Origin of the sequence: Kangiella marina (genome assembly GCF_039541235.1) — a bacterium.
GTDB classification, from domain to species: domain Bacteria; phylum Pseudomonadota; class Gammaproteobacteria; order Enterobacterales; family Kangiellaceae; genus Kangiella; species Kangiella marina.
Genome location: NZ_BAABFV010000002.1, coordinates 402,536 through 460,206, shown reverse-complemented (window position 1 = coordinate 460,206; position 57,671 = coordinate 402,536). Strand labels below are relative to the sequence as shown.

50 protein-coding genes and 1 tRNA gene (1 of these 51 cut by a window edge) are annotated in these 57,671 nt (G+C 44.2%); 16 read left to right on the top strand and 35 right to left on the bottom strand.

Annotated elements, in window-relative coordinates:
- Nucleotides 1-17: 17 nt before the first annotated feature.
- Together ABD943_RS10320 and barA are read left to right on the top strand one after the other, a co-directional pair.
- Entirely contained in the window at nucleotides 18-1,025 is a 1,008-nt protein-coding gene (locus tag ABD943_RS10320) for an ABC transporter substrate binding protein (RefSeq protein WP_345293105.1), read from the top strand.
- Complete coding sequence (gene barA, locus ABD943_RS10315; RefSeq protein WP_345293104.1) at nucleotides 1,022-3,871, top strand: two-component sensor histidine kinase BarA; 2,850 nt, start codon at nucleotides 1,022-1,024, stop codon at nucleotides 3,869-3,871. Before ABD943_RS10320 ends, barA begins: the two co-directional genes overlap by 4 nt.
- Here barA and mtaB read toward each other — a convergent pair.
- Together mtaB and ABD943_RS10305 are read right to left on the bottom strand one after the other, a co-directional pair.
- Nucleotides 3,868-5,217 (bottom strand): tRNA (N(6)-L-threonylcarbamoyladenosine(37)-C(2))-methylthiotransferase MtaB, encoded by a 1,350-nt coding sequence (mtaB, locus tag ABD943_RS10310; RefSeq protein ID WP_345293103.1) that lies wholly within the window; start codon nucleotides 5,215-5,217, stop codon nucleotides 3,868-3,870. The genes barA and mtaB overlap by 4 nt on opposite strands.
- A 191-nt stretch (nucleotides 5,218-5,408) precedes the next feature.
- Nucleotides 5,409-6,194, bottom strand: a complete 786-nt coding sequence (locus tag ABD943_RS10305) for a mechanosensitive ion channel family protein (protein WP_345293378.1) — start codon at nucleotides 6,192-6,194, stop codon at nucleotides 5,409-5,411.
- Between the two features lie 288 nt (nucleotides 6,195-6,482).
- On the opposite strand from ABD943_RS10305, the gene ABD943_RS10300 reads away from it, so the two are divergent.
- Entirely contained in the window at nucleotides 6,483-6,893 is a 411-nt protein-coding gene (locus ABD943_RS10300) for a hypothetical protein (RefSeq protein ID WP_345293102.1), read from the top strand.
- A 6-nt stretch (nucleotides 6,894-6,899) separates the two neighbouring features.
- Here the strand turns inward: ABD943_RS10300 and recJ are convergent, their stop codons facing one another.
- The gene (gene recJ, locus ABD943_RS10295; protein WP_345293101.1) at nucleotides 6,900-8,612 is read right to left on the bottom strand and encodes a single-stranded-DNA-specific exonuclease RecJ; all 1,713 of its coding nucleotides are present in this window, start codon (nucleotides 8,610-8,612) and stop codon (nucleotides 6,900-6,902) included.
- Between the two features lie 103 nt (nucleotides 8,613-8,715).
- On the opposite strand from recJ, the gene ABD943_RS10290 reads away from it, so the two are divergent.
- The gene (locus ABD943_RS10290; RefSeq protein ID WP_345293100.1) at nucleotides 8,716-9,084 is read left to right on the top strand and encodes an Mth938-like domain-containing protein; all 369 of its coding nucleotides are present in this window, start codon (nucleotides 8,716-8,718) and stop codon (nucleotides 9,082-9,084) included.
- 36 nt (nucleotides 9,085-9,120) lie between these two features.
- On the opposite strand, the gene ABD943_RS10285 is transcribed toward ABD943_RS10290, so the two are convergent.
- The 8 genes from ABD943_RS10285 to ffh all read right to left on the bottom strand — a co-directional run bounded on the left by ABD943_RS10285 (nucleotide 9,121) and on the right by ffh (nucleotide 15,355).
- Nucleotides 9,121-9,954 carry a thioredoxin fold domain-containing protein gene (locus ABD943_RS10285; protein WP_345293099.1) on the bottom strand — a complete coding sequence of 278 codons (834 nt, stop codon included), beginning with the start codon at nucleotides 9,952-9,954 and terminating at the stop codon, nucleotides 9,121-9,123.
- Between the two features lie 147 nt (nucleotides 9,955-10,101).
- The gene (xerD, locus tag ABD943_RS10280) at nucleotides 10,102-10,983 is read right to left on the bottom strand and encodes a site-specific tyrosine recombinase XerD (RefSeq protein WP_345293377.1); all 882 of its coding nucleotides are present in this window, start codon (nucleotides 10,981-10,983) and stop codon (nucleotides 10,102-10,104) included.
- Between the two features lie 183 nt (nucleotides 10,984-11,166).
- A complete protein-coding gene (gene rplS, locus ABD943_RS10275; protein WP_345293098.1) occupies nucleotides 11,167-11,523 on the bottom strand; it encodes a 50S ribosomal protein L19 in 357 nt (118 codons plus the stop codon).
- 55 nt (nucleotides 11,524-11,578) lie between these two features.
- Complete coding sequence (trmD, locus tag ABD943_RS10270; RefSeq protein ID WP_345293097.1) at nucleotides 11,579-12,349, bottom strand: tRNA (guanosine(37)-N1)-methyltransferase TrmD; 771 nt, start codon at nucleotides 12,347-12,349, stop codon at nucleotides 11,579-11,581.
- Nucleotides 12,350-12,368: 19 nt separating this feature from the next.
- Nucleotides 12,369-12,884: a ribosome maturation factor RimM gene (gene rimM, locus ABD943_RS10265; protein ID WP_345293096.1), complete on the bottom strand. Its 516-nt coding sequence runs from the start codon at nucleotides 12,882-12,884 to the stop codon at nucleotides 12,369-12,371.
- Between the two features lie 27 nt (nucleotides 12,885-12,911).
- Complete coding sequence (rpsP, locus tag ABD943_RS10260) at nucleotides 12,912-13,160, bottom strand: 30S ribosomal protein S16 (protein WP_345293095.1); 249 nt, start codon at nucleotides 13,158-13,160, stop codon at nucleotides 12,912-12,914.
- Between the two features lie 344 nt (nucleotides 13,161-13,504).
- Nucleotides 13,505-13,900: a hypothetical protein gene (locus tag ABD943_RS10255; protein WP_345293094.1), complete on the bottom strand. Its 396-nt coding sequence runs from the start codon at nucleotides 13,898-13,900 to the stop codon at nucleotides 13,505-13,507.
- Between the two features lie 63 nt (nucleotides 13,901-13,963).
- Entirely contained in the window at nucleotides 13,964-15,355 is a 1,392-nt protein-coding gene (ffh, locus tag ABD943_RS10250) for a signal recognition particle protein (RefSeq protein WP_345293093.1), read from the bottom strand.
- 298 nt (nucleotides 15,356-15,653) lie between these two features.
- On the opposite strand from ffh, the gene ccsA reads away from it, so the two are divergent.
- Genes ccsA through ABD943_RS10235 form a run of 3 tightly spaced genes read left to right on the top strand, consistent with a single transcriptional unit; the run spans nucleotide 15,654 to nucleotide 20,191 of the window.
- Nucleotides 15,654-16,388: a cytochrome c biogenesis protein CcsA gene (gene ccsA, locus ABD943_RS10245; RefSeq protein ID WP_345293092.1), complete on the top strand. Its 735-nt coding sequence runs from the start codon at nucleotides 15,654-15,656 to the stop codon at nucleotides 16,386-16,388.
- Nucleotides 16,389-16,409: 21 nt separating this feature from the next.
- Nucleotides 16,410-17,693, top strand: coding sequence for an HlyC/CorC family transporter (locus tag ABD943_RS10240; RefSeq protein ID WP_345293091.1), 1,284 nt, complete (start codon nucleotides 16,410-16,412; stop codon nucleotides 17,691-17,693).
- Nucleotides 17,694-17,701: 8 nt separating this feature from the next.
- Complete coding sequence (locus ABD943_RS10235; RefSeq protein WP_345293090.1) at nucleotides 17,702-20,191, top strand: efflux RND transporter permease subunit; 2,490 nt, start codon at nucleotides 17,702-17,704, stop codon at nucleotides 20,189-20,191.
- A 67-nt stretch (nucleotides 20,192-20,258) separates the two neighbouring features.
- On the opposite strand, the gene ABD943_RS10230 is transcribed toward ABD943_RS10235, so the two are convergent.
- The 6 genes from ABD943_RS10230 to ABD943_RS10205 all read right to left on the bottom strand — a co-directional run bounded on the left by ABD943_RS10230 (nucleotide 20,259) and on the right by ABD943_RS10205 (nucleotide 25,670).
- A complete protein-coding gene (locus ABD943_RS10230; RefSeq protein WP_345293089.1) occupies nucleotides 20,259-21,455 on the bottom strand; it encodes a DUF4785 domain-containing protein in 1,197 nt (398 codons plus the stop codon).
- A 9-nt stretch (nucleotides 21,456-21,464) separates the two neighbouring features.
- On the bottom strand, nucleotides 21,465-22,304 hold the full coding sequence (locus ABD943_RS10225; protein ID WP_345293376.1) for a lipase family protein: 840 nt from the start codon (nucleotides 22,302-22,304) through the stop codon (nucleotides 21,465-21,467).
- Between the two features lie 495 nt (nucleotides 22,305-22,799).
- Nucleotides 22,800-22,886 (bottom strand) — tRNA-Leu (locus tag ABD943_RS10220).
- 103 nt (nucleotides 22,887-22,989) lie between these two features.
- Nucleotides 22,990-23,205: a helix-turn-helix transcriptional regulator gene (locus ABD943_RS10215; RefSeq protein ID WP_345293088.1), complete on the bottom strand. Its 216-nt coding sequence runs from the start codon at nucleotides 23,203-23,205 to the stop codon at nucleotides 22,990-22,992.
- Nucleotides 23,206-23,209: 4 nt separating this feature from the next.
- Nucleotides 23,210-23,683 carry a hypothetical protein gene (locus ABD943_RS10210; RefSeq protein WP_345293087.1) on the bottom strand — a complete coding sequence of 158 codons (474 nt, stop codon included), beginning with the start codon at nucleotides 23,681-23,683 and terminating at the stop codon, nucleotides 23,210-23,212.
- A 205-nt stretch (nucleotides 23,684-23,888) separates the two neighbouring features.
- Nucleotides 23,889-25,670 (bottom strand): DUF885 domain-containing protein, encoded by a 1,782-nt coding sequence (locus ABD943_RS10205; protein ID WP_345293086.1) that lies wholly within the window; start codon nucleotides 25,668-25,670, stop codon nucleotides 23,889-23,891.
- A 239-nt stretch (nucleotides 25,671-25,909) separates the two neighbouring features.
- Here ABD943_RS10205 and ABD943_RS10200 point away from each other — a divergent pair, with 239 nt between their 5' ends.
- Both ABD943_RS10200 and ABD943_RS10195 read left to right on the top strand, forming a co-directional pair.
- A complete protein-coding gene (locus ABD943_RS10200; protein WP_345293085.1) occupies nucleotides 25,910-26,401 on the top strand; it encodes an RDD family protein in 492 nt (163 codons plus the stop codon).
- Nucleotides 26,402-26,428: 27 nt separating this feature from the next.
- Nucleotides 26,429-27,577 (top strand): hypothetical protein, encoded by a 1,149-nt coding sequence (locus ABD943_RS10195; protein WP_345293084.1) that lies wholly within the window; start codon nucleotides 26,429-26,431, stop codon nucleotides 27,575-27,577.
- Nucleotides 27,578-27,610: 33 nt separating this feature from the next.
- Here the strand turns inward: ABD943_RS10195 and lptG are convergent, their stop codons facing one another.
- Complete coding sequence (gene lptG / locus ABD943_RS10190) at nucleotides 27,611-28,720, bottom strand: LPS export ABC transporter permease LptG (RefSeq protein ID WP_345293083.1); 1,110 nt, start codon at nucleotides 28,718-28,720, stop codon at nucleotides 27,611-27,613.
- Nucleotides 28,717-29,826, bottom strand: coding sequence for an LPS export ABC transporter permease LptF (gene lptF, locus ABD943_RS10185; RefSeq protein WP_345293082.1), 1,110 nt, complete (start codon nucleotides 29,824-29,826; stop codon nucleotides 28,717-28,719). The genes lptG and lptF overlap by 4 nt, the downstream gene beginning before the upstream one ends.
- Before the next feature lie 121 nt (nucleotides 29,827-29,947).
- On the opposite strand from lptF, the gene ABD943_RS10180 reads away from it, so the two are divergent.
- The 6 genes from ABD943_RS10180 to ABD943_RS10155 all read left to right on the top strand — a co-directional run bounded on the left by ABD943_RS10180 (nucleotide 29,948) and on the right by ABD943_RS10155 (nucleotide 36,817).
- On the top strand, nucleotides 29,948-31,438 hold the full coding sequence (locus ABD943_RS10180) for a leucyl aminopeptidase (protein ID WP_345293081.1): 1,491 nt from the start codon (nucleotides 29,948-29,950) through the stop codon (nucleotides 31,436-31,438).
- Nucleotides 31,439-31,448: 10 nt separating this feature from the next.
- Nucleotides 31,449-31,889, top strand: coding sequence for a DNA polymerase III subunit chi (locus ABD943_RS10175; RefSeq protein WP_345293080.1), 441 nt, complete (start codon nucleotides 31,449-31,451; stop codon nucleotides 31,887-31,889).
- A gap of 2 nt (nucleotides 31,890-31,891) precedes the next feature.
- On the top strand, nucleotides 31,892-32,809 hold the full coding sequence (locus tag ABD943_RS10170) for a DUF6498-containing protein (protein WP_345293079.1): 918 nt from the start codon (nucleotides 31,892-31,894) through the stop codon (nucleotides 32,807-32,809).
- Between the two features lie 105 nt (nucleotides 32,810-32,914).
- Complete coding sequence (locus ABD943_RS10165) at nucleotides 32,915-33,469, top strand: class I SAM-dependent methyltransferase (protein ID WP_345293078.1); 555 nt, start codon at nucleotides 32,915-32,917, stop codon at nucleotides 33,467-33,469.
- Between the two features lie 179 nt (nucleotides 33,470-33,648).
- Nucleotides 33,649-36,432, top strand: a complete 2,784-nt coding sequence (locus tag ABD943_RS10160; protein ID WP_345293077.1) for a valine--tRNA ligase — start codon at nucleotides 33,649-33,651, stop codon at nucleotides 36,430-36,432.
- Between the two features lie 25 nt (nucleotides 36,433-36,457).
- Nucleotides 36,458-36,817: a hypothetical protein gene (locus tag ABD943_RS10155; protein WP_345293076.1), complete on the top strand. Its 360-nt coding sequence runs from the start codon at nucleotides 36,458-36,460 to the stop codon at nucleotides 36,815-36,817.
- A gap of 50 nt (nucleotides 36,818-36,867) precedes the next feature.
- Here ABD943_RS10155 and ABD943_RS10150 read toward each other — a convergent pair whose 3' ends face one another.
- The 4 genes from ABD943_RS10150 to guaB all read right to left on the bottom strand — a co-directional run bounded on the left by ABD943_RS10150 (nucleotide 36,868) and on the right by guaB (nucleotide 43,672).
- Complete coding sequence (locus tag ABD943_RS10150; protein ID WP_345293075.1) at nucleotides 36,868-39,426, bottom strand: bifunctional aspartate kinase/diaminopimelate decarboxylase; 2,559 nt, start codon at nucleotides 39,424-39,426, stop codon at nucleotides 36,868-36,870.
- Between the two features lie 221 nt (nucleotides 39,427-39,647).
- The gene (gene tadA / locus ABD943_RS10145) at nucleotides 39,648-40,127 is read right to left on the bottom strand and encodes a tRNA adenosine(34) deaminase TadA (protein ID WP_345293074.1); all 480 of its coding nucleotides are present in this window, start codon (nucleotides 40,125-40,127) and stop codon (nucleotides 39,648-39,650) included.
- Nucleotides 40,128-40,391: 264 nt separating this feature from the next.
- On the bottom strand, nucleotides 40,392-41,969 hold the full coding sequence (gene guaA, locus ABD943_RS10140; protein WP_345293073.1) for a glutamine-hydrolyzing GMP synthase: 1,578 nt from the start codon (nucleotides 41,967-41,969) through the stop codon (nucleotides 40,392-40,394).
- A gap of 242 nt (nucleotides 41,970-42,211) precedes the next feature.
- Nucleotides 42,212-43,672: an IMP dehydrogenase gene (gene guaB, locus ABD943_RS10135; protein ID WP_345293072.1), complete on the bottom strand. Its 1,461-nt coding sequence runs from the start codon at nucleotides 43,670-43,672 to the stop codon at nucleotides 42,212-42,214.
- 114 nt (nucleotides 43,673-43,786) lie between these two features.
- Here guaB and xseA point away from each other — a divergent pair, with 114 nt between their 5' ends.
- Nucleotides 43,787-45,136, top strand: coding sequence for an exodeoxyribonuclease VII large subunit (gene xseA / locus ABD943_RS10130; protein WP_345293071.1), 1,350 nt, complete (start codon nucleotides 43,787-43,789; stop codon nucleotides 45,134-45,136).
- 18 nt (nucleotides 45,137-45,154) lie between these two features.
- Here the strand turns inward: xseA and der are convergent, their stop codons facing one another.
- The 12 genes from der to queE form a co-directional block, all read right to left on the bottom strand.
- Complete coding sequence (gene der / locus ABD943_RS10125) at nucleotides 45,155-46,570, bottom strand: ribosome biogenesis GTPase Der (protein WP_345293070.1); 1,416 nt, start codon at nucleotides 46,568-46,570, stop codon at nucleotides 45,155-45,157.
- Between the two features lie 5 nt (nucleotides 46,571-46,575).
- Entirely contained in the window at nucleotides 46,576-47,739 is a 1,164-nt protein-coding gene (bamB, locus tag ABD943_RS10120) for an outer membrane protein assembly factor BamB (protein ID WP_345293069.1), read from the bottom strand.
- Nucleotides 47,740-47,790: 51 nt separating this feature from the next.
- Nucleotides 47,791-48,423: a YfgM family protein gene (locus tag ABD943_RS10115; protein ID WP_345293068.1), complete on the bottom strand. Its 633-nt coding sequence runs from the start codon at nucleotides 48,421-48,423 to the stop codon at nucleotides 47,791-47,793.
- Nucleotides 48,424-48,440: 17 nt separating this feature from the next.
- The gene (gene hisS / locus ABD943_RS10110) at nucleotides 48,441-49,715 is read right to left on the bottom strand and encodes a histidine--tRNA ligase (RefSeq protein WP_345293067.1); all 1,275 of its coding nucleotides are present in this window, start codon (nucleotides 49,713-49,715) and stop codon (nucleotides 48,441-48,443) included.
- Nucleotides 49,716-49,843: 128 nt separating this feature from the next.
- Nucleotides 49,844-50,986 (bottom strand): flavodoxin-dependent (E)-4-hydroxy-3-methylbut-2-enyl-diphosphate synthase, encoded by a 1,143-nt coding sequence (gene ispG / locus ABD943_RS10105; protein ID WP_345293066.1) that lies wholly within the window; start codon nucleotides 50,984-50,986, stop codon nucleotides 49,844-49,846.
- Nucleotides 50,987-51,067: 81 nt separating this feature from the next.
- On the bottom strand, nucleotides 51,068-52,012 hold the full coding sequence (locus ABD943_RS10100; RefSeq protein WP_345293065.1) for a RodZ domain-containing protein: 945 nt from the start codon (nucleotides 52,010-52,012) through the stop codon (nucleotides 51,068-51,070).
- Nucleotides 52,013-52,015: 3 nt separating this feature from the next.
- Entirely contained in the window at nucleotides 52,016-52,807 is a 792-nt protein-coding gene (gene pilW / locus ABD943_RS10095) for a type IV pilus biogenesis/stability protein PilW (protein ID WP_345293064.1), read from the bottom strand.
- Between the two features lie 37 nt (nucleotides 52,808-52,844).
- Nucleotides 52,845-53,981, bottom strand: coding sequence for a dual-specificity RNA methyltransferase RlmN (gene rlmN, locus ABD943_RS10090; RefSeq protein ID WP_345293063.1), 1,137 nt, complete (start codon nucleotides 53,979-53,981; stop codon nucleotides 52,845-52,847).
- 534 nt (nucleotides 53,982-54,515) lie between these two features.
- Nucleotides 54,516-54,947 carry a nucleoside-diphosphate kinase gene (ndk, locus tag ABD943_RS10085; RefSeq protein WP_046561540.1) on the bottom strand — a complete coding sequence of 144 codons (432 nt, stop codon included), beginning with the start codon at nucleotides 54,945-54,947 and terminating at the stop codon, nucleotides 54,516-54,518.
- 222 nt (nucleotides 54,948-55,169) lie between these two features.
- Nucleotides 55,170-56,150 (bottom strand): BsuPI-related putative proteinase inhibitor, encoded by a 981-nt coding sequence (locus tag ABD943_RS10080; RefSeq protein ID WP_345293062.1) that lies wholly within the window; start codon nucleotides 56,148-56,150, stop codon nucleotides 55,170-55,172.
- A gap of 207 nt (nucleotides 56,151-56,357) precedes the next feature.
- Nucleotides 56,358-57,041 carry a 7-cyano-7-deazaguanine synthase QueC gene (gene queC / locus ABD943_RS10075; RefSeq protein ID WP_345293061.1) on the bottom strand — a complete coding sequence of 228 codons (684 nt, stop codon included), beginning with the start codon at nucleotides 57,039-57,041 and terminating at the stop codon, nucleotides 56,358-56,360.
- A gap of 480 nt (nucleotides 57,042-57,521) precedes the next feature.
- Nucleotides 57,522-57,671: the 3' end of a 7-carboxy-7-deazaguanine synthase QueE gene (queE, locus tag ABD943_RS10070; protein WP_345293060.1), read on the bottom strand. 492 nt of this gene lie beyond the right edge of the window; 150 of the gene's 642 nt are visible here — the last part of the coding sequence; its start codon lies beyond the right edge, outside the window; the stop codon is at nucleotides 57,522-57,524.

The following is a 57,671-nucleotide window of genomic DNA, read 5'->3' as shown; positions in this document are numbered from 1 at the left end:
GCTTGGAGAATTCGCTGTTGAATCAACTGCAAAAACATTGCCTGTCGAATGCAGTACTCAGCCTTTTTTTGCTGATAGCATTAACGCTGCCTATGATCAGCCAAGCCGAGCACGAAGACGATCCCGTAACGATAAAGGTCAATGTCCTAAGCGCGTTCTCGACGCCACAAGAGCGCGAACTGCTCTATTCATTTCGGCAAAAGCTCGCCGAAAAATACAATATGAAGGTGGTTGAGCAACTCATTTTTTGGGAAAGACAAAATAACTGGGAAGAATACCTCGAAAAAAACCAACCCGATGTCCTGATCGTTATCGGTAATCGCTCATATCAAAAAATTCAAACCATGAATCTCGCTACTCCGGTCCTAGCCGTCATGCTTGATAAAACGATGCTGAGCGCACTCCAAAAGTCGCCCAGAGACAATGTATATGCCATTACCCATACTCAGCCGACAGAGCGTTTTGTACAATTAGCCAAAAGCCTCAATGTGTATCACGCTCAAATTGGTAGCTTTATCTCTCCTCAGACAAAGCACAACATCCAAACCTTTGAAAAGTTAGCAGAATTTTACGACTTATCCTACAACCCAGTGATAGTCGAACCCAAGCTCAATGGCCGTGATGCTTTAAGGCAATTGACCCAGTGCTGCTCAGTAATCATCCTTGAAAGTGACGATGTATTTAGGCCTGGCAAGATAAGAAAGTCAATTATGGTCAACGCCTACCGGGAAAGAATCATTATTGTGGCTCACTCTGAAAGTGTACTAAAGGAAGGAGCAATGCTAACATTGTTTACCCAGCCGCATGATATAGGGGAGCAAGCAGCGGACCTTTTTCATTCGCTAGCGAAGGGCTCTGTAGCAACGCCCTATCAATACCCCGAAAAGTTTGCGATTGGTATCAATCGAAAAATTGCAAGACTACTTGGTTATAACGATCTAACGGTTGGCGGCTTGATGCAAAAAATAGAAACTTTGGACTTCATACAAAGCGCAATGGGTAATGGGAACTCACAAAAACCATGAAAAACTGGGGTATTAGTCGACGAATTTTAACTTTGGCGCTGACGCCAACGTTTCTGGCTTGCCTGCTTTTAGGCTTCTTCTTCATCAATAATCATAATAAAGATAGCGAAGAGTCGCTTATAGCGCGCGGTAAAACCATTGCAACCCACCTTGCACTTGCCAGCGAATACGGCATTATCACCCTAGATAACTCCACACTCCAAGAAATGGCTCAAGCAGCAAGAGATAATGATAAAGAGCTTCTGGCCGTTGCCATTTATGATCAAAACAACCGCATTTTAACTTCTGTTGGAGCCGCAGAATACATTTCAGATATTGGCGTCAAAAACCCACACGACTTAACCCAGATTGGCGCGCAAACTAGCTTGATGCGTTATGCTCATATGGAAAAAATTGTCCACGGCGTGGTTTTTCATGCACCTATTTTGTCTAAGTTCCCTAACGATCACGAGTCGTGGCGGACGAATGTGCAAAGCAATACTGAGGTTTTAGGCTACGTTGCTGTACTAATGTCCCAAGACTTTTCTCTGCTGAGCCGCTACAGCACCATCATTACGACTATTTTCATTAGTCTTATCGGTTTATTAATCGGCGGTTTCTTAGCACGCCGAATGTCTTCTAGCGTCACCGAGCCCATCGTTAGCATGGCAAAAGGTGTCGATAAGATTAAAGACGGTAAACTAGAGACCAGAATTAGCTCTGACGCCAGCGCCGAACTTAAAACGCTTCAAGATGGTATTAACTTGATGGCGGAAAGCATGGAGCACAACCAAGAAGAAATGCAGCAGGCTGTTGATCAGGCGACCGAAGATTTGAGAGAAACGCTGGAAACGCTGGAAGTTAACAACCTTGAATTAGATATTGCACGACGTCAAGCGGTCGAAGCAAGCCGTATCAAAACTGAGTTTTTGGCTAATATGAGTCATGAAATTCGTACCCCTATGAACGGTGTTATTGGCTTTACCGATCTGTTATTGAAAACCGAGTTGAACAATAAGCAGAAAGACTTTTTGTTTGATATTAAACGTTCGGCTTCTGGTTTATTGTCAATTATTGATGATATTTTGGACTACTCAAAAATTGAAGCCGGTAAAATGTCGTTTGAACGTTACCCTTTCGATTTAAGAGAGTGTGTCGATGATGTCTTCAAAATTCTAGGCCCTAACGCCTCACAGAAAGGCATCGAATTAGTGTCCCTCATTTACTCCGACGTACCAAAGGCTTTGCTCGGCGATCCTATCCGTATTAAACAGATCATCACCAACTTATTAAACAACGCCGTCAAGTTTACCAAGTCAGGCAGCGTCGAGCTTTACGCAGAAGTTGAGTCCGAAGGCAAACAAGGCTTGAAGTTAAAAATTCAGGTTAAAGACTCAGGTATTGGCCTTACTAAAGATCAGCAGAACAACTTATTTAAGGCCTTCAGCCAAGCGGATAGTAGCACAACCCGTGAATTTGGCGGCACAGGCTTGGGTTTGGTTATTTCGAAGTCGCTGGTTGAAAAAATGGGCGGTAATATTGGCGTCGAAAGTAATGAGGGTGATGGTTCAACTTTCTGGTTTACGTTGCAGTGTGAGCGTGCAGAATCCTTGCCTGAAGATGGTTTAACCGGTGAATTCCTAGCCGCTAAGTCTGTGCTTGTGTTTGACCCGCACCCAGCAACACGCTTGTCGCTCACTCAAATGTTGGAAGACTGGCAGATGCAGGTTCGAAGTTTTGAGAAAATGGATGATCTCATGACCGAAGTCGACCTCTATTCTCAAAGCGGTAAAAACGTCGATCTCATCATCATAGGCGGTCAACGTTTCCGCCGACACATGCAGCGCATTGAGCATATTTGCGATACCGTTAATAATCAACTGAACTGCCCGGTTATTACCTTTAGCACATCCAGCGATGTTGACTTCTTAGAGCGTTTGTCAGAGCTTGGCGTATCCCGAGCCATGGAAAAACCAATCACTTATCGAGCGCTTTATAATTCTTTAATTGAGTTGCTTCGCTCTAATAAGTCTTCAAGCTCGAAACGACAGAAACAAACCGTTACTACTCCAGTCGATGCTTCTAAGCTCAAAGGCAGTTATGTCTTAGCTGTTGATGACAACCCCGCTAACCTGCGACTTGTCACCACACTACTGGAAGACCTTAATATCAAAGTCGACACTGCCGACAGCGGCATGCAGGCGGTCGCTTTAAGCAAAGATAAAGTCTATGACGCCATTTTAATGGATATTCAAATGCCTGAAATGAATGGCCTTGAAGCCACGCGTACTATTCGCGCTAATGCCACCAATCAGAATACGCCGGTGATTGCCTTAACCGCGCATGCGATGGCAAATGAACGAGAAATACTGCTCGACTCGGGGATGGATGACTACATGACCAAGCCTGTTTCAGAGCAGGATTTGATTAATATTTTATTAAAGTGGACCCAGGCTGACAGCGCTCTAAATAATGCTACTCAGTCATCAGAGACAACAAGTACTGATAAAGAAAAAACCCTCGACTGGGAGCTAAGTTTGAAGCTGGCAAATGGAAAGCCGGACTTGGCTCAAGATATGCTGAAAATGATGGTCGAATCGAACCATGAGACTGGACGTATTATCCATGCCGCCTATCAAGCTCAAGATTTTGATGAGCTCTTACAGCACATTCATAAGCTCCATGGCGCTAGCTGTTACGTCGGCACTCCACGCTTGAAAAGCCTCAGCAGTCAATATGAAACCAAGCTAAAAAAACAACAATATAACTTGTTAGAAGATCTTCATAATGAATTAGTTGCTGAACTTAAAGTGATCAATGATCTGGCGCAGCCTTACATTGCGGACGACCTAACCACCGAGTCTTAAAGTTGAGTGATTTGAATGTGATTACTCAACTCAGCTTCTGCATCCGGTATTTCGTCTACAATTTCGCCCATTAAGCACCCTTGCTCGTCATCCACTGCTATTAGCTTGGTGTTTAGAATCAATCGTTCAGGACTTTTCCCTTTAGCTACATCCACAGCCACTTTGTGATAATTCGGTGTATAACCGTGATATCGCTGGCTACCATCATCGTTAATTTGATTGGAACTTTCCCAAAGAATCGGTACCGTTTGATCGATCTGAGCCTCAAGCTCCTCAGCTTTTAGTCTCGCAGCGAGTTCGTGCAAGCGTCGGCTTCGCTCTTTCTTGACGTCTTTACTGATTTTATTCGGTAATCGAGCGGCTTTTGTGCCCTCTCGATCAGAATACGTAAAGATATGAATATGCCCAAAGCCAACCTTCTCAATATATTCCATGGTTTGCTCAAACTCTTCATCCGTCTCGCCTGGAAAGCCAACGATTACATCCGTCGTTACGTTAAAACCAGGAACTTGGGTGCGAGCCTCCTTCACCAACTGCTCAAAGTCTTCGGTACGACAACGACGTGACATACGGCGTAATACACTATCGGCACCACTTTGGATGGGCAAATGCATATGTGCCATCAAACGCTGATTAGCAAATAACTTAAAGAAGTTGTCACCTAAATCCCATGGCTCGACTGAAGCAAACCGAATACGAGGCATCTCAGTGCGCTCGAGGACATTTTCCACCAGCTCATACAGGCTGGAGTCAATATCAGAGCCATAGCCCCCGACATGAACCCCTGCTAGCACAATTTCCTGAACACCCTCAGCATATAGTTTGTTAATTTCGTCAATCAGATCATCGATTGTGCGGCTCTTCTCTTCACCACGAGCCACCGTCACGATGCAATAGGTACAACGATAGCGACAACCATCCTGAATCTTGATGAAAGCACGCTCGCGATTACGGGCAAATAAAGCACTTTCACCCGGCTCAGTCGCAAACTCAGGCATGACCGGAATATCCAGCACCTCTTTCACCTTATCTACTAAAACATCCTTATCCGAGTTGTCGACCACTAAGTCAACGCCCATAATTTGTTCTAGCTTTTGCGGCTCCAAGGAAGCATAACAGCCCGTGACCACCATGCGAGCTTCTGGATTGGAGCGATGAAAGCGGCGCACTGTCTGACGAGATTTTCGAGCAGCTTCCGCAGTAACTGCGCAAGTATTTAACACGATTAAGTCAGCCACTTCAGGTGTGGCAGCCAAAGAGTAACCCACTTTTTGAAATGAAGTTGCCCAATTTTGTAATTCAGCTTCATTGAGTCGACAACCTAAGGCGCTTAAATGTACTTGCATAAATCTCTTTCTCTAGCGTATCGCAGTCTTAAAAAGGCTTTTTAGCCGCAACGTCCGTCACGGTAAAACGGGCGCTAATTGTACAGATTATAGCCATTATAATCACCTATTTTAGCTTAAAAACTCACATTCAAGGCACAAAAAAAGGCGCTAACAGCGCCTTTTTTTTGGACATCAAATGCTTAAGAAAATTACTCAACTTGATGCAAGTGAACATCTCTTTGTGGGAATGGAATCGAGATACCATTGGCATCAAGAGCTTTCTTGAAGGCCTCCAGGTTATCCCAATAAACGCCCCAGTAGTCGCCACTATCAACCCAAACTCGTAGGGTGAAGTTGACTGAGCTATCCGCCAATTCTGCAACGGCAATAAACGGTGCAGGATCTTTATGGACACGCTCGTCTGCCGAAATAACGTCTAATATCACTTTTTTCGCTTGGTCAATATCATCTTCGTAACCAATCCCCAAAGTAAAATCAACGCGTCGCTTAGGCTCAGTGCTGTAATTAACCAGCGAGTCCGTCGAAATCGGCGAGTTAGGAATAATGATGGTTTTGTTATCCGGTGTTTTCAGAATCGTATTAAAAATTTGAATTTCTTTGACCGTGCCTGAATACCCTTGCATCTCTACCCAGTCACCCACTTTGTAGTGACGGAAAATGAGTAGCATCACACCACCAGCGAAGTTTTGTAAGGTTCCCGACAGCGCCATACCAATCGCTAAACCCGCAGCACCTAACAGCGCCACGAAGGTCGTCATTTGAACGCCCATAGTACTGATGACGGTAATACCCAGAATAATTTTTAGCAATATTCCAGTGAAACTCAGCAGGAAGTTTTCTAACGTTTTATCAAAGCCTTTGACTTTGAAGAGTTTTTTCATACCACCCAGTAAGATCTTAATTAAGATCAAACCGATGATTAGGATAACTAAGGCAACGGCTAATTTTGGTAAATAAATTTCCGCGTATTCCATAGCGACTTCAGCCCAACCAGAGAGTTGTTCAGTACTGATCCCTAAGCTCTCTGCTGCTTGTGAAGCTGATTCTTTTGCCGCTTCAGTGGCATTGTTCGTAGACATATCGTTCCCCGTAGTGAAAAATGATGAATGCAGACATTCTATTAACTGCTTCTCAGAGTAACAAGCGTATTATTAAAATCAAGGAGTTACTTTTACAAATTTTAACGACAAGTTATTTCGAATCTGTTAATTTGATAGTTAAACTGTCTAAATTTCGGCCAATTAAGTTTTCAAGGAGTCTTCATGAGACTATTTCAACTGCTCACCATCACCACAGTAACAGCGATAACTGCCGGTTGTGCCAGTATCAAGCCCGCAGAAATCGACTCCAAACTCAACGCATGGCAAGGAAGCAATATAAATACCGTTATCCAGACTTGGGGCGTTCCTACGGCTGACCGTGAAATTAACAATCAAAAATATGCCGAATGGAATACACGAGAAATTAAAAACCGACCTTCTTTTAACGTCGGGGTTGGCGGCTTTGGCGGCAACTTCTTTGGGAGTATTGGAACCACCCTATTTGGTGGTAAAAAAGATTTATACTGTACCGTGCAAGTCGGTTATAACGACCAAGGCATCGTCACCCACGCCAACTGGAGCGGGGACCCCGACGCTTGTGATTCTGCAATACCTGAGCGCACTGAAGCATAGTAAGACCTAGAGCGCTTCTAGGTGACTGATGATAAGTTGTAGCTCTTCTTGGTAATAGTCATTGATGTCAGGCCGGAAAACTGCCCGAATATGGGATACCGGCTGAGACCACTTTTGAGGGTCTACTCTAAAGGCTATTGCTGAGATTGTACTTGAGCAACCTTCTTTTTGTAGCGTCAGCTTTAGATGGTTCTGACCAACAATCCTTTGATTCACAACAGCAAACTCATCATCAAATGCAGGCTCAGAAAAGCCCTGGCCAAAAGGGCCAGCGTTGGCTAACAGCTTAGCGCTTTCTAAATGATACTCATCGGCCATTAAACAGCCGTCAGTTTCAACCACATCCTCCATCACCTTACCGTTTAGTAACTGTTTCACGGCTGCTTCGAACGCCAACTTAAAGGCCTCAACGTTACTTTTATTCAACGACAGCCCTGCCGCCATGGCATGACCACCAAACTTATCAATGAGGTTCGGGTTCTGAGCATCAACTAACGCTAGCGCATCACGGATATGCACTTCTTTTACAGAGCGACCCGAGCCTTTCACTGTGTCATCGTCCGCATCGGCGAATACGATACATGGTCGATAGGTTTTTTCCTTTAAACGAGAGGCAACCAGCCCGACAACGCCTTGATGCCAGTGCGGCTCGTAAAGGCATAAGCTCACCACGGACTCGGTATTATCTAAAGGCATTTTTTCAATCTGGGCCAAAGCCTCATCCTGCATCTCTTGCTCAACCTGCTGGCGATCAGCGTTTAAACCATGAAGCAATTGAGCCAGTTCTTGGGCTTTTGCAGATGATTCGGTTAACAAGCACTCAATCCCCAACCCCATATCATCAAGACGACCAGCGGCATTCAGTCGTGGCCCGACGGCAAAGCCTAAGTCGCTAGATTTAATTTTTTTAGGCTCACGTTTAGCCACTCGAAGTAATTCAATAATTCCCGGGCGGCACTTGCTCGCTTTAATTAACTTCAGTCCATGATGAACTAATATACGGTTATTTTTATCCAGAGGAACCACATCAGCAACCGTTCCTAAAGCGACCAAATCAAGATAGTGGGCTAAATTCACATCCTCCACACCTGAAGCTTCAAACCAGCCCTGTTCACGCAAGTGGGCTCTAAGCGCTAGTAGCACATAAAAAACCACACCGACGCCGGCTAAATTTTTACTCGGGAACGGGTCTTCTGGTTGGTTAGGATTAACGATAGCATCCGCTTTAGGTAACGCATCGCCAGCAAGATGATGATCCGTTATCAAGACTTTTATTCCTGCCTCTTGAGCCGCCTCGACACCCGCAATGCTAGAAATACCGTTATCGACCGTAATAATCAGATCGGGGTTCATCGTTTTCGCCACTTCAACCAACTCTGGTGACAAGCCATAACCATAGTCAAACCGGTTTGGCACCAAGTAATCAGCATCCATACCTAACCGTGTAAGAACCAGTTTTGTTAATGCGCTACTGGTTGCGCCGTCTGCATCAAAATCACCGACTATTAGAACTTTTTTATGGTTGTTAAGGCTATCTACTAATAGCGCCACAGCCTCATCAATGCCCTTTAAGCTATGGAACGGTTCGAGCTCGGAGAGTTTATAATTAAGCTCATCAGAGTCGGTAACCCCTCGATTGGAATAGATTCGATTCAATAAATTCGATTGTGTAAAGTCTTTGACGACGGCTGTTTCACGACGACGAATTTTTAGCGACATAATAATATTCTGTTACACTGTAAGCTGCTCAACGTTATACTGGAAATAGCCGCAAGGTGCAAAGCCGCCGCGCCTATCATCAACCTTAAAACTGTATAAACTTATGGATATTTCGCTCGATAAAAGTTCTGGTCATTATCACATTAAATCCTATGACAACCACAGGATTTGTATTAACGATAAAGAGTATACAAATCCCCTGACGGTTAGCTTAGATGAGATCACTCAGGACACACTGCCGCGTCAAGCTACGGATATCAATGCAGAAACGTTGAAACAGTTAAATGTAGATAGTTATGAGGCCGTTCTGTTAGGAACGGGGCCTAACCTAACTCAACCGAGCTGGGACGTTATTGAAGCGGCTCAAATGATGGGAGCGCCTTTGGAAGTCATGTCTACGGGAGCTGCCTGTCGAACCTTCACCGTTCTTGCTAGCGAAGGCCGACACGTCTTAGCCATTTTATACCCGTAACAGAGTATTGAATGTTGGCTATGGCTGTAGCTGAATTTATTTATTCGCAACCTTGCCCGACTCGTTGGTAAGCTCATTTAAGCGACGGCTTAGAACTTGAGCGGGTAAATAGCCACCAATTAAGTCTCCATTCTCCAAAATGATGCCTGGAGTTCCATTCAGGCCAAACTTACGAACCAAAGCCATATGCTCTTGGAATGGTGTTTGACAGTTTCCTGTTCGATACTTATTTTGAATTTTAGCTTCTGTCATGGCTAGCTGTTGATCACTCGAACACCAGATGCCACGCAACTTATCCGCTGACTTTGAATCAAGGCCAGCGCGAGGAAATGCCAAATAACGAATAGTGATCCCTAAATCTAAATAATCTTGACGTTCGCGATGCAGTTTCTGACAGAACCCACAATCGACATCCGTGAAGATCGTAATGACATGCTTCTCGCTTGGCGCCTTGTAAACCACCATGTCTTTCTCATCAAGCTTATTAATTTCAGACATGCGCATTGGCGACTCTTGCTTTTGAATCTCAGCCATACGCTCAGAAGATACGTTACGCACTTTTGGCGTCGAAATATCAAGCATTTGACCTTTAATGAGGTACTTACCGTTGTTTGAAATGTAATACAAATCGCCCTGAAGCACGAAGGAGTACAAGCCTTCAATTTCAGATGGGGCTATATGCTGGATGCTGGCTGATGGAAATTTTGACTGCAACAACTGTCGAATTTGATCAGCATCTAAGTTCGACGCTTGAGTCAGCTTTTCAACATTTGGTGTTGGCTTAACTTCTTTTACTGCCGCTTTCGCACCGAAAGCAATAAGTAACGAGCTCAGTAAACCAATAAACAGTAATTTGCTGTAATTATGCATAAGCTTGGAGTTTCTTCTTTGAAAGGTTAATTACCATAGCATGTGATCCCTAAAACCTCTAATCAATCACTTCTATCCCACATCGTATTTTAGCCATGCCAATACCGAGAAAGTAAGTTGATTTACAAAGATTTACATGCCTTTTAACTAGCCCCGAGGATGATGTTTCGAATGCAGTTGCTTTAAACGCTCTTTTGCAACATAGGTATATATCTGGGTTGTGGACAGGTCACTATGCCCCAGTAGCATCTGCAAAGTCCTCAAATCGGCACCATGGTTCAATAAATGGGTGGCAAAAGCATGCCGTAGGGTGTGCGGTGATAAGTGAGTCTTGATACCCGCCGTTTTAGCGTAATGCTTAATGCGATACCAAAAGGTTTGTCGAGTCATTTTGGAGCCGCGCGTACTTAAAAATAAGTAGTCATTAGTGTCTTGGCTCGCGAGTTCCGGTCGCCCATACTTCAAATATTGCTGTATTGACGATAGCGCTTCTTCACCAATCGGAACCAACCTTTCCTTATTACCTTTACCGATCACCCGCATCACGCCTTGCACGAAACCAATTTGATTGACTTCAATACTAATCAGTTCAGTGATTCGCAGTCCACTGCTGTATAACAACTCTAACATCGCCCTGTCACGCAAACCCAATGCAGTATCGAGATCAGGCTGTTCAATAAGTCGCTCAACGTCCTTCTCGCTTAATGACTTTGGGACGGGTGGTTGGATTTTGGGGTTTTCAATTTGCTGTGTGGGATCAACCTTCAAACGATGCTGCTGACACAAATACCCATAAAATTTACGCAGCGAAGACAGTAATCGGGCAGTTGAGCGGCCGCTATACTGTTGCTGAAAACGATGTGCCAAATAAGCTTGGATGCTTGATTGATTAGCCCTCAAGAGTTCACCCGATTGCTCGTTAAGCCAGGCCGCAAAGAGCTTAAGATCCGTTCGGTAGCTCGACAGAGTTGCATCAGCAAGCCCCTGCTCCATCCATACATGGTCACAAAACAGCTCGATTTCACTCAGGTCCTGCTCCGATGCGTTACTGATTTTTCTGCGCCTATCCACCAAAGAATAATGCCTTAAACAAAGTTATTATTAGATTACCCCAAGTCGTTAGCGAACTAAAGAATCAATGATCTACTATAAAACCTATGGGCACAAAAAAAGCAGCCAAAGGGCTGCTTTTTAAGCGTTTGAAGAAAAAACTTACTTCTTAACGTCAAGTCTTTCTTTAATACGTGCAGATTTACCGCTACGCTCACGCAAGTAGTAGATTTTAGCTTTACGAACGTCACCACGACGCTTAATGCTAATGCTATCAACTAGCGGGCTGTATGTTTGGAACGTACGCTCAACGCCAACACCAGAAGAGATTTTACGAACAGTAAAAGCAGAGTTTAAGCCGCGGTTACGCTTTGCGATAACAACGCCTTCAAACGCCTGTAGACGCTCACGATCGCCTTCTTTTACTTTTACTTGGACAATAACTGTGTCACCAGCACCAAACGTTGGTACTTCTTTATTCATTTGTTCAGCTTCTAGCTGTTGGATGATGTTACTCATGGCTGTTGCTCCTCATTTGAGCGTTTGCTCTATCAAAATTAATCGTTGCAAAGAGTTAGTTTTGTTCAAACTCTTCAATAAATTCTTGCAAGAGTTGCCGTTGCTCATCGTTAAGTTCGACTTGCTCCAACAAATCCTTGCGTCTTACCCAGGTTCTCCCCAGAGATTGCTTCAGCCTCCAGCGACGAATTTTTTCGTGGTCGCCAGTTAGCAATATGGGCGGGACCTGCTGACCTTCGTAAACTTCAGGTCGTGTGTAATGCGGATGATCCAATAAACCTTCCGCAAACGAATCTTGCTGTGCAGAGTCTTGGTGCCCCAAAACCCCCGGCAAGGTTCGAACAACTGAGTCCATCACAGCCAGCGCTGCGACTTCCCCTCCGCTTAGAACGAAATCTCCCAAGGAAATTTCCATATCGATTTCAGACTCTATGACTCGTTCATCGATGCCTTCATAGCGGCCCGCAACAAGAAGCAAATTTTGCTTCTGTGCTAAAGTTTTTACCAGTTGATGGTCAAGCTTTTGTCCTTGAGGCGATAAATACACCTTAAAAACAGGATGACTCTCTTCATTAGAGGAACCATCAATAGCCATGGTACTTTCAGCGTAGCGAATGGCTTCTGTTAGTGGCGCAGTCATCATCAACATGCCTGGTCCACCGCCATACGGCCTATCATCAACGGTGCGATGCTTATCTTGAGTAAAATCACGCGGATTGGTTACCGCAACATTAACCTTACCCTGTTTAATCGCACGCCCTACAACACCTTGCTCGCAAATCGTTTCAAACATTTGCGGAAAAAGACTGATGATATGAAGATTCATCGACGCTTTATCGTCAGTGCTAATAGTCAGACTCCCAATCGACAGTAATTTGTGCCGTCTTCAAGTCCACGTCAATAACGCTGTAATCTGGTACATACGGAATTAATAGCTCGTCACCCTTAGATGATTTCACCACCAACACATCATTGGCACCAGTTTCCATCAACTTTTTGACCTGCCCTAGTTGCTCTCCGGCCTGATTTACCACGCTCAATCCAATCAGATCTCGCCAGTAAAACTCGCCATCATTCAATTCAGGCAGCTGCGACTTCTCAATCGCAATTTCAATGCCGTGATAACTCTCAGCTTGGCTTCGATCATCACAACCCTCAAGCTGTGCGACCAAGGTTTTACCCTGTTCACGACCATTTAAAATAGCAACTTCTTGCCATCGGCCGTTAAGCTTCAAATACCACGGTTTGTAATTAAGAATATTCTCTTTCGGCGAGGTGTGTGAATAAACCTTCACCCAGCCTTTGATGCCGTAAGCTCCATTAAGCTTGCCAACAATAAGTGGCTCAAAAGCTTCAGACATTACTATTATTCTTAACTAAACAATCACTTACTCTGCTTTTGCAGCTTCTTTAATCAATGCTGCAGCGCGTGGAGTTGGTTTTGCACCTTCACCGATCCAGTGTTGGATGCGATCATTTTCTACTCTTAGACGCTCTTCGTTACCACGAGCAACTGGGTTAAAGAAACCAACGCGCTCAATGAAACGACCATCGCGACGAGCGCGAATATCAGCAACTACTAAGTGGTAGAAAGGACGCTTTTTTGAACCACCACGTGCTAAACGGATGCTAACCATACGTTTATATCCTCTAATATTAAATACAAAACACCCCAAAGCCCCCTTTGTAGGCGCTTCCGAGGATTACAAATTTTTAAGAGCGCGAATTTTACATGAAATCACACCCATTTGGAAACCGTTTTTAGCTTTAAATCCAAATATTTCGGGCAATTGAGCAGAGTTTCTAGGGCATTTCAGCCTACTTTATGCTCTAAAAATAAAAACCGAACAAAATTATAGCAAAAATACTTCTGTTATTCTTGCCAGAAGATTGTTGACTGCTAATTTTTAGCTTGGTTTCAGTGAGTACAAAAAAAGCGGCTAAGGTTAGCCTTAACCGCTTTAAAATCAAAAGCTTAAACTTACTTCTTGCTTGGAGAGCAGCTTTTCGCTTTTTCTTTATCGATACCATGTTCAGCGGATACGCCTTCTGCACACGATTCCATTTGAGTATTTAAAGCATCACGCTCTTCTTCACTCATGCCTTGAGCCGCCATAAGCTGACCAAAGTTTGGTGAAATACACTTTTGTAACACACCGTCCATCATTTCATTACATTTAGCTTCGGTAATTTCCATGCAAGACAGCATTTCTTGGTCTTTACAGGTCTGAGCCATCTGTTGCTTCATCATTTGCATCATCATCACTTCCATACCAGCGGCCTGTGCTTTCGCGCCTTTAGCAGCTTTTTCTTCAGCAGTTGCTGACACAGACATTGCTAATAATGCACTACCTGCAAGTAATCCAAGTAATTTCATAGAATTCTCCAGAATTATAAGTTTAAGTCGCTTGATTCTAACGAAATAGAATATGAGTACAACCTATTTTCGACCAAAAGGAGGCATACCTCCCATTCCACCGCCAGGAGGGTTCATCCCCTGCATCCCGCGCATCATCTTCATCATGCCGCCTTTACCCTTCATTTTCTTCATCATCTTCTGCATTTGATTAAACTGTTTTAGAAGGCGATTAACGTCTTGAATTTGCGTGCCTGAACCGTTGGCAATACGCTTTTTACGTGACCCTTTGATCAGCTCTGGACGGGCGCGCTCTTTGGGCGTCATGGAATTTATCATGGCAATCATTCGACCAGTCGACTTATCATTCATGACTTTTTGCTTTGCCGCTTCTGGGATTTGTCCCATACCCGGTAGCTTATCCATCAAACCAGCCATACCGCCCATATTCGACATTTGCATCAATTGCTCACGGAAATCCTGAAGGTCAAATCCTTTCCCCTTCATGATTTTCTTGGCGACTTTCTCAGCTTTCTTCTTATCGACTTTACGCTCGACTTCTTCAATCAAGCTCAGCACATCGCCCATGCCCAAAATACGTGACGCAACACGCTCTGGGTGGAAAGGCTCTAACTGATCCAGCTTTTCGCCCATACCAATAAACTTGATTGGCTTACCGGTAATTTGGCGGATAGACAGCGCAGCACCACCTCGGGCGTCACCATCAGCCTTGGTTAAGATGACACCGCTTAAATCCAAAGCATCATTAAAGGCTTTCGCCGTGTTAGCTGCATCCTGACCGGTCATGGAGTCAACCACAAACAAGGTTTCCGTCGGGTTGATGGCCTGCTGCAACTCACTGATCTCGCTCATCATAGCTTCATCGACCGCCAAACGACCTGCAGTATCAATAATGACCACATCAGCGAACTGCTTACGCGCTTCTTCGATCGCGTTCTTTGCGATATCAACAGGCTTTTGCTCAGTTGTACTTGGGAAGAAAGTCGCGCCCACTTCACCAGCCACGGTTTCTAACTGCTTAATCGCAGCCGGACGGTAAACGTCAGCGCTAGCCACCATGACCGATTTTTTCTCGCGGTTAATCAGCAAGTGAGAGAGTTTACCGGCACTGGTCGTTTTACCCGCGCCTTGTAAACCGGCCAATAAAATTACCACTGGTGGCTTGGCATTCAGGTCAAGTGCATCGTTCTCAGCACCCATAGCCTTAATCATTTCATCATTAACGATTTTGATGAAAGCTTGCCCTGGGTCTAACGCCTTACCCACTTCCGCGCCGACGGCTCGCTCTTTGACAGCCGCAATAAATTCTTTGACGACAGGTAATGCAACATCAGCTTCAAGCAACGCCATGCGTACTTCGCGCAAGGTTTCCTTAATGTTGTCTTCATTAATTTTGCCTTTACCGGTGAGGTTTTTGAGAGCCCCGGAAAGGCGATCACTTAGGTTATCAAACATGCTGTATTACTCACTCTCTGAATTTTTGGACTATCGGCTGTTGTAGCGACAATGCTAACTTAGGCATCCCTTGAAATTGCTCAAACAGTCTCGAAAATGGGTCTATATAAAAATTATGAGGCATTATAACGAATAAACAAGAGCTGTGTGGCACTATTTTATGAATAGAACCGCTTGTTAACGCGCGGTTTTCCTCTAAAATAGCCAATAGAATTGACTGATAACTATTTACAATAAAGTGACTCTAATTTTTCAAGTGATAACCGGACTTGCCTACCTAGGCCTTGCACTGTTTTTGATGCAGCGTATTAAGCATCCCGAGCAGCAAGTGCCAGATTGGGGAAAATGGCTGCCACTCATTCCAGCAGTATTACATCTGTTTACGGTCTACTTACTGATCGATAGAAGTGGTGAACCTGGCCAAAACCTGTCGTTACTGAATCTAGTATCGCTGATCACTTTTATTTTAGTGTTATTGGTAGCCATCTATCGTTTCAGTAAGCAAACACCTCACTTGATGCTGTATACCGCAATCATTGCTGGCGTGATCAACTGGTTAACCATTATTCCTGAAGAGCCCAATATGGTTAACTTTAGTAACAATGGGCTCGGCGTGCTCCACGTCTGGTTATCCATCATTGGCTTCAGCCTGCTATTAGCTGCGACCTTACAAAGCATCTTGGTGCTTATCCTGCATAACAAGCTCAGGCACAAGCCTTCAAGCATTCACCCGTTATTGCCGCCGCTATTGGAGATGGAGCGCTTCTTATCGATCTTGGTCCTATCAGGCATTATCAGCCTAGGCGTTGCCTTTGCGCTGGGTTTTGGTCTGCCCAAGTCGGTGATTAATGACCAACCGCTTCACAAAATTATTCTGTCCTTACTTGCTTGGTTCAGCTTCTGTACATTTTACATAGGGTATAAGAGCTCAAAACTTAGCGGTATTCGCTTTGCGAGATTTTGCATCATCGCTTTTGTTATTCTGAGCATAGGGTTCATTGGCACTAAATTGGTTATCCAATACATTTTATAACAACAATAACGGAGTTCATTTTTGGAATCACTGTCAACGGGAACCTTATTCTTAATACTGGGTTTGCTGATACTCTTATCGGCATTCTTCTCAAGCTCAGAAACAGGCATGATGTCGCTCAATCGATACCGCTTAAAACATCGCGCACGTAGCGGAGATAAAAGTGCCAAACGAGTGTACGAGATGCTGAAACGCCCGGATAAATTACTCGGCTTGATTTTGCTTGGCAACAATATCGTTAATATTCTTGCGTCAGCAATTGCGACCGTTATCGCTATTCGCTTCTGGGGCGAAGGGGGTATTTTCGCTGCGACACTGATGTTAACGGTAGTCATATTGATTTTCGCAGAGGTCACACCGAAAACCTTGGCCGCATTGAACCCTGAGAAGATTTCTTTTTTCGCAGCCCCAACACTCAAAATTCTGTCAACTCTGTTCCACCCCGCGATCAAACTTATTAGCATGCTCGCTAATGGTTTATTACGCTTGTTTGGCGTTAACGCCAGCTCAGATCAAGGGGACAACCTAAGCCAAGAAGAATTAAGAACCGTGGTAAATGAGGCTGGAGCCATGATCCCGCGCCGGCACCAGAAGATGCTGCTGAGTATTCTTGACTTAGAAACCGTCACTGTTGATGACATTATGGTGCCTCGTAATGAAATTATCGGCATCGACCTCAATGATGATATGGACTACATTTTGGAGCAGATCCGTAACAGCATCCACACTCGTCTACTGGTCTTCCGTGGCGAGATTGATAACGTAGAAGGCTTATTACATGCACGCAACTTTGGCCGCGTGCTTGAAATGGAATCCAACTCATCAGAAGGATTACTCGACCACTTAGACCCCATTTATTATGTGCCAGAAGGCACTCCACTCCATACCCAATTAATGAAATTCCAACGTAAGCGTGATCGTATCGGCTTAGTGGTGGATGAGTATGGCGATATTGAAGGATTAGTGACTCTTGATGATATTTTGGAAGAAATCGTTGGCGACTTCACTACCGAAATGTCTAATATCAATAGCGATATCCAAAAAGACGGCGATGAGGCTTACTTGATTGATGCTACCGTGACTATTCGGGATCTTAATAAGACTTTAGAGTGGGAGCTGCCAACAGAAGGTCCTAAAACGTTGAATGGACTGATCACTGAGTATTTAGAAACCATTCCACAGTCAGGTACCTGCTTGCGACTGTATGGTTACCCCATGGAAATTTTGCAAATCAAAGATAACATCGTTAAAAGCGTGCGAGCCATGCCAAAGCTTTACGCACCACCGAGCGATGAAACGAACTAGGACTCATAATGACCCAACACAAAGAAAGCTTTTTCTTTACTCTTTATAAAAGAACTGTCCTTGACCACCCACTGGTAAGCCTGCTTCTTGTTATTGCCTTAACGGTGTTAGCCGCGAGTCAATTGCATAAGTTCAGACTCGATGCCTCGGGCGAATCCCTAGTTCTCGAAAACGATCAATCTTTGGAGTACTACCGCCAGGTGAATGAGCAGTATGGCTCAGATGACTTTCTAATTATTACCTGGCAGCCTGAAAAAGGATTGATGAGTGACGAATCTATTAACGGATTAAAGTCACTGACCAGTGAGTTGAAAGATGTCCAAACGGTCTCAACCATTAACAGCATTCTTAATGTACCCCTGCTGCAAGGATTAACGTTAGATACTGATGCTTTGGGCGAAGAAATCCCAACCTTACAAAGCGCTTCAATCGATAGAGAGGAAGCCCTAGAAGAATTCACCTCAAGTCCCATTTACAAAAATCTTTTAGTCGGTGAAGACGGACAAACGAGCGCGGTACAAATAAATTTCAAACGTGATGAACAGTATTTTTCATTGTTAAACGCCCGCGATGAACTTAGAGCTAAAAGCTCACAACAGCAGCTATCCGCAGAAGAGCAACAGAAATTAACTCAAGTAGAATCTGAGTTCGATGCTTACAGCAAGAAAGTCTCTGAGCGTACAAGCGCTATCATTTCAGAAGTCAGAACCATCATGGAAGATTACCGAGATATTGCCTCCATGCACCTCGGTGGCATCTCGATGATTACCAATGACATGCTAACCTTCATTCAGCATGACATCACTGTGTTTGGTATTGGCATACTGCTGTTTATCATGCTGGCGTTGTTTGTCTTTTTCGGTAAGCTTCGTTGGGTTGTCCTACCTTTATTTTCCTGCTTAGTTAGCGTCATTATGCTGGCGGGGTTACTCAGCTTTCTGGATTGGCGAATTACCGTTATATCCTCAAACTTCCCGTCAATATTGCTCATCGTGATATTGGCGCTGAATGTTCACTTAGCGGTCTATTACCGAGATTTCATTTCGGCAAACCCAGACTCAAGCCAAGAGTTAAGAGTCTCACAAACTCTAAAAACCATGTTCTGGCCATGCTTTTATACCGCACTGACCACTATCGTAGCTTTTATCTCACTCCTCATTAGTGGTATTCGTCCCGTTATTGATTTTGGCTGGATTATGACCATCGGCATCGTGCTTGGCTTCGTTGTCACATTCATTATCTTTCCAAGTTTTATCCAACTTCAAAAGAAAGACGCTCACACCAGTGGCACCAGTATTACTTACAAAATCACCAACTGGATTTACAGCTTTACCGTTAACTATAAGGTCACGATATTCGTTTTAACCACTGCTATCATAGCCTTTAGCGCTTACGGTATTACCCAGCTTAAAGTTGAAAACCGTTTTATCGATTACTTCAAGCCAAGCACAGAAATCTACCAAGGCATGACGGTCATCGATCAAAAACTTGGCGGAACCACTCCGTTGGATATTGTGATTGATAAAGGTGAAGAGTCTGCGCTCGTTGCTGATGACGAATTCGCTGATGAGTTTGGCGATGAGTTTGATAGTGGTATCTACGATCCTGGCTACTGGTTTACAGGGGCCAAGCTTAAGCAAGTTGAACGTATCCATGATTTTATCGATAGCCTAGGTGTCACAGGCAAGGTGCAATCCATCGCCACTTACTCCAAAGTTTTGGAGACGATGAATGACGGCGAATATCCCGATGAATTGACTTTGAGCCTTGTCCACCAGAAAACACCGGCCGAAGTCCGCTCGGTATTAATGAAACCTTACCTTTCAGAAGCTGGTGATCAAATTCGAATCAATATTCGCGTTCAAGAAACGAACCATGATCTAAAGCGTGCAGAGCTTATTAATACGATAAACGACTATATCGTTAATGAGGAAAGCATTGCTGAAGACAGAGTCCATTTCACGGGTATGCTTGTGCTCTACAACAACATGCTTGAGAGTTTGTTTGACTCGCAAATTAAGACTATCGGTGCAGTTTACTTGGCCATCTTGTTGATGTTTGTCATCCTATTCCGCTCCGTAGTTTTAGCCATTTTAGCAACGATTCCAAACGCACTCTCAGCTGCATTGGTTCTTGGGATCATGGGATGGATGGGTGTTCCGATGGACATGATGACCATTACTATCGCCGCAATTGTCATTGGTATTGCCGTTGATAATTCGATCCATTATGTCCACCGCTTCAAAGCAGAGTTCGTAAAAGATAATGATTATCTTGAAACCATGAAACGCTGTCACGGCAGTATCGGTAAGGCGATTTATTATACCGGTGTTACCGTCATCTTCGGCTTTGCTATCTTAGCGCTATCAGAATTTATTCCATCAATTTATTTCGGCCTATTAACGGGCTTAGCCATGGCTGTGGCATTATTCTTAAACCTAACGTTACTGCCGCTATTACTCATTACTATGAAGCCCTTAAAAAGCTCTAATAGTTAAAGAATACGAGTATTACCAAACAAAAAAAGCCGCGATAACCGCGGCTTTTTTCTACTCCACTTGGCGTTTATTGCATCAGTGCCATCTGACCTTGATCACGAAGCTCTAGCTGCTTGACTTCGTAAGGGGCTGTGACGCCTGCTTGCTTTAATAGCTGAGAATCAAACTTCATGTGAATAGCACCTTCACCAGCAGCAAGGTTAGCTGCGCTATGCGTCATCATCACAGGTTTCAAATTGCCGTGAGCATCTGTGCCATAAAGTACAGCGCGGACTTCATAACGACCATCAACACTTGCGTTAACCGGAATAGTCGCGACTGGACTTTGCTTTTGACCTGACATTACAGGCTCAGCAGACAACTTTGCTGTCTTTTCGGCAAAAGCAAAAGGTAATTGCGCATTACGCTGAATGACTTCTCCATTGCGTTTCACTTGAGTTTCAGTATGTAGCTCCCAAAGGGCTCCCGGGACTGTGTCAGCAGACATATCCAAAGGTTTGCTCAACGAGTAGCCGTCTTTGCTTGGCGTAAAGTCAACCTTAAAAGTTTTACCTGTTGGCGATACTATCTGCCCTTTAATGCTGACAATATCTTGAGTTTTACCCTGTGCAAATACCGAAGCATTAACACTCAATACATCCTCATTAAGATAATTACTTTTATTAGCCGTTAAGTGCATTTCTGTGTCGCTGTTTTTTTCAAAGACATTGATGCGGTACTTGCCATGACTAGATACACCTTTCTCCGCTTTCAGTGAAAAACGCCCAGCACCCAAGCTATCATCCATTTTGAACCCCGTCGTGCCTTGTTGAAAGCCCATGCCATTTTTTTGCATCGCATGACTACTGACCAGAGTATCAAAAGCTTTCCCCTGCTGATAAACCTGCCCTTTTGGGCTTCGAACCGTTAACTGCTCTGGCTCTACAGCACTTTGTCCGTCAAAAGCAGAGATTCGCACTAACGCACCTTTAGCAGAAGTGGTCAGAACAATACCAGACTTTAATTGTGCTCCCGTTACATCCTTCATATATTGACGACTTTGCACATGAGACTGCTTTTGCGAAAAGTCTATTTGCTGGATATTGTTAATTGGAAAGCTGTAGCTCACGTTTTTCATTTCACGCTGGCTATCTGGTTGGGCAGGAGCGGTATTGCCCGGCTGCCCAGTGTATAAGTGGTCACGCTGTGACTTTGAGCTAGTAGAATCGGCTACGGCAACACCACTCAAAGAAATGATCATTGACGTTAATAATAAAGTTCTCATGATAACTCCTTAAATTCGGTTACGTAGAAATGCATCTAAACCAAAGCACTTGCGTCTGCTTTGGGCATGACTCAACGGCTCATCACCGTAAGTCTTGCTGGTGTCATAAAACCATACTGATCCAGCTGCATTTTGCGAGCTACAATTTAAGAACCCATCAGAACAACTATCCAACCAGTTCTGAGTAAACTCCAAACCAACGTTTTGAGCATAGCCACCACAGTAACTATCACTATCCCAGATAGCGGACTCTACATCCGTACCAACGACACTTCGAAACGGCTTAGGTAAACCCGGTCTACCACCTGTACCGTATAGCCAGTTGGCGTTATAACTCGCCATCCATGCTTCTTGCTGCATGCGAACAGCATCATTCTTATAACCCAACAACCAGCCCAAGGCTGACTCAAAAACATTACCATCAATCACAGCATCGGCTAAAGGCGTACCGCCACTTGATGGCGCCAAAGCGATAACTTCATCGATTCGATTGATAATGTTCGGATAACGGCTATCCCAAGTAGGATTCGACATAATCCAACGTGCAACATTCCCGCCGTTTGAGTGCGTGATTAAAGTTAGACTGGTTATCCCCTTTTGGTTAATGAAGGTGGTCAACTGTCCAGCTAAGCAACCCGCAGCGCCAGATGTCCACATGTATTGAGTAAAGTCACAATTAATGACGGTGTAATTACTTGAGTTAGGAAGGCCCTGAATCACTGACTGAACAAAGCTGCCCGTCCAGTAATCATTATAGGCATCACTTTGACTGCCTGTGCCATGAACAAAAGCCACGCCTGTATTTGCATGACTAAGCCCAGTAAAGGTGAGTGCTGCGATTAACAGCATGAGTTTTCTAAACATCGACTACCCCCATCGGTGTTACTGTGTGTTTTGTTTGTTTTTTCTTAATAAGCTCAGCAATTCATTAGAATAACTAAGCTGAGAAGATTTATAGCATCAATATTTCTTACTGTAAAAAACACTCGTTTTAAACTTAAAAGCTGGAAATACGAACACATGTCAAACAGGTAGCATCATATATCTAATTGAAATATAAGAATTATGCGCCAATAATAAAACAACAGTAGCTTATAGTCACCAAGCATTAAAACGCACACCAACAAAAACAAGTTGAATTTGACTTGCCATAAAGGATTTTATGGTTACATTTGGCTGTCTAGACCTCTGGTACAACCAGCTTTAGATCACAACTGTGATCCAGTTAACATAAATAATTTTTTTCGGAGGAGCAATGACTGAAGAGAATCAATGAATAAACTTAGATTTATAACTAAAGCGCTTGCAGGAAGATTTGATATGAAAAAAGGATTCTAAGAAAGATGGTACCGGAGGGCGGACTTGAACCGCCACGCTCGCAAGAGCAACGGATTTTGAATCCGTCATGTCTACCAATTCCATCACTCCGGCACTTTTTTTCGCACTTTTAAGAGGCGATAACTCCTTAAAAGTGCGGGGCATTATAAACCAATAAGCTGTTATTGCAATACTGTTAAAGAGCTTTTTCGGCCATTTACTCCTCAGTCTTAATCAGACTGAAAACCTCTTCCACAGGAGCATTAAAATACTCGGCTATTTTCAGTGCAATGATCGTTGAAGGAACAAACTTTCCCACCTCAATCGTACTGATGGTTTTTCTCGATACACCAATAGCTTCCGCCAAGTCACTTTGGCTCATGCGATGCTCAGCTCGAAAAACTCGAATGCGATTATCAAGTTCGGGGTGCATAGCACTACTCCTCTAGCTCTTCCAGATCATCCTCTCGCGTGAGCCAGAAAAAGCTTATGCTGGCTGAAAGTACGGCAACAGCGAACAATAACACGAAGTAAAATCGTAGTGGTAACGCTAAGCTGTCTAAAAACTTCGAAGTGCCTAATAAAACGACCAACGTTAAGGTTAAAGCAATCCATCCATTTTTAAAACTTGCCAGCATGGCGCCTGAAACGAAACTTTCGGTTTCGTTTTTGACAAGCATCTTTCCAGTCAACTTTTGCTTAATCACTGGCCACAAAGAGACAAACGTCACTATGATCGTTAAACCAGAACCTAGGATAGACGCAAAATCTAAAATTTCATTTAAGCGCCCCTTCTCGGTCAGTGTTTCCCACAACAAAATCAAATAAGTGACACCACATACCAGCATCCCTCGAGCAACGCCTGTCTGAACTCTATCCACTGTCTCTGCACAATTCTTTTGACTCATCATTTTACCTCATTACCAATTATTAAAACACAACAAGAGTATCACAAAGATAGCTTAGCAACCCTTATTGAAACCTTTAGGTGTCATTATGGTAATTTTTCATACCAAGTCAAGTGTTTTTATCTTTTACGAGAACGCCAAAAAACAAAAGCCCAGCTCGATGGCTGGGCTTTGTGCTGTTACCGTGTCTATTTTTTCAGTGATTGAGCTATGATTGGCTCTCTTTCTCTTCCTGATTTTCTAACTCAATAAACTGCTCAATCTGCTCTTCGAGTACGCTAAGAGGAATCGAGCCATTGGCCAAAACAGCGTCATGGAACTTGCGAATATCAAACTTTTCACCTAACGCTTTCTCCGCTTTTTCACGCAACTCTAGTATCTTCAGCTCGCCCAGCTTGTAAGAAAGCGCTTGCGCTGGCCAGCTAATGTAACGATCAATTTCAGTACGAACATTGTGCGTCGACAAAGCAGTATTGCTCTCCATCATGCTGATCGCTTTCTCACGACTCCAGCCTTTCGCGTGCATGCCTGTATCCACAACCAGTCGCATAGCGCGCCACATTTCATAAGTTAATCGGCCGAAATTACTGTAGGGATCCTCATAAAAGCCGGCTTCTAGCCCCAGCTTCTCGCTGTATAACCCCCACCCTTCACCAAATGCTGAAATATAAGTGTTTTGACGGAACTTGGGTAAGTGCGTTAGCTCTTGGGCCAAAGCGGTCTGTAAATGGTGACCCGGAACCGCCTCGTGTAAGGTGAGGGCTTCTAAATTGTACAATGGACGCTTCTCTAAGGCATAGGTATTCACCCAGTACTCTCCTGCACGATCACTATCGATAGGAGCCCCTGAGTAACGACCAGTCGTGTACTTCGGTGCAATCTCCTCTGGTACAGGCACAACGCCGTAGGGTTGGCGCGGTAATTTGCCGAAAAACTTAGGAAGCTGATGATCCATCTTTTTTGACATGTAAGCTGCTTCTTTTAACAGCTCCTCAGGTGTTTTTGCATAAAACTGCTCATCAGTTCGTAAGAAGTGCAAAAACTCCTCGAAAGAACCCTCAAAGCCCGTGGTCTCAATGACCTCCTCCATTTCTTTGCGGATTCTGGCAACTTCTTTTAGACCAATCTCATGAATCTCATCTGGCGATAAATCCAAGGTTGTGTAATGTTTAATCTGATTTTGGTAGTAAGCCTTTCCATCTGGGAAGTCATATGCGGCAATACTCTTTTTCGCCGCAGGAAGGTATTCATCTTCAAAGAATGTCAGATACGCTTGGTATTGTGGTAAAACCTTATTAGAAATCACCTTAGCTGCTTTTTTCTGCAAAACAGCCTGATCTTCCGTACTTAAGGTATCCGGCATATTATTAAAAGGTCGGTACCAAACCGTTTCTTTAGGATCATCTTTGATATACACGCTAATACTATCGCTGTAACCATCTAGTACTGCTCTTGGTACTGTAAAACCACGCTTTATTCCATTGCGCATGTTGGACACATTTTGCTGGAAAAACGTCGGTATCGCTTCCAACAAGGCGATGTAATCCTGATAATCGTCCGCGGTTCTAAAGCGGAAAGCATTGGCTAGATTAGTTGTCTGTGCATGGAAGCCATACTCTGACGTTAGCGGCATTTGGTACGCTTTAAAATCTACCTCAGCCACGTCTTGTTTCAACTGGGTCATCATCATGTCGTAACTAATCTGCTCGTCTTGGAGCAGATTGTCACGCTTGATACTCTCTAGTTCCTTGATAAGTTCTAATAACTTCACTTTACGATCAGCATATGCCTCAGGACTGACGTCGCGTAATTTTCCTTTCGCACTCTCATCACCCTCACGAGCTGCCCATACAGGGTTTTGCGACTGACGATACTCCTGCACCTCTTGAAAGAAATCATCTAGCCATTGGCTATGATCCTCACCGGCTACCGCGGTGATACTACTGGCCAATAAAGCGCCGGAAACCATTAATGTTTTTGTTAATGTCATTATTCAAACCTACTCAGCAAACAATGCACCTTTTATATCAGGAATAACTTATTGATGAAAGCGGTGCGATTGAAATGCTGTAAAAGAGTGTTTCAGCTAGTCTACAGAGCCCTGTTTTGCTAGACTAGCGCCCTTATTCTGTCATTCCCGCAAAGGTGGGAATCTAACGACTACAGATCCACTTTATTTATTATAAGATTCCCGCCTTCGCGGGAATGACGACATAACTGCCTTTAGCCATGACAAAAAATACAGCACAATCACTTATAACCACACCAGCACCGATTACCAAAAAACTGGGCGCTTGGTTGTATGATATTTTAATCAGCATCGCAATATGGTTCTTGTGGGGGTTATTCACGTTCCCACTGATTCACTGGATGCTAGGCGTTGAAGATATGAATATTGAAACGGGTTGGCAGGACTCTCTAACCTACCAAATCTATTCATTGTTCCCGACGCTACTATTGCTACTATACTTTGTCGGCTCGCACGTCCGCTACGGCCAGACGGTAGGGATGAGTGCTTGGAAAATTATGCTGGTTCAAGATAACGGCAAACCAGTTACCTTTGGAGCCGCGTTGTTTAGAGCCATTACTTCGGTACTTGGCCTTGGCATGATTATCAGTCCATTCACTAAGAAAAGACTTGGCTGGCACGATATTTTGACCAATACACGAGTGGTTGCTTTACCTGAAAAAGCTAAACCTGGAACTGACAAAATTAAATAAACATTCATTATAATAATGAGGGATCACATGAGAAAAACGATAATCTTACTTATTTCAGCATTTCTTTTAGCATCATGCGCACCACAATACGCTAAAAAAGAGAGTTATTTCGGGGGCTATTCTGGAGACTCAGCCATAATAGTTGATACCTCAGAGAGACAGTCAATTAGCAAGGCTTTTATGTATGCGGTAGAGGAAGTGAACGGACAAGAGGTAGAGAACACTATTACTGCCACACGTGGAGCTACCTACGGTCAAGGTTCTAATTTGATAACCCGAGGTTTTCAGCGTGAAGTTCCTGCTAACGAAGTCACCTTAAAGCTGGTTGCTAGAGTGGTTTATGCTGCTCCTGTACAAGCCATGTTTGGAGATGACTTTAGCATTGAAAAGACGATTACGTTTTCCCCAAAGCCAAAGCAGAACTATCTAGTAAAAGGTTTCCTCTCAGAAGAATACACAGCGTTATGGCTTGAAGATTCTATGGGGAACAAACAAACTGAGCTCTATGAAGAGTATGAAGCTGGTGTCGACGTAGAGCAATATCGAAAGCAACTAGCACCCTCACAAAAAGCAGCTATCAGTAGTACTGATTCTGACGAAGAATTATCTAAGCAAGAAAAGTTTCTTAACCTCTCTGAAGGAGAAAGCGCTAGCCTAATTAAAGGAAAGCTAGGAGAACCAGACTCAGTTAAGGAAACAGCATATAGCTTTTGGTCTAGAAGAAAGCCCTATACCACTTATTTTTATGGGAGCCTTGGGGAATTACAACTTATTAAAGGAGCTGGAGGTAGCTTATATTTATATAGAGTTATTCCTTCCCTTGATAAGGGTAGCTTCTCCCCAGCAGAAGTGGAAAAGTTACTGAGTGTGAAAAATGGACGAACGATAAGGGATATAGCAGAAAAACTTTATAATCAAGTTGATGAATTATCTCAGGAATCATTAGACTTGGTAGCTGATAAAGTATGGGAAGAGAGAAATACTGAAAAAAGTTATATGGCGGACGGGGCAGCTTGGCTATGTAAAGTTCTGGCCAAAAGCCAAAACAGTAGATATAAAAGTTTCCTAAAAGAAGTATCAGTTACAGCAGCAACCAGCAAACTTAAAGGGCATGCTGAGAACAGTTTTGAATTGCTAGTTGAAGATAATTCGCAACAATATACTCCACCAAGCTAATAATTATATCCAGCCTCAAGAAGGGATAGAACCCTATCCCGCCCTTCTGAGTAGATACCATGCCGCGACTGCAAAAATCAGTGGCGGCATTAAAGCTCCTAAAAATGCGGGGACCCCCGCGACAAGGCTGACTGGGCCAAACGATCGTACGGCAAAGAAGTAAACCATACCGGTCAGCACACCAACCAACACCCTCGCGCCCATCGATACGCTTCTCATTGGTCCGAAGATAAAGGACGCTGCCAAAATAATCATGACTGCGGTACTAATCGGTTGAATCACCTTCTGCCAAAATGCCAAGTCGTAATTTTTGGTATCAAGTCCATTGCTCGCCAAATAGCTACGATATTGATAAAGATTAACGATATTCATGTTTTCTGGGTCAACGCTGAGGGCCGACAAATTATCCAGACTAATACCGGTTTGCCACTCTTTTTCCGTAAACGGTAAGCGCTCAACTTTATCAAAACGCTGGTCACTATTATTCCCAATATTCGTTTCACTCGGAGTAGCTCCGAGCTGCGTCACGATACCTTGTCTCAACGACCAAGAATTGCCAATCAGTTCCGCTGACTTGGCATGAATCATTTTTGTCAGCTCATTATCTCGATTGAATTCATACACGGTAACATCACTCAAGCGAGAGGCGCCTATGACCTCACCCACATGCACCATATTCGCGCCATCTTTGAGCCACAAACCTTGATTACTATCGACGAACTGCTCACCATACAAGGCTCTATTGCGAAGATTTTCCGCCATTAATGTGGTTTTAGGCGCAACGTATTCTCCGAGAAAAACCGAGAATGTGATCAGAATTAAACCATAAGACAAGGCTGCACCAATAATTTGCCAAGTGGTTTTTCCGGCTGCTCGCATCACCGTCAGCTCGCTTCGAGAAGCTAAAATACCTAAGCCAGCGATCGAACCAATTAAAATCGCCATCGGGAAAAATTCATAAATATACTGTGGCGACAGCAATAACGAATACGACAAGCCATCGATAAAGGCGTAAGTCCCTTTATCGAAATCCCCACTCTCATCAATCAACGCAAACAGTACACGAATAACCGCCAAAGTTAACAACGTCATCAAAGACGTCGCTAAGATGGTTTTGCCAATATAAAACTTTAAGATATTCATGAGTCACCGCCTTCGGCAGAAGGTGTGCCAGTATTTTTAGTGTTTGCACGGCCATGCGCATAAAGGAGGCGAGCGGCGAGCAGCCCCATCACAATATAAATAGGAATAAATCCAAGCCAGCCAGGGATTTTTTCAGCCTCTACCCATTTCCTAAACACAACAATCAGAACGATGTAACCAATATATACCATCAGCGCAGGCAGCATTTTTGCAAACTTGCCCTCTCGAGGCCTAACCCGACTCAAAGGAATCGCTAAGAATAATAAGAATGGCACTGATAAAGGTACAGCCAGTCGCCAATGAAGTTCTGCCCAACTGCTTCCGTCAGCCGTTTCAATCAACTCCATGGTCGGTGTTGCAGAGATTTTGCGACGGGACGTAATCGAGCGCTCAGCTTCCAATCTCGCGTAATAATGTTCAAACTCGGTAATCTTACGAACATTTTTATCAGCATCCAGTTCATACACCAGGCCATCATTGAGCTGAAGAAAGTTTTTATCCAAAGCTTCATCATAGTAACGCTCAGCAGATTTAGCTGAAATGATTCGCGTGTAAGGGCTGTTTTCTGCTGGCAACTCCGCTAAGAAGAAATTACCCAAATGACTCGGGCTGTCTGATGAGTCCGCATAAACCACGCCTTCGCCTTCCTGAAAAATTTGAAAGCGACCCGGTTCAAGCATGCTCAGCTCTAGCTTACTCGCGTGTTCGTCTCGTATTTGATAGGTGGTTTCATTCGCTACTGGCGCCAACCACAACGCTACAGCACCACCGATAAGCGACACAATAACGGCAATAGGAATTAACAAACTGATTAACTTTCGCTCACTGACACCCACTGAGCGCAGCACCGCCATTTCGCTATCCACATACAAGCGACTAAAGGCCAGTAGGCAGCCTAAGAAAAAAGCGAGAGGCAACAAAAAACCAAGCAGTACTGGTGAATACAACAAAACCATTTGCCAAACCATGGTGCCCGTAATGTCGCCAGATGCCGCTTGGGCTAAATACTTAACAATGCGCTGGCTAATAAAAATAGCAAATAACACGCCCAAAATGGCGAGCGTACTGGTAAAGACTTCGCGGTTTAAGTAACGACTTAGTATCAAGGTTTTCTCAGTCTGTTGACTGCCCAGAAACTGGTATTTATGGCAATATCAGTTAAACTATGGGCACGGTTTATGCCAATACCGGCATTATAAACGAAAATTAACAATTTGCAGGTGATCTATGGAATTCTTTGTAAAGAGTGGTAGCCCAGAAAAACAAAAAACAGGTTGCTTAATCGTAGGTGTATTTGAATCTCGTAAACTGTCTGCTCCAGCACAGCAGATTGATGACATTAGCGAAGGCTATATCAACGCTATCGTCAAGCGTGGCGATATGGAAGGTAAGTTCGGACAAACTTTGTTACTTCATAGCGTTCCAGGCACAAGCTGTGACCGAGTTTTGTTGGTTGGCTGTGGTAAAGAACGCGAGTTTGATGCCATCAAATATAAGAAAATTTGCGGTAAGGTCATCAAGTTACTTAACGAAACGGGCGCGACTGATGCGATCAACTCACTACCTCTATTAAATGTTAAAGGCCAAGAACTTTACTCGAAAGTGCGCTTCGCGGTAGAAGCAGCGAATGATAGTTTATACGTTTTCGATCAACTGAAAAGTGAAAAGCCTGAAACGCGTCGTCCACTGCGCAAGATGACCCTGTTCATTGAGTCTCGCGGGGATTTACCGGAAGGTGAAAAAGCGATTAAGCATGCATGCTCGATTACAGCAGGCCAAGCCCTAACGCGTGATCTAGCGAACCTACCGGGTAACATCTGTAACCCAACTTACTTGGCGAATAAGGCTGAAGAGTTGGCGAAAGAATATTCGAGCATCACTACAAACATCCTTGATGAGTCTGAATTAAAAGAGATGGGCGCCGGCGCATTTGTCTCGGTTTCACAAGGCTCGGATGAACCTGGCAAATTAATTTGCATGGAATACAACGGCGGTACAAAAGGTGATAAGCCTCTCGTATTCGTGGGCAAAGGTATTACCTTCGATACGGGCGGTATCTCTTTAAAACCTGGCGCCAAGATGGACGAAATGAAGTTCGACATGGGCGGTGCAGCCTCGGTGTTTGGCCTAATCAAATCGGTTGCTGAAATGGGCTTACCGATCAATGTCATTGGTGTCGTTGCTGCAGCTGAAAATATGCCTAGTGGAAAAGCCAGTCGTCCGGGTGATGTGGTAACGTCTTTATCAGGTCAAACCATCGAAATCTTAAACACCGATGCCGAAGGCCGTTTAGTACTTTGTGATGCTTTAACTTACATCGATAAGTACGATCCTGAGATTGTGATTGACGTAGCAACCTTAACCGGTGCTGTTATCGTCGCACTGGGTCACGAAGCTTCTGGCGTCATGAGCAACAACAATGCCTTGGCGAACGAAATTGAAACCGCTAGCGAGATGGCAACTGACCGCGTTTGGCGTTTACCCATTTGGGACGAGTATCACGAGCAACTTAAGAGTAACGTTGCCGACTTCACCAACCTTGGTGGCATGCCAGCTGGCAGTATTACCGCGGGTTGCTTCCTGTCGAAGTTCACTAAGAAATACCGCTGGGCACATATCGATATCGCAGGTACGGCTTGGAAGTCTGGCGCTGAAAAAGGTGCAACGGGCCGCCCAGTACCATTGCTATCACAAATCGTGATTAACCGTTCTAAGTAAGGTTAAGCTCATGACCCAAGTAGGTTTTCACTTACTGGAAAGTCAATCAGGCGTAGAAGCTTATCTGCGCCTGATTGGTAAATGCGTCCAGAGTTTGTACAAACAAGGACGTAAAGTCTACATCCACGCTAAAGATGAAGAGCAGGCGCATGCTGTTGACGAATGGTTATGGACGCAAGAACTTGATGACTTTGTTCCTCATAACATTGTTGGAGAAGGGCCTAACAGACCCCCGCCGGTTCAAATCGGCTACGCCACTTCTGAGCAAAAGCCTCCTGAAAATCAGCATGACTGCTTAATCAATTTAAGTGGCGAGGTACAGCCGTTCTTTAGCTACTTCCTTAAATGCTTCGAAATTGTGCCGAATGAAGAAGCCGATAAAGCGTCTGCACGCGAACGCTATAAGTTCTATCGTGGAAGAGGCTATCCTCTCGATCATAAAAAGTACTAAGCATGGAGCTAGAGCAAAGTAACAACGCTAAACTCAGTAAAGGCAAAATTGCGGTTGCTTTAGCAAACATTGTTCCACTGATTGGCGTTTTGCTGGGTTACTGGAGCGCATTCGATATCATCTTCCTTTACTGGTTTGAGAATATCATTATTGGTATTTTTACTTTTTGCCGTATGACCATTCGTCCTGATACACCGCCTATGTTTCGGTTTGGCGGGCTTTTCATGGCAGCTTTTTTCTGTGTTCACTATGGCTTTTTTACTTTCGGCCACGGTAGCTTTGTAGCCAGCTTCTTCGATGAACAACTCCTAGGCGCTAACGCTGCCATGAGCGGCAATATTTTTAACGTCACAGGCTTTATGCTGTCGCAGCAAGGGATTCAACTGACCATCTTTGCGATGCTGATTGCGCACCTCGTCGAGTTTATCCTGGCTTACCGAAATCGTGAGTTCGATTCTATTCCGGCTGAAATGTTTAGGCCTTACAAGCGAATCATTGTGCTGCATATCGCGATCATCGCTGGTGGTTTTATCGCAACCCTGTTCGAAAATACGCTCGGCGTCGCCTTGGTTATGATTGCGCTTAAGATCTATTTTGACTTAAGGCCAAACAGTTTCAGTAAGCTGAAAGAAAAACACAAAGGCAAACTCTTTGATACGAATATCAGCGATGAAGAAGCGAAAGAAAAAATCAGACAAAGCTTACTCAAACCTGAAATTAAAATTAATGGCGAAACCCATCAGTTCGATAGCGTTGAAGAGATGGTTAACTCAGATCTCTACCAAAAACATTCCAAATGGCTTCGCTGGTTACTGCCCAAGAAACATCTCGTTCTGTATGAAGAAGTCATTAACGAGTGCATAAAAAATGAACGAGAGTCACTCGCGGCTAAAGAACCAAAAGAAATAAAGACAACATAAGGTTTGTAATAATCGATTAAGAGTGATATTTCTTATGGTAATAAGATCATAAAAACGTCACACTACATAACATATTACGACTCACTATTTACTACTAGGAACCGCATGAAGGGCTTTACCCGCTACGCATTAAAAAACTTAAAAAGTACAGGCAGCATAGCCCGTAGCTCTAAATTCTTGGCTCGCAACCTAGCAAAGCAAATTCCATCAGATGCCCAAACCATCATTGAACTGGGTGCTGGAGATGGCATTATTACCAAAGAATTGTTGAAATATATGCCGCAAAAGGCGCACCTCACAGCCTATGAGATTTCAGAAGAGCTATTGCCTTTACTCAATAAAATTGAGCACCCAAGGTTCAGCCTCAAGCACAGCTCGGCTCTCGATATTGTCGAAGACTTTGCAATTAACAGCGTTGACTGCCTCGTTTCTTGCCTTCCGCTCGCCTTATTCCCGCTTGAAATGAAGCATGAACTTTTAACGCATATCCGCTCGGTACTTAAGCCAAATGGGGTATTTTTACAGTACCAATATTGGTTGAGCGACAAGTCGCTGATTAAAGAATACTTTCCCCACCTAAAAACTAACTGGGTACCGCTAAACCTACCGCCCTCCTTCGTTTACACTGGAAAAAAGCCCGAACAAAAAGAAACGGTTTAAAGTTATTGTTAATCAGTAACTTACAGCGCTCACTTTCAATCAAAAGGGACTACCGATACGAGTAACGGTGTTTTGTAGCACTGTTTAAAGAATAAATATCCTCGAAATATAGATATCTCGCTCACAAGCGTTATAATTCAAGGCTTTGTTACTAAAACTGCAGAAACCACGACATAACCATGGATAAAGCATATAACCCGCAAGCAATCGAGCAAGAAACCTACAAGAAGTGGGAAGATAACGACTATTTCTCACCAAAAGGCGGAGCAGAAGGCAATGATGACAGTTACTGCATCATGATCCCACCGCCGAATGTCACCGGTAGTTTGCACATGGGGCACGCTTTTCAGCATACGATCATGGATGCTTTGACTCGTTACCACCGGATGAAGGGTGAGAATACTCTTTGGCAGCCAGGCTCAGACCATGCCGGTATCGCCACCCAGATGGTGGTTGAACGCTTACTCGATCGCGAAGGTAAGAGCCGACACGACCTTGGGCGAGAAGCCTTTGTTGATAAGGTTTGGGAGTGGAAAGAACATTCTGGCGGCACCATCACCAAGCAAATGCGCCGCATGGGCGATTCTTGTGACTGGTCACGCGAAGCTTTTACCATGGATGATGATTTATCCGAAGCCGTGTTAGAAACCTTTGTCCAACTTTATGATGAAGGCCTCATTTATCGTGGTGACCGACTGGTCAACTGGGACCCTAAACTTCTAACAGCGGTATCGGATCTCGAAGTTGAGTCGCATGAAGAAGATGGTCACTTATGGCACATGCGCTATCCGCTGAGCGATGGCTCTGGCCATGTGATTATCGCCACCACTCGTCCAGAAACCATGCTGGGAGACAGCGCGGTTGCCGTACACCCTGAAGATGAGCGCTATCAAGGTTTAATTGGCAAGACCATCGACTTACCCTTGACTGGTCGCCAAATCCCTATCATCGCTGATGATTACGTCGAAAAAGATTTTGGTAGTGGCTGCGTTAAAATCACTCCCGCCCATGACTTTAATGACTACGAAATGGGTCAACGTCATGACTTAGAACTGATCAATATTTTAACGCCAACAGCCCACATCAATGACAATGCTCCTGAAGCTTATCGTGGCTTAGATCGCTATGAAGCCCGTAAGAAAATCATTGAAGACTTTGAAGCGTTGGGCTTAATGGAAAAAATTGAACCTCATAAGCTTAAAGTTCCTAAGGGTGACCGTAGTGGCGTTGTTATCGAACCGTATCTTACGCCTCAATGGTATGTAAAAATTGCGCCACTGGCTGAGCCAGCGTTAAAAGCAGTAAAAGATGGCGACATAAAATTCGTGCCAGAAAACTGGTCAAATACTTACTATCACTGGATGGAAAACATTCAAGACTGGTGTATTAGCCGCCAGCTTTGGTGGGGACATCAAATTCCAGCATGGTACGACAACAAAGGCGACGTTTATGTCGGCCGCACTGAAGAAGAGGTTCGTGAAAAGTACAACTTGGGCGACATTGAATTACGTCGTGATGAAGATGTTTTGGACACCTGGTTCTCTTCAGCGCTTTGGCCTTTTGCGACATTAGGCTGGCCCGAGAAAACACCAGAACTAGAAACCTTTTTACCGACCAGTGTTCTAGTAACCGGTTTTGACATTATTTTCTTCTGGGTCGCCAGAATGATCATGATGGGCTTAAAGTTTACTGGCAAGATTCCTTTCAAAGAGATTTACATTACAGGCCTCATTCGTGACGAACAAGGTCAAAAAATGTCTAAGTCGAAAGGTAACGTTCTCGATCCAATCGACATTATTGATGGCATCGAGCTAGACGCCTTAGTCGAAAAACGTACGACCGGCATGATGAACCCGAAAGCTGCCGAGAAAATTGCGAAGCGTACGCGCAAGCAATTCCCTGACGGTATCGAAGCCTATGGTACGGATGCGATGCGCTTTACTTTCTGCGCCATGGCTTCTACATCCCGTGACATTAACTTCGATTTAAATCGTGTTGAGGGCTACCGAAACTTCTGTAACAAAATTTGGAATGCAGCACGCTACGTCCTAATGAACACGGAAGATCAGGACACGGGGCTAAACAATAACGACATGGAGCTTAGTCTCGCCGATCGCTGGATTAAGAGCGAGTTTCAAAAAACCATTACGGAGTTTGAAAAAGCCGTTGAGACTTATCGTTTTGACTTAGCATCTAATGCCCTCTATGAATTCACTTGGAACACTTACTGTGACTGGTATTTAGAGCTTTCTAAGCCAGTACTTTATAGTGACGAATATTCAGAAGCAGCAAAGCGTGGTACTCGCCATACACTGGTTACCGTGCTTGAATCGCTGATGCGCTTGTTACACCCTTTCATGCCCTTTATTACTGAAGAAATCTGGCAGAAAGTGTCTCAGCTGGCTGGCACAAAAACTGAAGATCGACCTAGCATCATGCTCCAAGACTTCCCACAAGCTGACGCAAGCCAGATAGACACAAATTCAGAGCAAGATATTGAATGGCTGAAAAAAGTCATCGTTGGCGTTCGTAATATCCGTGGCGAAATGAACATAGCGCCGGGTAAGCCGCTTAGCGTATTGTTTAGAAATGGCTCCGACCAAGACAAAACGCGCCTCAATGACAACAAAACTTTCTTGTCAAAACTCGCCAAGTTGGAATCTATTCAGTGGTTAGAGGCCGGAGATGAAGCCCCAATGTCAGCGACTGCTTTGGCGGGTGACATGGAAATTTTGATTCCAATGGCTGGACTTATTGACGTTGAACAAGAACTTGCTCGACTGGATAAAGAAGCCGATAAGTTGGAAAAAGAATTACAGCGCATTGCGGGTAAACTAAACAACCCTAACTTTACCGATAAAGCTCCAGAGGCAGTTGTTGAAAAGGAGCGAGGGAAGCTTGCCGAAGTTGAATCAACCTTGAAAAAAGTTGAGGAACAACGTCAACAGCTTAAATCACTGTAAGACAAAACTAAACTGAAATGGGGATATGATGAAAACACTATTTTTAGGCAGTCTCACTCTATTGGCAAGCTCATTACCGTTAGTAGCCGATGACTCAAGTAACAAGCATTTTATCCTCGTGACGACTCATCAGAATGAGATTGGAGAGATTTGCCCAGAAATGGACGCTGGGCAAACCTTAAGCTTTGATTTTCAATCAAACCATGACGTGGAGTTTAACCTTCATTTCCATGAAGGAGAAAAAGTCAGCTACCCCATTGAGCCTCACAACGTATCCTCTATAAAACAATCTTTTGAAGCTCCCATTAAGCAAACCTACTGTTTAATGTGGAAAGGTTTAAATCAGGACGCTTCAAAAATTAAAGTGAAGTACCACATTCTGTAATGTGTTAGTAGCCATTCCCAAACGCGGAATGGCTCTATTACAGACTTAACTTAAATACACACCTCTTCTGCTGGCTGACGCATATTATATTGAGTCGCCATCACACGTCCGTAAGCGCCAGCATTTTCAATCAGTATCAAGTCCCCTTCAAAGGTTTCAGGGAAGGGAATTTCAACACCCAGCTTATCCGTACTCTCACAAATCGGCCCGACAATGGTCGCTAAATGTTCTTTTTCAGCATCCAAGCGAGTAAGATTAACGATGTTGTGGAACGAACCATAAAGCGCTGGACGCATGAGCGAGTTCATACCCGTGTTCAAACCAACATAATAGTAGTTTTGTTTCTGCTTCACTTGAGTAACCTTTGAAACCAACACACCCGTATTCGCCGAAATATAACGACCTGGTTCAATCCAAAGTTGATACTGTGGAAACTCAGCTTTAACAACCTGTAAACTTTGGTCAATTTGCCCCATGGTTAACTCGGTTTGTTGTGCGCGTTCTTTAATGCCAAAGCCACCCCCCAAGTTTAAATACTTCACTCGTGGAAAAAGAGAAGCCGTCTCAGCTAATAATCGAGCATGCTCTGCCCAGTGCTCATTGGTTAAAATGCCACTTCCTGCGTGAGCATGCAGTCCAACAATATCGATATTATGGTGCTCAATAATGGGGGCAAGCTCTTCTAGCTCGTAGATGGGAATCCCGAATTTAGACGTTGCTCCAGCCGTTCTAACGTTTTCATGGTGGCCCTTACCGATATTTGGATCGACCCGTAAAAAGATTTCTTTCCCTTCAAAAATTTCTGGCCAGTGTTTTAACGGGTAAGTACTATCTAGTGTCAGACGAATCCCTTTTTGCAATATTTCATCGTACTCTCGCTTATCGGCAAAATTTGGTGTAAAGAATATTCGTGATTTATCAATACTGGGAAATAACTCCAATATATGATTCACCTCACCGCTTGAAACGGTCTCAAAGCCGATTCCAGCGTTATAAGCGGTCTGTAATACATCTCGATTATTATTGGACTTAACGGCAAAGAAAATACGATCAATAGCGCTGATACTTTGTAAGTTTTGAATATTGTCTTTAATCGAGTCTAAGTGATAGATATAAGCACTATCACGCTCTGACAGGCACATCTCTATCGTGTCTCGTTTGTCCAGCCACCACTTCCTAGTCTCAACCGAGCTGTCGGTTTGCTTTAATTCTTTGGCCGTCGGCCCTAATATTTCACTGTTTGGATTATTGGTGATTAACAGTTCATGTAACGCCGATATAACTTTGCTACTATGCTCATCATCAATCACAAAGGTTAGGTTTAAATCAGAAGCAGCTTGTGACAATAGGTAGACTTTATAGGTTTCAAAAATTGAAAATGCTGGCGCGATTTTATGTAATATTGCACGTACATTTTTACCCACAATAGAAACAGCTGAACAATTCTGCATCACTTTAACGCGACACATGTCGGATAGCTCTTCAATCAAACCTTTTAACTGCCTATCATTCACCACTTGCGTCAAGCTGTCTAAGCTGACTGTAATATTGGTTTCTGACGTTGAGACCAAATCCACCGATACATTATGTTGCTTAAAAATGGCAAAGATATCAGCCAAAAACCCGGCTTGCTGCCACATTCCCTGACTTTCCATCGAAATTAAAGTGATTTGTTCTTTCGCCGTAATCGCTTTGACCATGCCCCAACTATTTTCGATGCCGCTAATCACGGTACCATCAATGTCAGGGTCTATGGTGGAACGAATATAAATTGGAATTTGGCTAATTTGAGCCGGTCGGATAGCTCGTGGATGCAAAACCTTAGCGCCGGCTGACGCCATCTCTTGGGCTTCTTCATAGTTAAGCTGTTTAAGCAAGCGTGCGCTCGCAACTTGGTTTGGATTCGCCGTGAAGATTCCTGGAACATCAGTCCAAATTTCTAACCGCTCTGCTTCAACTTTCGCCGCGAAATAAGCCGCTGAAGTGTCAGACCCGCCCCGCCCTAGCAAAACAGTTTCATCATCACGAGTATTCGCTATAAAGCCTTGAGTAATCACTACAGGGTTCTGCTCAACGGCTTCAAGCAATGATTGATCAGGCTCAAAATGACAGCTCGCACAGAGGTAATCCAGATTTCGACTTTCACGAGCATACAAGTAGTCCCGCGCATCAAGCCAAGCAACCGACTCGTCAAACACCTTGCCAAGATAAGTCTGCCCAATAGTAGTAGACCAAAGCTCACCCTGTGCCATTACTAGGGCTCGGACTCTGTCGCTAACCTCACCCAGCAAGTGAATACCATCTATTAATCGTTTGAGATAACTGTAACGATCATTCAGTAAATCGTTTGGTAACTCCATCTCAGCAAGTAGACGCTGATGAAGATTGATCAACTCCTCATAAGCCGTATGGTATTCACCCAGTCGCGCCAGCTCGATCAATGCCTCAAGTCGGTTTGAAACGGTGCTGACAGCCGAGTGCACAACAAACACCTTCTTACCTTTAGCACGTTTGCGCTTAATAATGCTCGCAATATTATCCCAGTTTTGGCGAGTGGAAACGCTCGTTCCCCCAAACTTAAGCAAATGCCAAGAGTTGTTTGTTGCCATTCTCCTATTCCTCAATATGTAATGTTTTCATTAGGCATAAAAAAACCCGCAAAGGATGTCCTGTGCGGGTTTCATTGATTCGTAATTACTATCGTTTCATTCACCCACAGCATAATAGGACGCGTTTTTTTAGCGCCTTCTTGCTGTGTTTTTTAACGATTAATAATGTTCTCATGTGTTTGAATATAGTAAAAATCGAAAGTTTGTCAAATATAATTTGGTTATTTGCTGCGCTTTTTATCGCGTTTAGCCTTAAAGAAAGCCTTTAACTGCTCAGAACATTGCTCTTTTAACAAGCCAGTCTCGACCTCACAATGATGATTGAAGGACTCATGCTCAAGAATGTTCAGCACACTCCCACCAGCGCCAGTGCGAGGATCATCTGTAGCATAAACGATGCGAGCCACTCTAGCATGAACCAAAGCCATGGCGCACATAGCGCAAGGCTCAAGCGTCACATACAAAGTGGTATCAACCAGGCGATAATTCTCTAATACTTTTCCAGCTTCGCGCAGAGCCACCACTTCAGCATGCGCCGTCGGATCATTGCTCAAAATGGGCTGGTTAAAGCCCTCTCCAATGACTGTATCACCCTTCACTAAAACAGCACCGACAGGCACCTCGCCCTTCTCCTTAGCCATTTCGGCTAACTCAAAGGCTCGCTGCATAAATTGATGATCTTTATCAGTGAAGTCAATCATGATTTAAAGCGATGGATTACGCTAGTCGCTAACCCATCCTATATCCTATAATTTTATCGTTCTCGGCAAACTCCAAAGGGGAACCAACTTTGCCTTCAATTTTAATGTTATATATTATGGAAAGAATTTGTTAGCAAGCAAATCTGTAAATTTAAGATTTTTGGTAGAAGACAAGGCAAAAGAGCGCACAGCGAAGGGAGTTTACAAAAAGTAAATGACCGAGCGAGCACTCTTTTAACGAAGTATTATTCCAAAAAGATAAATTTACTCCCACTCAATAGTAGCTGGTGGCTTCGACGAAATATCATAAGTAACTCGTGAAATCCCATCAACTTCGTTAATAATACGACCGGAGACATGCTCCAAGAACTCATACGGCAAGTGAGCCCAACGAGCAGTCATAAAGTCGATAGTCTCTACGGCTCGCAATGCGACAACATAGTCATATTTACGACCATCACCCATCACGCCTACAGAACGTACTGGCAAGAATACGGTAAACGACTGACTGGTTTTATGGTACAAGTCATGCTTGTACAATTCTTCGATAAAAATCGCGTCCGCACGACGTAATAAGTCCGCGTACTCTTTCTTAACTTCACCGAGAATACGAACGCCTAGACCGGGCCCTGGGAATGGGTGGCGGTATAGCATGTCGTAGGGTAAGCCTAGCTCTAGACCAATTTTGCGCACTTCGTCCTTGAAGAGTTCACGCAAAGGCTCAACAAGCTTAAGTTCCATGGTTTCTGGTAAGCCGCCGACGTTGTGGTGCGACTTGATGACATGAGCTTTGCCTGTTTTGGCGCCTGCTGACTCAATAACGTCAGGATAAATCGTGCCTTGGGCCAACCACTTAGCATTGGTTAACTTCTTAGATTCTTCGTCAAAAATATCAACGAACACTTTGCCGATAATTTTGCGTTTAGCTTCTGGTTCATCGATGCCTTTTAGCTCATTTAAGAAACGATCTTCAGCATCAATGCGAATAATGTTTAAACCAAAGTTGTCACCAAACATCGCCATCACTTGATCAGCTTCGTTTAAACGTAATAGACCATTATCAACAAAAACACAGGTCAAATTTTTACCGATTGCTCGGTGCAAAAGCATGGCTGTCACTGATGAGTCAACGCCGCCGGATAAACCTAAAACAACTTCATCATCACCGACCTGTTCTTTGATTTGCTCAATAGCGTCGTCAATGATATTTTCCGCCGTCCATAAACGCTCACAGCCACAAATTTCTGTGACAAAGCGCTCCAACATGCGTCCGCCCTGCTTGGTGTGAGTCACTTCTGCGTGGAATTGGATGCCATAGAACGGTTTTTCTTTATGAGCTATTGCCGCGATAGGTGCATTTTCACTAGAAGCGATGACTTCAAAACTTTCTGGAACTTCAAGAACCTTGTCGCCGTGACTCATCCAAACGTCGAGCAACGCCTTACCTTCTGTATTGAACCGATCCTCGATACCATCCAATAATTTATTCGGGGTATTGATAAAAACTTCTGCGTAACCGAACTCACGCTTTTCAGAACCACCTACTTTGCCACCAAACTGATACGCCATGGTTTGCATGCCATAGCAAATACCCAGTACTGGAATGCCTAGCTCAAAAACAAGTTCTGGTGCTCGCGGTGTGCCCTCGCCAGAAACCGATTCGGGACTACCTGACAAGATGATACCTTGAGGATTAAACTCACGAATATAGTCGTCGCTAACATCGAAAGGCACCAACTCACAGTAAACGCCAATTTCACGAACACGTCGTGCAATCAGTTGTGTGTACTGAGAACCAAAGTCCAAAATCAATATACGATGATCATGAATATCTGTTTGCATCTTCTTACCTTTCTAGGTTAGCTACTCACACTGCGGGACGACTTCCCACAGTTGAAAAAAATCAAAAAGCCGCAGTTATAATCTGCGGCTTGGCTTATCCGACTTCTAACAGTCACTCTATGTATAACTCAGGAAAAATGTTCAAGGTCGAGTTAAATCAATTGTAATTTGCGAAGTTTGTGTTTTTACAAATGAGCAAACATTCAAATTGATTTAACAACGAGATTGAACACTTTAACAAGTTAGACTTGATAGTTTGGCGCCTCTTTAGTAATCGAAACATCATGCACATGACTCTCACTCATGCCCGCACTCGTTACTCGAACAAACTGCGCTTTAGTACGAACGTCTTCAATCGTTTTACAGCCGGTTAGGCCCATACTTGAACGTAAACCACCCATCATCTGATGAACGATTGATGTCATATAACCTTTGTAAGGCACACGACCTTCGATACCTTCTGGCACTAATTTATCCGCTGCATTTGAGCTTTGGAAATAACGATCCGCTGAGCTATTCTTTTGTGACATCGCACCTAAAGAGCCCATACCGCGGTATGACTTGTAAGAACGTCCCTGATATAACTCAACTTCGCCCGGAGCTTCTTCTGTACCGGCTAGCATCGAGCCAACCATCACACTGTAAGCACCAGCAGCGATAGCTTTACACATATCACCAGAGAAGCGGATACCGCCGTCTGCGATAAATGGAATCCCAGTACCTTCAAGCTCTTTCGCCACGCTTGAAATGGCTGAGATTTGTGGAACACCAACGCCAGTCACGATACGCGTGGTACAAATTGAGCCTGGGCCAATACCGACCTTAACGCCATCAGCACCAGCATCAACTAACGCACGAGCGCCAGCACCAGTGGCAACGTTTCCACCAATCACTTGTTTGTCTGGGTAATTTTCTTTAACCCACTTAACGCGATCCAATACGCCTTGTGAATGACCATGAGAGGTATCAACCAAAATGATGTCTACACCTGCTTCAATGATCGCTGACACTCGATCTGGCGTTTCTGCGCCAGTACCGACAGCGGCACCAACACGTAAATGACCATAGCGGTCTTTGCAAGCATTTGGCTTGGTTTCAGCGTTATTAATATCTTTAACGGTGATTAAGCCTTTAAGGTCAAAGTTGTCGTTAACGACCAAAAGCTTCTCGATTCGGTTGCTGTGTAACTTGTCTAGGATTTCTTCCTGGCTGGCGCCTTCCTGTACAGTTACAAGGCGCTCTTTTGGCGTCATAACCGACGATACAGGCTGTCCATCACGAGTTTCAAATCGAATATCACGGTTGGTCACGATACCGACCAGCTGATCACCTTCTACTACCGGCATCCCTGAAATACCATGTTGAGCCGTCATTTGCTTTAACTGGCCAATAGTTGTATCAGGAGTAACAGTAATCGGATCGCTAACGATACCGCTTTCGAATTTTTTCACGCGGCGAACATGTTCAGCTTGCTGCTCGATAGACATATTCTTGTGAATGAAGCCCATCCCACCTTCTTGCGCCAACGCAATAGCAAGACTTGATTCTGTCACAGTATCCATCGCAGCGGAAACAAGTGGAATATTTAGAGCGAACTCACGGGTGATTTTAGTACGCAGGTCAGCATCGGCTGGAAGGACGGTAGAATGTCCTGGTACTAATAAAACATCGTCAAAGGTTAGAGCTTCCTCTATAATACGCATAGGGTGTACCACGTATTATTTAGCGTCAGCACGACAGGCGCTGACTAGATGAAGCGCGTTATTATAACGTGTCTCCACCATTAAGGTAAATAACTAATTCACGCGATTTTCAGCATGATACAACCAATATTACAGCCGCAAGAACCAACCGAACAACGCAAAGTCTATAGTGTCACAGAATTGGCGCTAAACGTCCGTCGCCAACTCGAAAGCGAGATTGGTCAAATCTGGATCACGGGTGAAATTTCAAACTTAGCCACGCCACGCTCTGGTCACTGGTACTTCACGCTAAAGGATGCTGACTCACAGCTGCGTTGCGCCATGTTCAAGAATCGAAACCGTAGTGTCAGGTTTACTCCCGAAGACGGACAACAAGTGCTAATGCGCGCCAAAATCAGCTTGTATGAGCCACGAGGTGACTTACAACTGATTGGCGAATACATGGAGCCTGCAGGCGAAGGCGCCTTACAAATTGCCTTTAACCGCCTCAAGGAAAAGCTCAACAACGAAGGGTTATTTGCCGAAGAGCTAAAGCGACCTATCCCAACACTACCCAATAAAATCGGCATCATTACCTCACCCACAGGTGCTGCCATACGTGATGTATTAACCGTACTAAAACGCCGCATGCCTCAGGTTCCGGTAATGATCTACCCGACTCAGGTCCAAGGAGAAAAAGCCGCAAAAACCATTATTGAGCAACTTAATATTGCCAATGAGCGGGCTGAGTGTGACGTATTGTTGGTTACCCGTGGCGGGGGTTCCTTAGAGGATATGTGGTGTTTTAATGATGAAAAGCTTGCTCGAGCTATCCGAAGCAGCGCGACTCCAGTGGTTTCAGCAGTAGGTCATGAAGTCGATACTTCGATCAGTGACTTAGTGGCAGATTTAAGAGCACCGACCCCATCAGCAGCCGCCGAGCTACTCGTTCCTAACCGCGTTGATATCATCCATAAGTTTCAAACGTTTGAGCGTCGCTTGACCAATGAGTTTCAGCATAAGCTGCAGATCGAACAAGCCAAGCTGGATAAACTGACCTCAAGAATTGTTCACCCCAAACAACGGCTGGCTCAAAGCCAAACGGATCTTGAGCGCCTTATTAAGCAGCTTATCAGTGCCCAAGCGCGCTACCTCGAAAACCAAAAAACCGTCCTGAAAAACTCAATAACGAGGCTAAACAGTTACAAGCCACAAAAGCATTTACAGGACTCCCAAGACAAACTGAGCTCGTGGCACAAACAATTACATCAAGCCATGAATCAACAACTTAAAGAGTTTAAGCAGCACTTCGCACTGAGCGCACAAAAACTTCACGATATCAGCCCATTAGCAACACTTGAACGAGGCTATACGATTACCACTGACGAGGATGGAAAGGCTTTAAGGAGTGCTAAAGCAGCTAAGAAAGCAAAGGCTTTAGTGACCAAATTTAGTGATGGGGAGGTAAGAAGTAAGCCTGAATAAGACTTACTTCTTGTAGTATTATTTCTTCCCGAACTTTTTAATGGCGCGCTTTTTCTTCAAGCGCTGACGGCGGGAAAGCTCACGACTTTTGTTGGTTTTGTCTGCGAAAGGGTTATCCCCTTCTTTAGTCTCAAGCCGGATAGGCGTGCCAATTAGGTTAAGTTTTTTGCGGTAGAAGTTCACCAAGTAACGTTTATAGCTTTCCGGTAACTTACTCACTTGCTTACCATGAATAACGATCAATGGTGGATTGTGCCCACCCGGATGCGCATAGCGAAGCTTTATCCGTCGGCCTTTAATTGCTGGGGGCTGATGACGTTCATAAGCCTGCTCTAACAAGCGAGTTAATTGAGATGCCGACATTTCAATTAAAGCGCTTTCCCACGCCTCATCAACGGATTCCCACAAGTGGCCAACGTTAGAGCCATGCAACGCTGAAATAAAGTGAATTCGGGCGAAGTCTACAAAGCCTAAACGTCGATCGATTTCTAGCTTAACGTCATCGCGCTGCTCTTCGGTCATGCCATCCCATTTGTTAATCGCTATCACCATCGAGCGGCCAGCATCAATAATGTGGCTGACAAGACTTAAATCTTGATCCGTAATCGGCTCGCGAGCGTCCATGACCATGACCACAACGTTTGCATCACCAATAGCTTGCAACGTTTTAAGCACGGAAAACTTTTCGACGGTTTCTTTGACCTTGCCGCGGCGTCGAACACCAGCGGTATCAATCAAGGTATAAGGTTTGCCTCGTCGCTCCATCTCAATGTAAATACTGTCACGAGTGGTTCCCGGCATATCGAAAACCACCACTCGCTCTTCACCGAGAAAACGATTAATCAGGGTTGATTTACCAACATTCGGACGCCCAACTACGGCAAGTTTCAAGCCACGAGCTTCAAGCTCTTCAATGGTTTGCTCTTCTTCGTTGACTGGCTCTAATTCAAGGCTGTCGAGAACATTATCTATCAGCGCCGAAACGCCACGACCATGCTCGGCTGCTATGCCTAAAATATTGCTGTAACCAAAACTATAGTAGTCGGCTAATGCAGCATCCGCATGCACACCATCAATCTTATTGACCACTAAAATTACAGGTTTTTGCTCACGACGTAATTGCTCAGCAACATACTCATCAGCCGCCGTCATACCAGTTCTGGCGTCAACCATGAACAAAACGATGTCAGCTTCTTCAACCGCTTGTAGCGATTGTTTCGCCATTAAGTCATCAATCCCCTCTTCGTCACCAGCGATACCACCAGTATCAACGACGATAAAGGGCTGTCCATTTAACTTCGCCTGACCGTATTGACGATCACGAGTTAAGCCTGGAAGGTTAGCTACAAGGGCATCGCGCGACTTGGTCAGTCGATTGAATAGCGTAGATTTGCCAACGTTGGGACGACCAACGAGCGCGATAACAGGAAGCATAAAAATTACTCGTCAGAATCTTCTTCAACTTTGTTGAAGACATACATAAAACCAAAACGACTGGTCAGAATCACTTCATCATCAGTAACAATAGGTTTGTGCGCAAAGCCGTAATCATCTAAATGATCACGCGCCACAAACTCGCCCGAAGACTTATCTAAAAAGTGGACATAACCTTCAAAGTCACCAACGACCAGATTATCACCCAGTTCGGCGGCCGCTGTCGGACTACGGTATTTTAGACCTTCTTGTTTCCAAGCAACATCACCTGTCGTACGATTAATCGCAACCACAGTACCGTCGGTAGTCACTGCATACACTCGCAGCGTATCAACCAGCAAGTCTTTTACCGTTGATAATTCTTCACGCCATAAATAACGACCATTGGTTAAATCCATGGCGATAGCGAAGCCATTATAGCCCGCTCCATACAGTGTGTTTCCGTACAGAACCGGTGTGGTGTCCACATCAACAATACGCGAAATATCCGAGCTACCACGAGGCGACGATACGCGCTGTTCCCACAACAGATCACCAGAATCAATATTAAAAGCCGCTAACTTACCGTTAGCAAAGCCTGTCAGCACAATACCGTTTGTGGCTAAAGGTGCTGAGGTACCACGAATCGTTAGGCTTGGGATAACACGGTCATAGAACCACTCTTGGTCACCGTCGGTGCTATCTAATGCGAAAATACGACCATCCGCAGTTCTGACGATAACTTTGGTGCCTTCGATAGCTGGCTTGGCTAAAACCTCACTAGAAACATCAGCACGCCATAACTCACTACCATCTTCAACGTTAAGCACAATAACTTTTGCTTTTTTAGAGCCAATAGCGACTAAGCCCGCATTCGCACTAATTCCGCCTGACAAAGGCTCGTTTAACTGCACTTCCCACTGAATATCACCAGACTCACGATCAAATGCAGTGACCAGTCCCTCAATATCAGCAGTGATAATGTAGTTATTCCAAACCGCTGGTGTTAAATCATTAAACTTATCATCGGCTCCTTCGCCCACAGACTCAGACCAACGGACGTCGATCTCAAACTGTGACTCGACATCATCAAGCTCAGTCGGCTCATTCACGATTTCGTCAGAGCAAGCAGCTAGTAATACGCACGCCGCTAATGAAGTTAATAATTTTGATTTAACATTAAATGTCATACTGTATCCTGTGTTGAAGAATAGTCGTCGCTAAACGAATTATCGTATTAATTATTTTTCGATCCCAAACTCAGATAAGCGAAGCGCCAACAAAGGGTGAACCGCAGCCGCTGAAGCATCACGTGCTTCTATGAAGGCATTCTTAGCCGCTTCACGATTACCTTTAGCGAGTTGAGCTTCACCTTTTACCAATAAAGCACTCGACTGGTATGCTTCCGCAGTCACTGAGTCAGCCTGACTAATCGCGGCATCGTATTTTTCTTGTGCCAACAGAACTCGAGCCAAACGAACCTGTGCTACTGGAGTAAAGGTCTCATTACCTTGGTCAACAACCCAGCGCAATTGTTCCACAGCAGCGTCTAAATTCTCGTTTGAAACTTCTAGTTCAGCCAATTTCATCGCTGCCAAAGCTGCGTAGCTTGAAGTGCTGAAGTTTTGCTTGATCGCTTCCGCTTTTTCAACGAATTGAGCCTGATCGTTACTACCCGCAACGATGCTATCCACCGCTTCTGCATACTGAGCTGAAGCTTGTTCGCTTTGAGTTTGTTGGTGGTCTTTATAGTAATCCCAACCAAAAATACCCCCGAAACCGATAATCGCACCTAAAATGATGGCTTTACCGTTTTCTTTCCAAAATGTTTTGATCGCTTCGACCTGTTGTTCTTCTGTTTCATACTGAGCCATCGCTGGTCTCCTAACTCTTACTGTTTAATTAATGATTTCAGCTGCTCAACCAAATCGGCCTGGGACAACTGTAATTGCTCTTTTTGTTCACGCAAGAACTTAACACCAATAGTCTGCTCTTGCACCTCTTGCTCACCAAGAACCAACGCTATTCCAGCACCACTCTTGTCAGCACGTTTAAACTGTTTCTTAAAGTTCCCACCACCGAAATTACTACGGACACGGACGTGAGGTAATTCATTGCGGATTTTTTCTGCAAGCTGGATTGAGTTAATTTCAGCCGCATCACCAAGTGCCACCATATAAATATCGGCTAAAGTTGGCTCGATTGGCGCAAGCTCTTCCATCAAAGCAACAATGCGTTCGATACCCATGGCAAAGCCGCTTGCTGTCGTCGCATGACCACCCAGCTGCTCGGTTAAACCATCATAGCGGCCACCGGCACAAATCGTGCCTTGCGCTCCCAGTTTATCGGTGATCCACTCAAACACCGTGCGGTTGTAGTAATCCAATCCACGAACCAAGTTGGTGTTGATATCGTATTGAATACCATTGGCATCCAGCATTCTGCGTAATTGCTTAAAGTGCTCTTCGGATTCTGCGTCCAAGTGATCAGACAGCTTTGGTGCATCTTTGACCAACGCCTGAACCTCTGGATTTTTGCTATCCAGAATACGCAGTGGATTCGTGGTTAGTCGGCGCTGACTGTCTTCGTCCAGCTGATCTTTGATCGGCTCTAAAAACGCCACTAACTTATCACGATAAGCTGCTCGAGCCTCATTAGACCCCAGCGAGTTTATTTCTAATCGCACTGAGTCAGCTAAACCCAATTCTTTCCACAAACGGGCTGTCATTAGAATCAGCTCCGCATCGACATCCGCCGTTGCGATACCAAAAGTTTCGACGCCTAGCTGGTGAAACTGACGATAGCGACCTTTTTGTGGGCGCTCATGGCGAAACATGGGCCCCATATACCACAACCGTTGCTCTTGGTTATACAACAAGCCATGTTCAATTCCTGCACGGACACAACTCGCCGTTCCTTCTGGACGTAAGCTCAAGCTATCGCCGTTACGGTCCTCAAAGGTGTACATTTCTTTTTCAACGATATCAGTCACTTCACCGACTGCTCGTTTAAACAGCTGAGTCTTCTCGACGATTGGCATGCGTATCTCTGAATAGCCATAGCTATCCATTAGACGGCGCAAGATCGCCTCTAATGTGTGCCAGTATGGAGTCTGTTCCGGCAAAATGTCATTCATGCCGCGAATTGCTTGAATTTTCTGCGCCAAAATCTATCCCGATTCGTTCTGGTGATATTTTTTATGAAAGTGCGAAATTATAGCGAATTTGGCGAAAAACAGTAGTTATTTCGCCGAAAATTCAGAAATTATAAGGTTATTAGCCAATCTTTAAGGAATTAAGACTTCACTTCTTCGATAGGTAACTGCTGAGCACCTTTGGTTTTTGCGTCGGTTTGTGCTTTTTTAGCGGCAATTTGTGCCCTGATGCGAGCTTCCAACTCATCCACCAAGTCTTCATTAGCCACTTTATGGCTCTTCTCACCATCCTGATACAGCATGCTTTTCTTAAAACCGCCCGTTAGCCCCACTGAGACTTCCTTAGCTTCACCTGGACCATTAACAACACAACCAATAACAGCGACATCTAAATGCTCATTAACGTCTTCAAGGCGCTCCTCTAAGGCATTGACCGTTTTGATCACGTCAAACTGCTGACGAGAGCATGAAGGACAAGCAATCAAATTAATGCCTCGCTGGCGCAGACCTAAGCTTTTGAGGATGTCATAGCCCACTTTTACTTCTTCAACCGGATCGGCCGCCAGCGAGATACGAATGGTGTCACCAATACCTTCAGCTAATAACATGCCAAGTCCAACTGATGACTTAACCGTTCCCGAGCGGAAACTTCCAGCTTCAGTAATCCCTAAATGCAGTGGATTATCGATTTCTTTCGCTAAAATTCGATAAGCCGCAACTGTCATGTAAACATCAGAGGCTTTTAAGCTGATCTTGTAATCTTTAAAGTTATGGCGCTCAAGAATATCAATATGTCGATAAGCAGACTCAACTAAAGCCTCAGGAGTCGGCTCACCGTATTTTTCCTGAAGATCTTTCTCAAGCGATCCGGCATTGACGCCAATACGGATTGGTATATTGTGCGCTTTTGCTGCATCGATCACCGCTTTAACACGCTCTTCCGCACCGATATTGCCAGGATTAATCCGCAAGCAATCGACGCCATACTCGGCGACTTTTAGCGCTATACGGTAATCGAAATGAATATCGGCCACCAATGGGACTGGAGAGCGCTTCTTAATCTCTTTAAAGGCTTCTGCCGCTTTCATCGTGGGCACGGAAACTCGAACGATATCGGCCCCCGTATTTGCCAATGCTTGAATTTGTCCAACAGTCGCATCAACATCACAAGTATCAGTATTGGTCATACTCTGCACAGCGATAGGAGCATCGCCGCCCACAGGCACATTACCCACCATAATTTGACGTGATTGTCGACGTTGAATCCAAGAAGGGTTATTCATATTACTAGGTTCTCACTTGCCACCAACTAAGTGGCTAAGAAATTGATTTAAACATACTATTAGGGGGTTAGACGTTACCGATTAAACATCATTACCTAGTGTTAGCTTAGCAGCACGAGTGTCAGGATAGCCCGATAAATCGATAGACTCGCCTTGATAAGTTAATTGTACCGCTGACGCCTTACCCAAGGTCAAGTGATATGGGGTTTCTCCGGATAGTTGCAAGCTAGAACCGGCAGACTTAATTCCAAGAGCTAACACTTTACCAGCACCATCTTCGATACGCACCCAGCAGTCATCACTAAAGTTCAAGCCCAAAATGCCACCAGAAACAGCACTAGGCTGAGGTGTTTCTTGAGAATTTTGCGCATTGCTTTCTAAGCTAAGTTCACCCGAAGATTCTCTTAGGTCATCAGCAGACTTGTTGTCTTCAACCTCCGGCTCCTCCTCTTCAATAAGCAATTCAGAAGAAGCGTCGTCATTACTCACGGGATCATCCGTTTCTAATGGAGTATCTGACTGGTTACTTTGCTCGATCTGTAATCCAGTATCGTCAATGTCCAAACTTTGCTCTTGCTCATTATCGGGAGCAAATTTTTTCCACAACTCTTTTTCAACAACCACATAATAAATGGCAAATAAAAGAGCCAGGATAATAATGGAGGTAATCACTTTAAAAACCCAGTTACTGGAGTTAAAGGGTTTCTCTAATTCAAACCCTTCTAGCTTGGGCGGCGGCTGATTGAATAAATTGTTTTTCTGACAGTACTGGCTGAAGTTAGCGTTAACATCCACTTCATCAAGTCCAAGCAACTCGGCATAATTTTTCAAATAACCGCGATAGAAGGTTACCGGTAAGTCCCCTTCATAATCGTCACTTTCAATTTTTTTCAAAACCGTTAGCGTTAGCTTAAGCCGAGTAGAAACCTCCTCGAGTGAAAGCCCTTGCTCTTCACGAGTTTGCTTCAATAAGGCGCCAGGACCAAATTCATGCTCCTGCGATGTTTGCTCAGTATCATCAGTCATAAGTTATCGAATGCTTAGATATTCAGTGGCTTGTCTTGTGTTCGGAAATAGCTGCATCAATTTTTCACCGTAGCTTTTCATACTGACTCGATGGCCAGTTTCACGAGCGACTTTATAGCCAAGTAGCAAAGAGTCAGCCGTTGGCTTCGTGCGCCCTTCAAAGCGATATAAGTAATCCGAAGCACGCTTAGGATTTCCTTTTTGGAAATGCACACTTGCTAGACCATACAATGATTTGTCTAAATTTGGGTTAAGAGTCAGTGCTTTTTCAAAATATTCTTCTGCTTGCGTGAACTGTTTCGCATTTAAGCTGCAAAAACCTGCATTTTCATAAGCCTCTCCGACCGATGTATAGTCAGGCTGCTCAATGGCTTTTAAGAAGTACTTAACACCCTCTCCATATTCTTTTTTTGATTCACAAAGAAAAGCGCCGTAAGCATTTAAGTAATCCGGGTTGTCGGGAGCTTTGCGCAATGCTCGACGGTAATAACTATCGGCCTTATCAAACTCATATACTGACTGATAGTAATAACCCAAACCATATAAAACATCGGGTAAGTCGGGGTTGTGCTCGTAAGCTTTGACAAGGTTCTGCTTAGCACGCTCCATATAACCGGTTTCAATGTATTTTAAACCCAATGCCAATCGAGATTGTGCCGCTTTAGTTGCATTATAATCTGACTCTGTAACTTCAATACGATCATTGGTTGCAGCTTTTGTTGTCGTTCTCGAGGTTGTCTGGCAACCGCTTACAGCCACAACTGCACCTAGCACAATCCAGTTAACATATTTCATTGATACCTACCTGTTTTTTATTTATGCCAATCTCATCTTATACTAGCGCTCTAACGTCGATATCTCCAGAGTATTGGGTACGTCTTTGTTGGCGCTTTGTTTTATCATTAATTTTACCCGCCAATTGACCACATGCCGCATCGATATCATCACCACGTGTACGGCGAACCACAACAACAAAGCCGTTACGATGTAAATAATCACTAAACTTATCGATAGCTTGTGGCGTTGACGTCTCGTAATGCGTCTGCGGAAACGGGTTGAACGGAATAAGATTAATCTTACAAGGCGTATTTTTCAATAGCTTAGCTAACTGTTTCGCATGTTCTATGCTGTCGTTAACATCTTTCAGCATCACATACTCAATCGTTACTTTACGCGCCGCGTTGGATTTCTCCATGTAACGATGCACGCTCGCCATAAACTCTTTAATCGGATACTTCTTATTGATGGGTACCAATATATCACGCAGTTCATCATTTGGCGCATGTAAAGAAATAGCCAAAGCCACATCAATATCATCCCCCATGCGATCCAGCTGCGGCACCATGCCAGACGTGCTGAGCGTCACACGACGCTTAGATAGCCCATAAGCAAAATCATCCAGCATCAGTTGCATAGAGTTGATTACAGGCTGATAGTTCGCCAAAGGCTCGCCCATGCCCATCATTACCACATTGGTTACTGCGCGGTCATCACTTTTGTGCTTACCATTTAAGTAGCGCGCCGCATGCCAAACCTGACCGATGATCTCAGCCGTGGTCAAATTACGGTTAAAGCCTTGGTAGCCCGTTGAGCAAAAACTACACTCAAGCGCACAGCCGACCTGCGACGAAACACACAAGGTCCCGCGATGACGCTCAGGAATAAATACGGTTTCAATGGCTTGTCCGCCCGGAATTTTCAGCGCCCACTTAATAGTGCCATCGCTCGACTCCTGAATATTTAACACTTCAGGGCCTTCGATCACAGCTACGTCAGCTAGTTTTTGGCGGCACGCCTTACTGATATTGGTCATATCGTCGAAATTATCGACACCAAACTGATGAATCCACTTCATGACCTGTTGAGCACGAAATGGCTTTTCACCAAGTTCAACAAAGAACTCGACCATTTCATCGCGCGTCAGGTTGAGTAGGTTGGTTTTTTCGTTAACCGGTTGAGAGTTACTCATTAGGAATACCTTTACACAATGTTTTTGAAATAGTTTCTGACACAATCAGAAAATTGATTGTATTTTAGGCTTTTATACCACCAATAGCAAAGTTACTGCCAATTTGCTTTACAAAGTCTAAACTAAACGACACTAACGCTATTTGTGATAGAAAGACTCAGATTTACTTGTTCATTTTCTTTACTCGTCTAAAGAAAACGAACCAAAAGAAAAGACGCCCCGTCGCTAGGTGCTTCGCACTTCCCTCATTCATCAAACTTATCACGCGTCGCAAAACGAAACATCCCTGTTTCGTTTTTGCTAAATTGGGCTTTCCTTGCCCAATTTACGCTATAACTTTGATTCTTTTCGGCTAGCTCTAAGGGAAACAAAAAAGACTTTTCACCTAAGCGAAAAGTCTTTTTAAAAGCCACTAAGAGTTAGGGGTTTTGCTTTAGTTAGAGGCAAAGCCTTTTGTGAGACTTGGAGTTAACAAGTCGTTAATGAAACTCGAACAAAAGGCTTTAACAAAGAAATAAAGTAAAATAGCAGCTCTTAGCGAGTGCGAGGACAAATCTCTTCCGTAGAAAAGAAGTAGCTGATTTCGCGCTCAGCTGATTCAGGGCTATCTGAGCCATGTGCTGCGTTTTCGTCCACAGATACCGCGTAGTCAGCACGAATCGTACCACGTAGCGCTTCTGCAGGGTTTGTAGCACCCATGATTTCACGGTTTGCTTTGATTGCGTTTTCGCCTTCTAGCACTTGAACCATCACTGGACCAGATGTCATAAAGTCAACCAATGCGCCGAAGAAAGGACGTTCTTTGTGCTCAGCATAGAAGCCTTCTGCTTTTTCACGAGACAAGTGAATCATTTTAGAAGCAACGATGCGAAGACCCGCGCGCTCGAAACGTGAGTAAATTTCACCAATAACGTTTTTCGCTACTGCGTCAGGTTTTACGATAGAAAAAGTACGTTCAACAGCCATTTTAGACTCCAATAATAGTTAAAAATTAATAAAATCAATAGATTGCTGAGCTTTTCAACTCAACAAAACCCACCACTTGGTGAGTTTGAAATTCGTGTCACTGTGATTACGGGACCCATAACCAGTGTTAAAAAAGGGGATAGCCTTAGCTAACCCCTTTAAAATCGCGCGTATTATACTGAATGTGTATTATTTGGGCAATGCTTGCCTCGAGCCTAACGCTTAATAATGCCCCATCGTAGTATCGATATGCAGGGCCGACTCGGCGCTTAGTGGAATATGGCTAAAGCTACTGGCCTCAGGGGCAAAACTTCCCTTAATCTCAATCTTAATTTTGTAGCTTCCAATCTCAAGTTGATTCCCTCCTAGATCAACCAACTGTAGCTCTCCACCGAAGCGTTCCGCCTCACCTGGCTTTATTGTCTTCGAGTGCAGCGCTTGCGTGAACATCATTTCAGATGACCACAGACTCACCAACTCACCGCTATCATCGTACAGGTATATGTCAAAGGTTTGACCAGAGGTAAAGTCAAGCGTGATAGCCTCATCGCTGTGGTTGATTAGCGTAATCGAAGCTTCGACCGACTTTTGATTATTCAGCATCACCGTTTCTGCTGGAAATTGCGCAGAAAGTTCGATGCCGTCTTGATTAGGTAATGTCATGTTACCCACCTTAGCATGCTCTAGTTCAAATACAACCGAGCCCAACACTGAGTCTTTCGACCACTTAACCAAGCCAACGCCAGGAGCAAACCAAGCACTTTCAAGCCCCTCATCATAACAGTAGCCTGAAAAATCCAGTCGCACACTCTGCTCAAACATACCTGCCCCGACTTTTACTGCATCGCTTTTGCTGGCTAACTTAGCACGTTCAGTACAACCATCAATCTGCACCCGATACTCAGTTCCGACAGGGTCATCAGCATTGAATAATAATTCAGCCTTTTGTGACTCACTTAACCAGTATATTTCCTGCCCATCACTGGATAGCCACAACCATTGATTCTTCTGTCCAAAAAAGCTGGAGTACTGCTTCCAGTTTCCGCCCATGGTATTAATGAGACTCACACTAAGCGTGTTGTCATGTGAACTTTTAAAGCTGCGATAGTCGCCTGGTGAAGCCATAAGATAGCTGTCTGCCGAAGCAGCGACGCCAGCGATGAGTGTTGATACTGCGACAGTAATTTTACTAAAAGTATTCATGGTAGCTCCTAAAAATAATATGGTGTTTTGCTAAATGCGAGACCAATTATTTCCAAAACAAGAGCAGACGCCAGTGAACAAATTTTGACAAATATGACAGACTGACTTATCTAAATATAAATCCTAGATAATACAGTGATTTAGCAAATACTATTGAAAACTCAGTAACTTATGAAGTTTTAGTGACAGTATAAAAATGGTTGGAAGCTACTGATAAAGCGTGGGATCAGTAAAGCCTTGGGTTTCGAAACCTTGTTTGCGCAAAATACATGAATCACACTCACCGCAAGCACGGCCCGCTTCATCTGCCTTGTAACAGGAAACGGTCTTAGCATAATCAACACCCAGCTTGATGCCTTCGGCAATAATTTGAACTTTGGTCATATCGATAAGCGGCGCCTCAATCACCGTCTTGTGCCCTTCTACGCCTGCTTTGGTTGCTAAATTAGCCATACCCTCAAAGGCTTGTATAAATTCAGGCCGACAATCAGGATAGCCAGAATAGTCGACAGCATTAACGCCGACAAAGATATGTTGTGCCTTCAAGACTTCCGCCCAGCCTAAGGCAATAGAAAGAAACACTGTATTTCGCGCAGGGACATAAGTCACAGGGATCGCCTCTTCAGTGGTGATAGCATCACCAGTGGGCACATCAATCGAATGATCGGTTAAGGCTGATCCACCGATTTCAGACATGTCTAGATTAACCTCGATATGCTTTGCCGCGCCAAATTGAGCCGACACCATCTTCGCAGCTTTGAGCTCAGCAACGGTTCGCTGACCATAATTAAAGCTCATGGTGTAACACTCAAAACCACGCTCCTGAGCCATAGCTAAAGCCGTTGTTGAGTCCAAACCACCAGAAAGTAATATAACCGCTCGTTTTTTCATTAAGTTATGCCCACTCTTGTTCGAGTACCACTACTGATTAACTATTCAGTTCTTTTTTTTTACTGGATTTCGCTTGATAGCGAGTTCCTTTTCTTGTGTGGCCAAGAAAAGGAACCAAAAGAAAGCCACCCTAATGTTGGGGTCATTTAATAATGACTACCTGAGTCGTCTGAAAAGTATTTAACGCACCTGAGTTTACAGCACTTCCTTGTGCTGTAAACTCCTATCAAAATCATCCAGATTTTGATTGCTATACTTTTAAGCCAACTCAGCCCAACATAAGGGACTAAGCGCTGCTTCACGACCTTTACTCTGAATTTAGGCTCAAATAAAACCGTAGATATTAACGCTAGATTGGAAGCCGGAAAAATGCTCAGTCTGCGAGGCATTCAATCAATTCAAACACGGAGCTTACTTAGGTAAGTGAGTATTTTGAATTGATTAGAATAACAAAGCAGATGAGTATTTTAACAATTCCAATCAAACGCCTTGTCTCTCACCCCATATGACCTTATGCAGCTGCACCTGCATCCTAACCTTCAAACGATCTTTCAAAATCCATTCAGCCAGATCCGCATACTCTACCTGGCCATAGCTTGGTGAAAACAACACTTCACATTTATCCGTGAG

What these genes read in the sequence shown, in the direction of transcription:
- ABD943_RS10115 (WP_345293068.1), bottom strand. Translation starts at nt 48,423, where the DNA reads ATGGCTCAGTATGAAACAGAAGAACAACAGGTCGAAGCGATCAAAACA.
- bamB (WP_345293069.1), bottom strand. Translation starts at nt 47,739, where the DNA reads ATGACATTTAATGTTAAATCAAAATTATTAACTTCATTAGCGGCGTGC.
- ABD943_RS10155 (WP_345293076.1), top strand. Translation starts at nt 36,458, where the DNA reads ATGATGAAAACACTATTTTTAGGCAGTCTCACTCTATTGGCAAGCTCA.
- ABD943_RS10170 (WP_345293079.1), top strand. Translation starts at nt 31,892, where the DNA reads ATGGAGCTAGAGCAAAGTAACAACGCTAAACTCAGTAAAGGCAAAATT.
- ABD943_RS10200 (WP_345293085.1), top strand. Translation starts at nt 25,910, where the DNA reads ATGACAAAAAATACAGCACAATCACTTATAACCACACCAGCACCGATT.
- ffh (WP_345293093.1), bottom strand. Translation starts at nt 15,355, where the DNA reads ATGTTTGATAACCTAAGTGATCGCCTTTCCGGGGCTCTCAAAAACCTC.
- ndk (WP_046561540.1), bottom strand. Translation starts at nt 54,947, where the DNA reads ATGGCTGTTGAACGTACTTTTTCTATCGTAAAACCTGACGCAGTAGCG.
- xseA (WP_345293071.1), top strand. Translation starts at nt 43,787, where the DNA reads ATGATACAACCAATATTACAGCCGCAAGAACCAACCGAACAACGCAAA.
- ABD943_RS10205 (WP_345293086.1), bottom strand. Translation starts at nt 25,670, where the DNA reads ATGACATTAACAAAAACATTAATGGTTTCCGGCGCTTTATTGGCCAGT.
- der (WP_345293070.1), bottom strand. Translation starts at nt 46,570, where the DNA reads ATGCTTCCTGTTATCGCGCTCGTTGGTCGTCCCAACGTTGGCAAATCT.
- lptG (WP_345293083.1), bottom strand. Translation starts at nt 28,720, where the DNA reads ATGAATATCTTAAAGTTTTATATTGGCAAAACCATCTTAGCGACGTCT.
- rlmN (WP_345293063.1), bottom strand. Translation starts at nt 53,981, where the DNA reads ATGAGTAACTCTCAACCGGTTAACGAAAAAACCAACCTACTCAACCTG.
- ABD943_RS10225 (WP_345293376.1), bottom strand. Translation starts at nt 22,304, where the DNA reads ATGCTGTTAATCGCAGCACTCACCTTTACTGGGCTTAGTCATGCAAAT.
- queC (WP_345293061.1), bottom strand. Translation starts at nt 57,041, where the DNA reads ATGAAAAAACGAGCGGTTATATTACTTTCTGGTGGTTTGGACTCAACA.
- ABD943_RS10195 (WP_345293084.1), top strand. Translation starts at nt 26,429, where the DNA reads ATGAGAAAAACGATAATCTTACTTATTTCAGCATTTCTTTTAGCATCA.
- ABD943_RS10100 (WP_345293065.1), bottom strand. Translation starts at nt 52,012, where the DNA reads ATGACTGATGATACTGAGCAAACATCGCAGGAGCATGAATTTGGTCCT.
- ABD943_RS10230 (WP_345293089.1), bottom strand. Translation starts at nt 21,455, where the DNA reads ATGAGAACTTTATTATTAACGTCAATGATCATTTCTTTGAGTGGTGTT.
- ABD943_RS10300 (WP_345293102.1), top strand. Translation starts at nt 6,483, where the DNA reads ATGAGACTATTTCAACTGCTCACCATCACCACAGTAACAGCGATAACT.
- ABD943_RS10150 (WP_345293075.1), bottom strand. Translation starts at nt 39,426, where the DNA reads ATGGCAACAAACAACTCTTGGCATTTGCTTAAGTTTGGGGGAACGAGC.
- barA (WP_345293104.1), top strand. Translation starts at nt 1,022, where the DNA reads ATGAAAAACTGGGGTATTAGTCGACGAATTTTAACTTTGGCGCTGACG.
- ABD943_RS10160 (WP_345293077.1), top strand. Translation starts at nt 33,649, where the DNA reads ATGGATAAAGCATATAACCCGCAAGCAATCGAGCAAGAAACCTACAAG.
- ABD943_RS10305 (WP_345293378.1), bottom strand. Translation starts at nt 6,194, where the DNA reads ATGGAATACGCGGAAATTTATTTACCAAAATTAGCCGTTGCCTTAGTT.
- ispG (WP_345293066.1), bottom strand. Translation starts at nt 50,986, where the DNA reads ATGAATAACCCTTCTTGGATTCAACGTCGACAATCACGTCAAATTATG.
- tadA (WP_345293074.1), bottom strand. Translation starts at nt 40,127, where the DNA reads ATGATTGACTTCACTGATAAAGATCATCAATTTATGCAGCGAGCCTTT.
- ABD943_RS10210 (WP_345293087.1), bottom strand. Translation starts at nt 23,683, where the DNA reads ATGATGAGTCAAAAGAATTGTGCAGAGACAGTGGATAGAGTTCAGACA.
- ABD943_RS10180 (WP_345293081.1), top strand. Translation starts at nt 29,948, where the DNA reads ATGGAATTCTTTGTAAAGAGTGGTAGCCCAGAAAAACAAAAAACAGGT.
- pilW (WP_345293064.1), bottom strand. Translation starts at nt 52,807, where the DNA reads ATGAAATATGTTAACTGGATTGTGCTAGGTGCAGTTGTGGCTGTAAGC.
- ABD943_RS10175 (WP_345293080.1), top strand. Translation starts at nt 31,449, where the DNA reads ATGACCCAAGTAGGTTTTCACTTACTGGAAAGTCAATCAGGCGTAGAA.
- ABD943_RS10235 (WP_345293090.1), top strand. Translation starts at nt 17,702, where the DNA reads ATGACCCAACACAAAGAAAGCTTTTTCTTTACTCTTTATAAAAGAACT.
- ABD943_RS10255 (WP_345293094.1), bottom strand. Translation starts at nt 13,900, where the DNA reads ATGAAATTACTTGGATTACTTGCAGGTAGTGCATTATTAGCAATGTCT.
- ABD943_RS10290 (WP_345293100.1), top strand. Translation starts at nt 8,716, where the DNA reads ATGGATATTTCGCTCGATAAAAGTTCTGGTCATTATCACATTAAATCC.
- ccsA (WP_345293092.1), top strand. Translation starts at nt 15,654, where the DNA reads ATGCAGCGTATTAAGCATCCCGAGCAGCAAGTGCCAGATTGGGGAAAA.
- recJ (WP_345293101.1), bottom strand. Translation starts at nt 8,612, where the DNA reads ATGTCGCTAAAAATTCGTCGTCGTGAAACAGCCGTCGTCAAAGACTTT.
- trmD (WP_345293097.1), bottom strand. Translation starts at nt 12,349, where the DNA reads ATGAATCTTCATATCATCAGTCTTTTTCCGCAAATGTTTGAAACGATT.
- rimM (WP_345293096.1), bottom strand. Translation starts at nt 12,884, where the DNA reads ATGTCTGAAGCTTTTGAGCCACTTATTGTTGGCAAGCTTAATGGAGCT.
- mtaB (WP_345293103.1), bottom strand. Translation starts at nt 5,217, where the DNA reads ATGCAAGTACATTTAAGCGCCTTAGGTTGTCGACTCAATGAAGCTGAA.
- rpsP (WP_345293095.1), bottom strand. Translation starts at nt 13,160, where the DNA reads ATGGTTAGCATCCGTTTAGCACGTGGTGGTTCAAAAAAGCGTCCTTTC.
- ABD943_RS10165 (WP_345293078.1), top strand. Translation starts at nt 32,915, where the DNA reads ATGAAGGGCTTTACCCGCTACGCATTAAAAAACTTAAAAAGTACAGGC.
- ABD943_RS10285 (WP_345293099.1), bottom strand. Translation starts at nt 9,954, where the DNA reads ATGCATAATTACAGCAAATTACTGTTTATTGGTTTACTGAGCTCGTTA.
- ABD943_RS10215 (WP_345293088.1), bottom strand. Translation starts at nt 23,205, where the DNA reads ATGCACCCCGAACTTGATAATCGCATTCGAGTTTTTCGAGCTGAGCAT.
- guaB (WP_345293072.1), bottom strand. Translation starts at nt 43,672, where the DNA reads ATGCGTATTATAGAGGAAGCTCTAACCTTTGACGATGTTTTATTAGTA.
- guaA (WP_345293073.1), bottom strand. Translation starts at nt 41,969, where the DNA reads ATGCAAACAGATATTCATGATCATCGTATATTGATTTTGGACTTTGGT.
- rplS (WP_345293098.1), bottom strand. Translation starts at nt 11,523, where the DNA reads ATGAGTAACATCATCCAACAGCTAGAAGCTGAACAAATGAATAAAGAA.
- ABD943_RS10080 (WP_345293062.1), bottom strand. Translation starts at nt 56,150, where the DNA reads ATGAATACTTTTAGTAAAATTACTGTCGCAGTATCAACACTCATCGCT.